General features: G+C 72.5%; 47 protein-coding genes (2 of these 47 only partly in view). 26 read left to right on the top strand and 21 right to left on the bottom strand.

Going from position 1 to position 57,462, the window contains the following annotated elements; genetic code table 11:
* The 4 genes in view from ACZ6B8_RS31640 to ACZ6B8_RS31625 are tightly spaced (each overlapping or abutting the next) and all read left to right on the top strand, a layout consistent with a single transcriptional unit that may run on beyond the window.
* A protein-coding gene (locus tag ACZ6B8_RS31640) for a hypothetical protein (protein WP_471609433.1) crosses the window boundary here: on the top strand, positions 1-486 show its end. Its footprint begins 981 nt before the window's first position; the window shows 486 of its 1,467 coding nt (coding positions 982-1,467); the start codon falls outside the window, past its left edge; its stop codon occupies positions 484-486.
* Entirely contained in the window at positions 483-635 is a 153-nt protein-coding gene (locus ACZ6B8_RS31635; RefSeq protein ID WP_471609432.1) for a hypothetical protein, read from the top strand. Before ACZ6B8_RS31640 ends, ACZ6B8_RS31635 begins: the two co-directional genes overlap by 4 nt.
* The gene (locus ACZ6B8_RS31630; RefSeq protein ID WP_471609431.1) at positions 632-1,822 is read left to right on the top strand and encodes a hypothetical protein; all 1,191 of its coding nucleotides are present in this window, start codon (positions 632-634) and stop codon (positions 1,820-1,822) included. The genes ACZ6B8_RS31635 and ACZ6B8_RS31630 overlap by 4 nt, the downstream gene beginning before the upstream one ends.
* Complete coding sequence (locus ACZ6B8_RS31625) at positions 1,819-3,135, top strand: extracellular solute-binding protein (protein ID WP_471609430.1); 1,317 nt, start codon at positions 1,819-1,821, stop codon at positions 3,133-3,135. Before ACZ6B8_RS31630 ends, ACZ6B8_RS31625 begins: the two co-directional genes overlap by 4 nt.
* Before the next feature lie 21 nt (positions 3,136-3,156).
* Here ACZ6B8_RS31625 and ACZ6B8_RS31620 read toward each other — a convergent pair whose 3' ends face one another.
* Together ACZ6B8_RS31620 and ACZ6B8_RS31615 are read right to left on the bottom strand one after the other, a co-directional pair.
* Positions 3,157-5,007, bottom strand: coding sequence for an MFS transporter (locus ACZ6B8_RS31620; protein ID WP_471085220.1), 1,851 nt, complete (start codon positions 5,005-5,007; stop codon positions 3,157-3,159).
* Between the two features lie 201 nt (positions 5,008-5,208).
* On the bottom strand, positions 5,209-7,788 hold the full coding sequence (locus ACZ6B8_RS31615) for a D-alanyl-D-alanine carboxypeptidase family protein (RefSeq protein WP_471609429.1): 2,580 nt from the start codon (positions 7,786-7,788) through the stop codon (positions 5,209-5,211).
* Positions 7,789-8,008: 220 nt separating this feature from the next.
* Between ACZ6B8_RS31615 and ACZ6B8_RS31610 the strand changes: the two genes are divergently transcribed.
* From ACZ6B8_RS31610 to ACZ6B8_RS31600, 3 genes are all read left to right on the top strand, one after another.
* Complete coding sequence (locus ACZ6B8_RS31610) at positions 8,009-8,773, top strand: GOLPH3/VPS74 family protein (protein ID WP_471085214.1); 765 nt, start codon at positions 8,009-8,011, stop codon at positions 8,771-8,773.
* A gap of 420 nt (positions 8,774-9,193) precedes the next feature.
* A complete protein-coding gene (locus tag ACZ6B8_RS31605) occupies positions 9,194-10,051 on the top strand; it encodes a helix-turn-helix domain-containing protein (protein ID WP_471085211.1) in 858 nt (285 codons plus the stop codon).
* A gap of 214 nt (positions 10,052-10,265) precedes the next feature.
* Entirely contained in the window at positions 10,266-10,475 is a 210-nt protein-coding gene (locus tag ACZ6B8_RS31600) for a DUF397 domain-containing protein (RefSeq protein ID WP_471085208.1), read from the top strand.
* Positions 10,476-10,611: 136 nt separating this feature from the next.
* Here the strand turns inward: ACZ6B8_RS31600 and ACZ6B8_RS31595 are convergent, their stop codons facing one another.
* Positions 10,612-11,451 (bottom strand): hypothetical protein, encoded by an 840-nt coding sequence (locus tag ACZ6B8_RS31595; RefSeq protein ID WP_471609428.1) that lies wholly within the window; start codon positions 11,449-11,451, stop codon positions 10,612-10,614.
* Positions 11,452-11,541: 90 nt separating this feature from the next.
* Between ACZ6B8_RS31595 and ACZ6B8_RS31590 the strand changes: the two genes are divergently transcribed.
* Both ACZ6B8_RS31590 and ACZ6B8_RS31585 read left to right on the top strand, forming a co-directional pair.
* The gene (locus ACZ6B8_RS31590; protein WP_471609427.1) at positions 11,542-12,336 is read left to right on the top strand and encodes an SDR family oxidoreductase; all 795 of its coding nucleotides are present in this window, start codon (positions 11,542-11,544) and stop codon (positions 12,334-12,336) included.
* Between the two features lie 267 nt (positions 12,337-12,603).
* A complete protein-coding gene (locus ACZ6B8_RS31585) occupies positions 12,604-14,175 on the top strand; it encodes a sodium:solute symporter family protein (RefSeq protein WP_471609426.1) in 1,572 nt (523 codons plus the stop codon).
* Positions 14,176-14,316: 141 nt separating this feature from the next.
* Here ACZ6B8_RS31585 and ACZ6B8_RS31580 read toward each other — a convergent pair whose 3' ends face one another.
* Positions 14,317-15,819, bottom strand: a complete 1,503-nt coding sequence (locus ACZ6B8_RS31580; protein WP_471609425.1) for an MFS transporter — start codon at positions 15,817-15,819, stop codon at positions 14,317-14,319.
* 149 nt (positions 15,820-15,968) lie between these two features.
* Here ACZ6B8_RS31580 and ACZ6B8_RS31575 point away from each other — a divergent pair, with 149 nt between their 5' ends.
* A complete protein-coding gene (locus tag ACZ6B8_RS31575; protein WP_471085193.1) occupies positions 15,969-16,415 on the top strand; it encodes a MarR family winged helix-turn-helix transcriptional regulator in 447 nt (148 codons plus the stop codon).
* A gap of 25 nt (positions 16,416-16,440) precedes the next feature.
* On the opposite strand, the gene ACZ6B8_RS31570 is transcribed toward ACZ6B8_RS31575, so the two are convergent.
* Positions 16,441-17,562: an ADP-ribosylglycohydrolase family protein gene (locus ACZ6B8_RS31570; RefSeq protein WP_471085190.1), complete on the bottom strand. Its 1,122-nt coding sequence runs from the start codon at positions 17,560-17,562 to the stop codon at positions 16,441-16,443.
* A gap of 398 nt (positions 17,563-17,960) precedes the next feature.
* Here ACZ6B8_RS31570 and ACZ6B8_RS31565 point away from each other — a divergent pair, with 398 nt between their 5' ends.
* A complete protein-coding gene (locus tag ACZ6B8_RS31565; protein WP_471609424.1) occupies positions 17,961-19,391 on the top strand; it encodes an FG-GAP and VCBS repeat-containing protein in 1,431 nt (476 codons plus the stop codon).
* A 97-nt stretch (positions 19,392-19,488) separates the two neighbouring features.
* Positions 19,489-20,898: an FG-GAP-like repeat-containing protein gene (locus tag ACZ6B8_RS31560; RefSeq protein ID WP_471085184.1), complete on the top strand. Its 1,410-nt coding sequence runs from the start codon at positions 19,489-19,491 to the stop codon at positions 20,896-20,898.
* Positions 20,899-20,997: 99 nt separating this feature from the next.
* On the opposite strand, the gene ACZ6B8_RS31555 is transcribed toward ACZ6B8_RS31560, so the two are convergent.
* Both ACZ6B8_RS31555 and ACZ6B8_RS31550 read right to left on the bottom strand, forming a co-directional pair.
* On the bottom strand, positions 20,998-23,607 hold the full coding sequence (locus ACZ6B8_RS31555; RefSeq protein WP_471609423.1) for a bifunctional FO biosynthesis protein CofGH: 2,610 nt from the start codon (positions 23,605-23,607) through the stop codon (positions 20,998-21,000).
* A gap of 211 nt (positions 23,608-23,818) precedes the next feature.
* Positions 23,819-24,682, bottom strand: coding sequence for a TIGR03619 family F420-dependent LLM class oxidoreductase (locus ACZ6B8_RS31550; protein ID WP_471085178.1), 864 nt, complete (start codon positions 24,680-24,682; stop codon positions 23,819-23,821).
* Between the two features lie 153 nt (positions 24,683-24,835).
* Between ACZ6B8_RS31550 and ACZ6B8_RS31545 the strand changes: the two genes are divergently transcribed.
* The 3 genes from ACZ6B8_RS31545 (at position 24,836) to ACZ6B8_RS31535 (ending at position 27,581) form a co-directional block, all read left to right on the top strand.
* Positions 24,836-25,258, top strand: coding sequence for an ankyrin repeat domain-containing protein (locus ACZ6B8_RS31545; protein ID WP_471609422.1), 423 nt, complete (start codon positions 24,836-24,838; stop codon positions 25,256-25,258).
* A gap of 144 nt (positions 25,259-25,402) precedes the next feature.
* Positions 25,403-25,861: a hypothetical protein gene (locus tag ACZ6B8_RS31540; RefSeq protein ID WP_471609421.1), complete on the top strand. Its 459-nt coding sequence runs from the start codon at positions 25,403-25,405 to the stop codon at positions 25,859-25,861.
* 178 nt (positions 25,862-26,039) lie between these two features.
* Entirely contained in the window at positions 26,040-27,581 is a 1,542-nt protein-coding gene (locus ACZ6B8_RS31535) for a CehA/McbA family metallohydrolase (protein ID WP_471609420.1), read from the top strand.
* 12 nt (positions 27,582-27,593) lie between these two features.
* Here ACZ6B8_RS31535 and ACZ6B8_RS31530 read toward each other — a convergent pair whose 3' ends face one another.
* The 8 genes from ACZ6B8_RS31530 to ACZ6B8_RS31495 form a co-directional block, all read right to left on the bottom strand.
* Positions 27,594-28,226, bottom strand: a complete 633-nt coding sequence (locus ACZ6B8_RS31530; protein ID WP_471085167.1) for a hypothetical protein — start codon at positions 28,224-28,226, stop codon at positions 27,594-27,596.
* 322 nt (positions 28,227-28,548) lie between these two features.
* Positions 28,549-30,042, bottom strand: a complete 1,494-nt coding sequence (locus ACZ6B8_RS31525) for an aldehyde dehydrogenase family protein (RefSeq protein WP_471609419.1) — start codon at positions 30,040-30,042, stop codon at positions 28,549-28,551.
* Positions 30,039-31,778 carry an N-acyl-D-amino-acid deacylase family protein gene (locus tag ACZ6B8_RS31520; protein WP_471609418.1) on the bottom strand — a complete coding sequence of 580 codons (1,740 nt, stop codon included), beginning with the start codon at positions 31,776-31,778 and terminating at the stop codon, positions 30,039-30,041. Before ACZ6B8_RS31520 ends, ACZ6B8_RS31525 begins: the two co-directional genes overlap by 4 nt.
* Positions 31,779-32,311: 533 nt before the next feature.
* On the bottom strand, positions 32,312-33,433 hold the full coding sequence (locus tag ACZ6B8_RS31515; protein WP_471609417.1) for an LLM class flavin-dependent oxidoreductase: 1,122 nt from the start codon (positions 33,431-33,433) through the stop codon (positions 32,312-32,314).
* Between the two features lie 157 nt (positions 33,434-33,590).
* Entirely contained in the window at positions 33,591-34,376 is a 786-nt protein-coding gene (locus ACZ6B8_RS31510) for an SDR family NAD(P)-dependent oxidoreductase (protein WP_471609416.1), read from the bottom strand.
* A gap of 116 nt (positions 34,377-34,492) precedes the next feature.
* Positions 34,493-35,434 (bottom strand): TIGR03619 family F420-dependent LLM class oxidoreductase, encoded by a 942-nt coding sequence (locus tag ACZ6B8_RS31505; protein WP_471085153.1) that lies wholly within the window; start codon positions 35,432-35,434, stop codon positions 34,493-34,495.
* A 393-nt stretch (positions 35,435-35,827) separates the two neighbouring features.
* A complete protein-coding gene (locus ACZ6B8_RS31500) occupies positions 35,828-36,346 on the bottom strand; it encodes a GNAT family N-acetyltransferase (protein ID WP_471609415.1) in 519 nt (172 codons plus the stop codon).
* Entirely contained in the window at positions 36,337-37,536 is a 1,200-nt protein-coding gene (locus ACZ6B8_RS31495) for an XRE family transcriptional regulator (RefSeq protein ID WP_471609414.1), read from the bottom strand. The genes ACZ6B8_RS31500 and ACZ6B8_RS31495 overlap by 10 nt, the downstream gene beginning before the upstream one ends.
* Before the next feature lie 194 nt (positions 37,537-37,730).
* On the opposite strand from ACZ6B8_RS31495, the gene ACZ6B8_RS31490 reads away from it, so the two are divergent.
* The 3 genes from ACZ6B8_RS31490 (at position 37,731) to ACZ6B8_RS31480 (ending at position 39,725) form a co-directional block, all read left to right on the top strand.
* Positions 37,731-38,087, top strand: coding sequence for a hypothetical protein (locus tag ACZ6B8_RS31490; RefSeq protein ID WP_471609413.1), 357 nt, complete (start codon positions 37,731-37,733; stop codon positions 38,085-38,087).
* Positions 38,081-38,221 (top strand): hypothetical protein, encoded by a 141-nt coding sequence (locus ACZ6B8_RS31485; RefSeq protein ID WP_471609412.1) that lies wholly within the window; start codon positions 38,081-38,083, stop codon positions 38,219-38,221. Before ACZ6B8_RS31490 ends, ACZ6B8_RS31485 begins: the two co-directional genes overlap by 7 nt.
* A 262-nt stretch (positions 38,222-38,483) precedes the next feature.
* Positions 38,484-39,725, top strand: coding sequence for a protein-L-isoaspartate O-methyltransferase family protein (locus tag ACZ6B8_RS31480; RefSeq protein ID WP_471609411.1), 1,242 nt, complete (start codon positions 38,484-38,486; stop codon positions 39,723-39,725).
* A 73-nt stretch (positions 39,726-39,798) separates the two neighbouring features.
* Here the strand turns inward: ACZ6B8_RS31480 and ACZ6B8_RS31475 are convergent, their stop codons facing one another.
* A complete protein-coding gene (locus tag ACZ6B8_RS31475; RefSeq protein WP_471609410.1) occupies positions 39,799-41,070 on the bottom strand; it encodes an amidohydrolase family protein in 1,272 nt (423 codons plus the stop codon).
* Between the two features lie 341 nt (positions 41,071-41,411).
* Here ACZ6B8_RS31475 and afsR point away from each other — a divergent pair, with 341 nt between their 5' ends.
* From afsR to ACZ6B8_RS31460, 3 genes are all read left to right on the top strand, one after another.
* The gene (afsR, locus tag ACZ6B8_RS31470; protein WP_471085135.1) at positions 41,412-44,393 is read left to right on the top strand and encodes an SARP-family global regulator AfsR; all 2,982 of its coding nucleotides are present in this window, start codon (positions 41,412-41,414) and stop codon (positions 44,391-44,393) included.
* Positions 44,394-44,595: 202 nt separating this feature from the next.
* Positions 44,596-44,769, top strand: a complete 174-nt coding sequence (locus ACZ6B8_RS31465) for a hypothetical protein (protein WP_471085132.1) — start codon at positions 44,596-44,598, stop codon at positions 44,767-44,769.
* Positions 44,770-44,994: 225 nt separating this feature from the next.
* Positions 44,995-45,192 carry a hypothetical protein gene (locus ACZ6B8_RS31460; RefSeq protein ID WP_471609409.1) on the top strand — a complete coding sequence of 66 codons (198 nt, stop codon included), beginning with the start codon at positions 44,995-44,997 and terminating at the stop codon, positions 45,190-45,192.
* 131 nt (positions 45,193-45,323) lie between these two features.
* Here ACZ6B8_RS31460 and ACZ6B8_RS31455 read toward each other — a convergent pair whose 3' ends face one another.
* Positions 45,324-46,202 (bottom strand): ATP-grasp domain-containing protein, encoded by an 879-nt coding sequence (locus ACZ6B8_RS31455; RefSeq protein ID WP_471609408.1) that lies wholly within the window; start codon positions 46,200-46,202, stop codon positions 45,324-45,326.
* A 208-nt stretch (positions 46,203-46,410) separates the two neighbouring features.
* Between ACZ6B8_RS31455 and ACZ6B8_RS31450 the strand changes: the two genes are divergently transcribed.
* The gene (locus ACZ6B8_RS31450) at positions 46,411-46,803 is read left to right on the top strand and encodes a VOC family protein (RefSeq protein WP_471609407.1); all 393 of its coding nucleotides are present in this window, start codon (positions 46,411-46,413) and stop codon (positions 46,801-46,803) included.
* On the opposite strand, the gene ACZ6B8_RS31445 is transcribed toward ACZ6B8_RS31450, so the two are convergent.
* Positions 46,793-48,400 (bottom strand): FadD3 family acyl-CoA ligase, encoded by a 1,608-nt coding sequence (locus ACZ6B8_RS31445; RefSeq protein ID WP_471609406.1) that lies wholly within the window; start codon positions 48,398-48,400, stop codon positions 46,793-46,795. The two genes, ACZ6B8_RS31450 and ACZ6B8_RS31445, sit on opposite strands and share 11 nt — an antisense overlap.
* A 117-nt stretch (positions 48,401-48,517) precedes the next feature.
* Between ACZ6B8_RS31445 and ACZ6B8_RS31440 the strand changes: the two genes are divergently transcribed.
* The 4 genes from ACZ6B8_RS31440 to ACZ6B8_RS31425 all read left to right on the top strand — a co-directional run bounded on the left by ACZ6B8_RS31440 (position 48,518) and on the right by ACZ6B8_RS31425 (position 52,179).
* Positions 48,518-49,669, top strand: coding sequence for a lipid-transfer protein (locus tag ACZ6B8_RS31440; protein WP_471090837.1), 1,152 nt, complete (start codon positions 48,518-48,520; stop codon positions 49,667-49,669).
* A gap of 61 nt (positions 49,670-49,730) precedes the next feature.
* Positions 49,731-50,189: a Zn-ribbon domain-containing OB-fold protein gene (locus tag ACZ6B8_RS31435; RefSeq protein WP_471609405.1), complete on the top strand. Its 459-nt coding sequence runs from the start codon at positions 49,731-49,733 to the stop codon at positions 50,187-50,189.
* A complete protein-coding gene (locus ACZ6B8_RS31430) occupies positions 50,186-50,980 on the top strand; it encodes an enoyl-CoA hydratase/isomerase family protein (protein WP_471609404.1) in 795 nt (264 codons plus the stop codon). The genes ACZ6B8_RS31435 and ACZ6B8_RS31430 overlap by 4 nt, the downstream gene beginning before the upstream one ends.
* 287 nt (positions 50,981-51,267) lie before the next feature.
* Positions 51,268-52,179 (top strand): hypothetical protein, encoded by a 912-nt coding sequence (locus ACZ6B8_RS31425; protein WP_471609403.1) that lies wholly within the window; start codon positions 51,268-51,270, stop codon positions 52,177-52,179.
* 257 nt (positions 52,180-52,436) lie between these two features.
* Here ACZ6B8_RS31425 and ACZ6B8_RS31420 read toward each other — a convergent pair whose 3' ends face one another.
* The 3 genes from ACZ6B8_RS31420 to kbpA all read right to left on the bottom strand — a co-directional run.
* Positions 52,437-53,369 (bottom strand): hypothetical protein, encoded by a 933-nt coding sequence (locus ACZ6B8_RS31420; RefSeq protein WP_471609402.1) that lies wholly within the window; start codon positions 53,367-53,369, stop codon positions 52,437-52,439.
* A 914-nt stretch (positions 53,370-54,283) separates the two neighbouring features.
* Positions 54,284-56,659 carry a protein serine/threonine kinase AfsK gene (gene afsK, locus ACZ6B8_RS31415; protein ID WP_471090827.1) on the bottom strand — a complete coding sequence of 792 codons (2,376 nt, stop codon included), beginning with the start codon at positions 56,657-56,659 and terminating at the stop codon, positions 54,284-54,286.
* A 249-nt stretch (positions 56,660-56,908) separates the two neighbouring features.
* Positions 56,909-57,462, bottom strand: partial view of an AfsK-binding protein KbpA gene (kbpA, locus tag ACZ6B8_RS31410; protein ID WP_471090825.1) — the 3' portion only. Its footprint extends 247 nt past the window's final position; the window shows 554 of its 801 coding nt (coding positions 248-801); its start codon lies beyond the right edge, outside the window — the gene reads right to left on this strand; its stop codon occupies positions 56,909-56,911.

Below are 57,462 nucleotides of genomic sequence, written 5' to 3'. Positions count from 1 at the left end.
GGCCCGTGCGGCGAGGAGACCCGCGCCTATCTGCTCTGCGTCGGCGCGCCCTACGACCCCGCTCAGCTCGGCAAGGAGCTCCTGCTCACCGAGGTGGAACTCCTCGCCGACGCACCCGCGCCCCTCACGCTGCCCTCCCCCCAGCCCGTGCTGATGCGCTGGACCGACGACCCCGACCTGTACAGCAGGCTCGACCCGCAGGTCGCCCACTACCGGCACGAGGAAGAGCTGCACCGCACCTTCGAGGAGGCCTGCGCGGAGCTGAAGCTCGGCAGACGCGCCGCGGCCGAGACCCTGCTCGGCACCGCCTGGCGGCTCGCCGCCGAGGCGGGCGACACGGCCATGCAGGACCATCTGCGCCGCCTCGTCCGCGTCCGCGACCCGGCCCGGGGCACCGTCGAACTGCGCGACCGCATCGCCCGGTTCGACGTGGAAGCGGCCCGCATCCAGTCGAGCGTCACCGTCCTGCCCGGCGCCACCGCATGACCCGCCGCCACGCCGTCCGACGGCTCACCACCGGCACCGTGCGCGGCCCGCACCGGCACGCGAGCCCCGCACCACCCGCCGACCGCACCCGCGGCCCCCTGCCCGACAGCCGTGCCCCCGGCACCGCACCCCTGGGCGGCACCCCATGACGGCCCGCCGCCACGCCGCCCGACAGCTCCCCGCCCACGCCCTGCGCGGGCTGCGCCGGCACATCTGGCCCGCGCCGGTCACCGACCGCGTCCGCAACCGTCGTTACCTCCGCGAGCGGCTGATCGCGCTGCCGCTGCTCACCGTCGTCGCGGCCACCGCCTTCGGCTGGGCGTACACCGGCATCCGTGCCGACTCGACGGCGCTGCGCGACAGCTTCACCCCCGCCCTGGTCGGGCTCGCCGAGGCGGAGACGTCGTTGCGCATCGCCGACCGCGAGGCCGGCGAGAGCCTGGACGCCGGGGAGGCCGTCCAGCTCAGCGGGTTGAGCAAGCGGTACAGCACGCGCACCACACGGGCCGTGCAGCGCCTCAACCAGGTGTCCCGCAGCGGCGCCCTGACCACCGCCGAACGCCAGGAGCTCGACGTCGTCTCCGGTCTCGTCGTCGACTACGGCACCTGGATCACCTTCGCGCAGAACAACGTCGCCGACCCCGCCCTGCGCGACGCCGGCCTCTCCTACGCCCGCAGCATGCTCTGCCCGGAACCGGAACCGGAACCGGAACCGGTGCCGGGCCACAAGGCGCCTGCGGACGGTTATCCGCCCTGCGGCGCCGGCACCGGCCCCCGCTCCGACGCCACCGCCGTCGTCGACCGCATCTCCGCCCTGGAGGACCGGCTGCGCGACCGCCTCACCGACCGGGCCGCGCTCGGCGCCCCGGTGATCGCCGCGGCGGTCGTCGCCGCACTCGCCCTCGTCCTGCTCGTCCGCGGCCTCTGGCACACCCAGCTGTTCCTGCGCCGCCGGCTGCGTCTGCACCTCGGCGTGCCGCTCCTGGTGGCCGCGCTGCCGCTGCTCGCCGTGCCGTTCCTGACCGTCGACGCCGTGCTCGCCCACCGGGCGCAGCAGCGGGTGGTGGCCGTCGCGGGCGACCTCGTCGGCCGGACGTCACCGGCGACCGAGTCGGCGGCCGAGGAGCGTCCCTTCGGCCCCCGGCCCCGGCTCCTGATCGCGTCGCTGGATGCCCGCGCCCGCCACGACCTGGCCGCCGGCCGCCTCGCGTCGCTGGACGGGGCCGCGCCGTGGGTGACGCCCACCGGCCTCCTCGGCGCCGCCCTGACCGGCGCGACCCTGCACGCCTACCGCCGCGAGTACGTCCTCGTCTCCCGCTCGGGAGCCGCCGTATGAAGCGCCCGCACACCACCGGCACCCCTCACACCCCCCGCACCGCACTCGCCGTCTTCCGTGCCTTTCTCGCGGCCTGTCTGCTGGCCGTCACCGCGAGCGCCTGCGGGGGCGGGCGGCCCGCGACGCTCGTGGTGCTCGGCCCGTGGACGGGCCCCGAGGGCGAGGCCTTCGAGTCGATGCTGCACCGGCTCGACGACGGCACCGGCAAGACGTACACCTACCAGGGCACGCGCTCGCTGCGGGAGACGCTCGTCGCCCAGCTGGAGGCGGGCGACCCGCCGGACGTGGCGATCCTCAACAGCGTCGGCGAGCTCACCGAGTACGCGCGGGCCGGCCGTCTCACCCCGCTCGGCAGCGCCGCCACCGGCCGTGCCTATCCGCCCTGGAGCCTGCCGCTCTCCGTGGACGGGCGGCGCCGCACCTACTGGGTGCCGTTGAAGGTCGACCTCAAGAGCCTGGTGTGGAGCAAGGAGGGGCGGGCGGCGGGCGCACCGGACTGGTGCGTGGGCCTCGCCTCGCAGGCCACCTCCGGCTGGCCCGGCACCGACTGGGTGGAGGACATCCTGCTCCACCAGGCGGGCCCCGCTGTGTACACGGAGTGGGCCACCGGACGGCTCAGCTGGCACGACCGGCGGGTGCGCACGGCGTGGACGACGTGGGCCGCGCTGCTCGGCGACCGCTCCAAGGCGTCGATCGACCGGTCGCTGACCACGTCGTACGTGGGAACGGCCGACCCGGCGAAGGGCGGCGGCCCGCGCGGCCTGCTCCACTCCCCGGCGTCCGGCTGCACGCACGAGCACCAGAGCGCGTTCATCCGCTACGTGTACGCGGGCGAGCCGGTCCGCGTCGACCCGGCGGCGGGCTTCCTGCGCGGCCGCTCCGCGTACGACGGCGCCTACGAGGTGGCGGGCGACATGGCCGCGGTGTTCACCCGTGACCCGGCGGCGCGCGACCTCGTGGACCGGCTGTCGTCGCCGCGGGCGCGCACGCTGTGGCGGGACCGGGCGAAGCCGGAGCTGCGGCCGCTGGCCCCCGACGCGAGCGACCCGCAGCCCGCCGATCCGACGGGCCGGCGCATCGCGCACATCCTCACCGGGAGGGCACGCACGCTCTGCTTCGACGCCTCGGACGTGATGGCGCCGGGCGTGCGCGACGCGTTCCACCGGGCCGTCCTGCAGTACTTCAGGGACCCGGCGGGCGACCGGCTCGACGCACTGCTCGACCAGCTGGAGACCGTGCGCGCCCAGGCCGCCGCGGACGCGGGGCCCGGGCGGCCGCCCGCCTCGGGGATCTGCGCGCCGCCGGGCGGCTGACGGGCCCGGCGGACGGCCGGGTCAGCGGCGCATCTCCTCCGGACACGGCGTGCCGCGGGGCAGCTGGTAGGGCGAGCCGAGCCGGTAGGTGCCGGCCTTCGGGGCGAGCAGCTCGACCCACTCGTCGCCGTTGTGGTCCTCCTCGGCCTCCAGCAGACAGCCGTTGACGTTGGCGTACTCCTTGGGCCGCCGCTCGTCCGTCGCGCGCTGCCGCTTCGACGACTCCGTCTCCCGGGGCTGCTCGACGCCCTTGCCGTGCTCGTCGACGACGCTCAGCCACGGCGAGTACGGGATGCGGATGAGGACGCGGCCGGGCTCGTCCACGCGGACGGTCATCTCGCCCTGCTCGGCGCGTTCCACGACGGCGTGCGGCTCGGCCATCGGCGTCGGGTCGGTGACCCGGTACAGCTTCCAGTTGGAGTCGACCCACACCTGCTTCAGATACGGCAGGCCGTCCGAGATGAGCTGCGTCTCGCGCTTGCCGCCGTCGCCGTCGGGCTCGCCCTTGGGGACCGCCACGTAGTGCACGGCCCAGCGCCGCAGCCACTCGTGGTAGTTCGCGGAGTTGAGGGTGTCGTCGTAGAAGAGCGGGTTGCGCTCCATGTCGGCCTGCCGGTTCCAGCCGCGGGCGAGCTGGACGTACGCGGGCAGCGCGGACGCCTCGCGGTGGCTGCGGGCCGGCACCACCTCGACGCGGCCCTTGGCGGCGCCCCGCTCCTTCAGCTCGTGGACCAGCGGCGCGACCTCGCGCGTCCAGGAGGCGTCCGACGACGTGTGCACGATGTCGTCGACGGCCTTGAACCCGATCCACCCGGTGAAGCCGGCGAACGCGAGCACGATCACGTACCACTTGCGGGACTTCGGCACGGCGTACGGCAGCGCGGCGAGCAGCGCGACGCCCGCGAAGGACATCGCGAGGCGCGAGATGTTGGAGCCGATCTGCGAGCTGATCAGCCAGACGCCGAGCACGAACGCCGCGTACACGGCCGTCGTGATCCGCACCGTCTTCCACTGCCGCGGCACCGCGTAGTAGACGAGCAGGGCGCAGATCAGCGGCAGCGAAGCGGAGCCGAACGACATCGGCTGGGTGCCGGAGAACGGGAAGAGCCACGCGGAGAGGCCGACGACGACGGCGGGCGCGAGGCCCAGCGCGTAGGCGCCCGGGTAGCGCTTGCTGAGGAACAGCGCGACGGCGACGAGCCCGACGAAGAGCCCGGCGACCGGGCTGCCCATCGTCGCGAGCGCCGCGAACGGGGCGGCGACCAGTGCCTTCGCCCACCGCTTGTAGCGCCAGCGGTGCGGCCAGCAGAAGACCGCGGCGACCGCCATCAGCGCGAACATCTGGCCGAGGCCGTACGTCACGCGCCCCGACACCGCGTTGCACAGCAGCGCGAAGACACCGGCGACGGTGGGCCACAGCAGCCGCTTCACCGCACGGCTGCGCATCAGGATCATGGTGAGCAGCGCGGCGGAGACGGTCCCCGCGATCATCATCGTGGTCCGCACGCCGAGCACCGACATCAGGTACGGCGAGATGACGCTGTACGACACCGGGTGCATGCCGCCGTACCAACCGAGGTTGTACGCGGAGGCGGGGTGCCGTCCGACGAACTCGGCCCAGGCGTCCTGCGCGGCGAGGTCACCGCCGCTGTTGGCGAAGACGAAGAACCAGACGATGTGCAGCACCGCGGCGGCGACGGTCGTGATCGTCACGGGGTGGCGGGCGAAGCGTCGCGGCCACGGCTCGGCCGGGCCGGTCTCGCTGCTGCGGCGCTGGGCCGGCAGCTTTATTCGCGCGGCGGTACGGCCACCATCGCCCGTGTCAGGCGCGGCGGCGTCGTCGTCGGCGCGCGTCGGCTCCGCTGTGGCCACTGGAGGTTCTCCCCGTGTCGTCCGTGTTTCCGGAGTACCCCGGGTCCGTGCCGACGAGAGTTCGTCCCGGAACACTCGTCCTCCGCCCCGGCGTACTACCCCCCGAGTTTGTGACGCTAGCACGCAGCCGCGAGGGGCGGCCCCGGGTGGGGCCTCCCCTCGCGGTCGGCACGGCGGTCCTTCGGCGGGTGTCTTCGAAGGTCAGCCGACGCGGGTCAGCTTGGCGCCGAGGCCCGGCTCGCTCAGATCCTTCTGGAGCGCGACGGGCACCTCGACGGCGTCGCCCTTGCCCTTGCCGTCGCCGACGTGCAGCACGCCGACCACGGTGCCCGCCTTCGCGGTGTGCGGGACGGTCTTGCCCTTCTCGTCGTCGAGCATCAGCTTGACGGTGAGGCCGGACCAGCCCACCGCGGAGACGTCCTTGGTGGCGACGACGGGGGTCGTGCCGCCCAGGCCGTCGTCGACCTGGCCGACCACGGTCCCCTTCTTCACGATGGTCTTGGCGGTCAGCGCGCCCTGCCCGGCCTCGATGAGCTTCTGGGTGACCCCGGTGACCTCGTCGATGTTGGCGACGCCGTTCTTGCCGTACTGGCCGAGGGCGGCGCCGATGATCGTCTGCTTCTTGCCGCCGACCTGCTTCTCCGCGGCGAAGAGGATGTTGCCGCCGGCCGCGGTGGTGGTGCCGGTCTTGATGCCGACGGCGATGCTCGGGACGAGACCGAAGAAGTTCCGCTGCTTGTCGCCGTTGAGGTCGACGTAGCTGGGCTGCCGGGAGATCTCGTTGAAGACGGGGTTCTCCATCGCGGCGCGGCCGAGCTTCACGAGGTCCTCGGCGGTCGAGACGGTGGTCTTGTCCAGGCCGCTGGGGTCCGTGTAGTGGGTGTTCTTCATGCCCAGTTCCTTGGCCGTCTTGTTCATCTTCGCGACGAACGCGTCCTCGGAGCCGCTCTTGGTGTCCCAGCGCGCCAGGAGCTTGGCGACGTTGTTCGCCGACGGGAGCATGACCGCCTGGAGCGCCTCGTACTCGCGGATCTTCTGGCCCTCGGTGACCTTGACGACGGACTCGTTGGCCGGCTTGCCGGTCTCGTAGTGCTTCTGCGCGGCGGCGTCGACCGGGATCTCCGGGCCCTTCGCGCCCGGCTTCAGCGGGTGGTCGCGCAGGATCAGGTAGACCGTCATGACCTTCGCGATGCTCGCGATCGGCACGGGCTTCTGGTCGCCGGACGTACCGAAGGTGCCGATGCCGTTGACGTCCATCGCGGCCTGGCCCTGGCCCGGCCACGGGATGGACGGCTTGCCGCCGTCGAAGGAGACGCTCTCCTCCGCGGTGAGCTTCAGGCTCGGCGTCGGCAGCGGCCGCACGGCCTGTACGACCGCAAAGATGACGACCAGGAGCAGCACCAGCGGCGTCCAGATCTTGACCCGGCGCACGGCGGTGCGGACCGGCGTCTCGGGCGGCGGCGGGGTGTTGGTCAGCTCGGCGAGCAGATCGATGGGCGGCTTGGGCGGCAGCGGCTGCTGGGTGGTGCGCTCCACGGGCGGGGGCGTCTGGGGGGTGGCGGCCGGGGCGGGGGTCGCCGTGCCCGCGGCACCCGCGGCCGCGGCGCCGGTGGCCGCGGCGCCGGTGGCCGCGGCTGCGCCCGTGGCCTTGGGAGCGGCCTTGGGCGCCGGCTTCGGCTCTTCGGCGGGGGTGGCCCTCGGGGTGCCCTTGGGGGCGGTCTTGGGGGCGGCCGTCTTCGCGGACGGCTCGTCGAGCGGCTTCAGGGCGACGAACTTGCTGGTCCGCTCGGCATCCCTCTCCGGCGTACCGGCTCCCTTCGCGGGGCTCTTTGCAGCGCCCTTTGCGGGGTCCTTTGCACTCTCGCCGTCGGCGCTCTTCTGGTCGCCGATCTTGAGCATGGTGGTGGGCTGGTCGACGTCCTTGCCGGGCTTCTTGACCGGGCCCTTGGCGGCGTCCTTCGCGGGCAGCGCCTTGAAGACCGCGGTGGCCTGGTCGACGCCGGTGGACCCGGTGGACTTGGACTCGGCGTCGCCGGCCGGGGTCTCGTCCTCGGCCGGGCTCTCCTCGGCCGGGGCGGCGTCCTTCACGGGACCCTTGGCTGCGTCCTTCGGGGGCAGCGCCTTGAAGACCGCCGTCGCCTTGTCGCCGCCGGTGGACTTGGCTTCGCCGGTCGACTTGGCGTCGCCGGTGGGCTTGGCGTCGCCGGCCGGGGTCTCGTCCTTGGCCGGGGTCTCGGCCTTGGCCGGGGTCTCGTCCTCGGCCGGGGTCTCGTCCTTGGCCGGCGACTCGTCCTCGGCGCCGTCCGCCGCAGAAGCGTCACTGCCCGGAGCCCCGGCTGCCGCCTCGTCCTCCGGCTCGTCCGAGGTCGCGACCCACGCCGCCACCGCGTCCCGCAGCCGCGCGTCACCGTTCGCCTCCGCCTTGGGGGCGGCCTCAGGAGCCGCCTCGCCCTCGGCACCGGCCTCGGGCCCGGCCTCGGCCCCGGCCCCGGACTTCGCGACGCCCTCGACCGCCTCCGCCTCCGCCTCCGCGTCCGTCCCGGGCTCCGGTTCCGCGTCCTCGCCGGAACCGGCCGCCTCGTCGGCGACGTCCTTCGTCGAGAAGACCGCGGTGGCGATGTCCTCCCGCACCTGCGGCGTCTCGCGGGTCATCGCGAGGCGCGGGTCCCGTTCCTCCGGCGCCGACTCGGAAGAGTCCGCCGTAGTCGGGTTCCCCGACGACTTCCGCTGCTTCGACCTGTCGGGGGTCTCGCCCGCCACCGATGCCTCCTCGTACGCCATGCCGTATGCCGATGCTGAATGCTTGCCGTGTGCTGGCCGTGCGCCAAATCCGGCCGGACCCCACTGTCCGAACCGTGTACCAGTGTCCTGTGTGAGGGCTTAACCCCCGTGGTAGACGAGAACGACATACCTACTGGTTCCCGTACATCCCGCCCACGCGCTCTCGACAGACCAATGTGAGAGGGGTCACCCTGTCATTCATCCACGCGGGGAGGCATGGATGGGCAGGAGCCGCAGAACAATTCCGGAGGAGCTTCTGCTGCTCGCTTTGGACCCGGCCACGGGTACCACTGCGCAGCCGCAGTCGCTCGACCTCGGTCTGGCCGGAGCACAGCTAGTGGAGCTGGCGCTGGCCGGACGGATAGCCCCTGACGGGGATCGTATCGCCGTGGTGATGCCACGGCCGACCGGAGATCCGACTCTGGACTCCGCACTGGAACTGCTGCGCAGGCGCGGCAGCCCGGTCCGGGCGGTCCACTGGATCGGCGGGCCCCGACTGGGGCTGCGCCAGATTTACCTCGCGCACCTGGAGCGGTGCGGCATGGTGCATGCCGTGTCGGGCCAGATGTGCGGAGTGCTGCCGACGACTCGCTACCAGGCGACGGACACGGCGATCAGCAGGGACATCAGGTCCCGGCTCGACAGTGCGATCCGCACCGGTGTACCGCCGGACCCGCGGACCGCGGCGCTCGCCGCGCTGGCCCACGCGGTCGGTCTCGGCAAGCACCTCTACCCCGGGAACGAGGGGCGTTCATCGCGCTCCCGGCTCCGGGATCTCATCAGGCACGACCCGATGGGCGGCCTCGTGGCGCACGCCGTGATGGACGTCCAGAACGGCGTCGCGGCCCAGCCGCGCCGCAGCGCCGCACCGGCGGGCCCGACCGGTCCCGGCGGTGGCAGGCAGCCGGCCAGGGCGACAGCGGACCCCGCAGGGGTGCCACTGCAGCCGCGCCGCGGATCCATGGCACGCGCGGTCGCTCACTGAGCGCGGCGCGCACCGCCGGCACCACACCTCACGTGAGCCGGACCGGCACACGCACCACCCTCACGTGACGCACGATTCAGGTACCGCACCACCCTCGCGCGACCGATCGGCACCAACCGCTCAGCACCACGCATCAACCGCACCAACCGCACCAGCGCCGCGCCGCAGTCCCCAGACCCGGTCCGGGAGCCGCTGGGCCGCGCGGGGCGGGATGCCGGACCGTCCGGACGACGACACCCCGGCATCCCCGCCCCGCGCGGCCACTCGCGTCCGGGCGCCGCAGGGCAGGGCCGTACCCCCACGCACCCGTCCTCACGTCCGCATATCCGCTGTTTCCCAGCGGTGCCGGCCTCGTTGGTGGCACTCTGCTGAGCAGTAGATACGCAAAACAGAGGCAGGCAAGCCGGAGGTGCACGTCCCGTGGCGTCCAATGTCAATCCCACTGTCAGGCGACGCCGGTTGGGCCAGGAGCTCCGTCGGCTCCGCGAGCTCAAGGGCATGACGGCCGAGGAGGTCGCCGAGCGGCTGCTCGTCTCACAGTCGAAGATCAGCCGCCTCGAGAACGGCCGCCGCTCCATCAGTCAGCGCGACGTCCGCGACCTGTGCGGTGTCTACGAGGTCGAGGACCACCGCGTCGTCGACTCCCTCATGCAGATGGCCAAGGACTCCCGCCAGCAGGGCTGGTGGCACTCCTTCGGCGACATCCCCTACAGCGTGTACATCGGCCTGGAGACCGACGCGGCCTCGCTGCGCGTGTACGACCCGCAGGTCGTGCCCGGCCTGCTGCAGACCCGCGCGTACGCGGAGGCGCTGATCACCGGCGCGCTGCCGGAGACCACGCCGACCGACATCGAGAAGCGGGTCCAGGTGCGCATGCGGCGCCAGGACCGCATCGCGGCGCCGGAGAGCCCGCTGCGCCTGTGGACCGTGCTCGACGAGTCGGCGCTGCGCCGCGTCGTCGGCTCCCGGCACCTCATGCGCGACCAGCTGGAGCACCTCGTCGAGCAGTCCCAACTGCCGCACGTGACCGTCCAGGTGATCCCCTTCGAGATGGGCGCGCACCCCGGCCTCAACGGCCAGTACGCCATCCTGGAGTTCCCCGACGCCGCCGACTCCAGCGTGGTCTACATCGAGGGCGTCACCAGCGACCTGTATCTGGAGAAGGCGAACGACGTCCAGCAGTACAGCGTCATGTACGAGCACTTGAGGGCCCAGGCGCTGAACGTGGACCAGTCCCGGCAGCTCATCGCGGACATCTCGAAGGACTACGCCCGCTGATGCACGGGGTCCCCGAGTGAAAGTGCCGCACGGTACACCCTCGCCGCGTCGCGGCGGAAGACCCCCCTGGTATATGCCATCCGGTCGAGTGAACGATCCCTTCACGCCACGATGTTGGCGAGTAGCGTCATTCACGCCATCGAGCAAGAGCGTTGGCGCGAGCCGCAGCGATGCGGTGTCAGCTACTCGTCGACTGGAAAGACCGGAGCAGAACATGGCAATTCAGCAGGGTGCCTCGCACACGTGGGTCAAGTCCTCGTACTCCACCGGCAACGGCGCGTGCGTCGAGGTCAAGTCGCCCCTCGCGCAGGGCATTTCCGTGCGCGACTCGAAGGTGGTCGAGGGCCCGGTCCTCGCCTTCCCCGCCGCGTCGTGGAACGCGTTCGTCAGCGAGGTGAGCAGGGGGGCTGCCGGCCTCGCGTGAGACTGCCACGGAACCCGCAGGAACAACCGCACAGGAACCACCGTATGAGCCCTCTCGACTGGCCCGCCGTCCCGGCCGAGGGGGCTCGGCCCTTCCCTCTTCCCGCTGTCCCCGTCGCCCCCTTGCCCCGGGGGCGTCAGCGCAGCTGATCGACGTAGGTGTCCGTTCCCGGCACGGTCGGAACGAACGGCGCCACCAGCTCCACCCGCCCGAGCCCCGACTCCGCCACCGCCTCCCCGCGCCCGGCGAAGTGCGCCTCCCAGCCCTCCCGCGGGTCCTCCTGGAGGAACCACAGCAGCGTCAGCCGGGTGTCCACACCCTCGACCTGCTTCACGTAGGTCATCCGGTCCCCCGGCAGCGGCGTCGGACGGAACAGCGCGACCATGGCGGCGGGCGACCCCGCGAGCGCCCGGGGCAGATGCCGGGCCACCAGCCATTCCAGCAACTCGGCGCGCCGCTCGGGCCCTTCGGCGTCGATGACCTCCAGGACCAGACCGCGGTAGGGGTGGTCGAGCGCGTGGAAGTCGCGCGGGCCCGCCGCGCCGTCGCGGTAGACGGTCGCCTCGTGGTCCTGGAAGGCGGTGAAGACGTGGGTGCGGTCGCGGTAGACGCGGCCGTCGCGGTTGAGCCGCTGGTTGATGCCGACGGTCCACTTCATGTGGTCGTCGTAGCGGCCCCGCGTCACCCAGTACGTGGAGAGGTAGCACCCGGCGGTGACCGGCTCGGCGACGGCGGACTTCTCGGGGGCGCGCAGGAGCTGGAGTTCCCGCGTGGCCACCCAGCGGCGCCCCGCGTACATCCAGGGCATGGCCATCGCGCCGGCGTAGTAGTGGTCGTCCTCGTACCAGCGGTTGTACGCGTACTCGTGGCCCGGGTGCGGTTCGACCATGGTGATCAGGGCGTGCCCGGGGTGTACGCCGTAGGGCCCGACGGCGGCCAGCTCGGCGTAGACGTCGCTGCGGGTGTCCTCGCTCATGCTTCGCTCCTGCCTCCCTCTTCCTTCCTCCGGTGGTCGCCCATACTCTGACGCCCCGTCAGCAAAACTGCCAGAGCCGGGAGGCGCCCCATGCCGTCGTCGCTCCTTCAGGGAAAGACCGTCGTCGTCTCGGGTGTCGGCGCCGGGCTCGGCCACCAGGTCGCGGCGGCCGTGGTGCGCGACGGCGGGAACGCCGTGCTCGGGGCGCGCACGGAGGCCAACCTCGCCAAGACGGCCGCCGAGATCGACGCCGGGGGCGCCCGCACCGCGTACCGCGCCACCGACATCACCGACGAGGGGCAGTGCCACGCCCTGGCCGAGCTGGCCCGCGAGCGCTTCGGGGGCATCGACGCGGTGGTCCATGTCGCCGCCTGGGACAGCTACTTCGGCGGACTCCAGGACGCCGACTTCGAGACCTGGCGCCAGGTGATCGATGTCAATCTGCTGGGCACCCTGCGCATGACGCGCGTCTGCCTGCCGGCGCTCAGGGAGCGGCGCGGCGGCTCGGTGGTCTTCATCGGCACCCAGTCGGCGATCGCAGCGCCCTCCCAGGTGCGCCAAGCCGCGTATGCGGCGTCGAAGGGGGCGCTGACATCGGCCATGTACTCGCTCGCGCACGAGCTCGGCCCGGACCGGATCCGGGTCAACACCGTGCTGCCCGGCTGGATGTGGGGACCGCCGGTCGAGGCGTACGTCCAGTTCACCGCGCACACCGAGGGCGTACCGGAGGACGAGGTGCGGGACCGCCTCACGGAGCGCATGGCCCTTCCGGACCTGGCCACGGATGGGGACGTGGCGGACGCGGTGGTGTTCCTCGCGTCGGACCGGGCGCGGTCGATCACGGGCCAGTCGCTGCTGGTCAACGCGGGAGAGATCATGCGGTAACGCTTTGCTGTGATAGGGCGGTTCTTGTTCGGCTGCGGGTTGTACGTGGCTGGACGCGCCGTTCCCCGCGCCCCTAAACGGGGCGCTTTTTTGCGCCCCGAACCGACTATGTATGTGAATAAAGGTCAGTAAAGCGAACGATTTTACTGGCTCTTGACCTTGCGACCGGTTGTCGGCCCACCGCGCCCGAACCCACGATGAGCGGGCGCTTCTGGGCCGCCGTCGTCCCTGTCGGCCCGTTCACCGGGCGGACCCCTGGAGGGCCACATGAACAGTCTCGACTGGGCCGTGCTCATCGGCTACTTCGGCGTGATGGTCGCGATCGGCCTGTGGTCCCACAAGCGGGTCGACAACGTCTCCGACTTCTTCACCGCCGGCGGCAGGATGCCCTGGTGGCTGTCCGGCATCTCGCATCACATGTCCGGCTACAGCGCGGTGATGTTCACCGGGTACGCGGGCATCGCGTACACCTACGGCGTGACGTCCTTCGTCACCTGGTCCTTCCCCATCGCGCTCGGCATCGCCATCGGCGCGCGCCTCTTCGCCCCCCGCATCAACCGGCTGCGCTCGCGGCTGCACGTCGCCTCGCCGCTGGAGTATCTGAAGAACCGCTACGACCTGCGGACCCAGCAGGCGCTCGCCTGGTCGGGGATGCTGTTGAAGATCGTGGACGTGGGCGCCAAGTGGGCCGCCATCGCCACCCTGTTGTCGGTCTTCACCGGTGTCTCCCTCAACCAGGGCATCCTCATCACCGGCGTGATCACGGCGTTCTACTGCACCGTCGGCGGACTGTGGGCGGACGCGCTGACCGAGCTCGGCCAGTTCGTCATCCAACTCCTCGCCGGTGTCGCCATGTTCGTGGCGGTCGTCGGCAAGCTCGGGCCGCACGGCGGCTTCTTCGGCGCCTGGGACGAGCCGGCGCTCGCGGGCCACGGCAAGCCGCTGGTCGGCCCGTACGGCACGGTCTTCCTGCTCGCGTTCCTCTTCATCAAGCTCTTCGAGTACAACGGCGGCATGCTCAACCAGGCGCAGCGCTACATGGCGACCGCCGACGCCAGGCAGGCCGCGCGCTCGGCGAAGCTCTCCGCGGCGCTGTGGCTGGTCTGGCCGGTCGTCCTCTTCTTCCCCATGTGGATGTCGCCGCTGCTCGTCGACGCGAAGAAGCCCGACGGCTCGGACGCGTACGCCCTGATGACCGAACAGCTGCTGCCGCACGGCCTGTTGGGCCTGGTCGTCGTCGGCTTCTTCTCGCACACCATGGCCATGTGCTCCTCCGACGCCAACGCCATCGCCGCCGTCTTCACCCGGGACGTGGCGCCCGCGATGTCCGCGCGGGCGCGGGGCTGGGACGAGCGCAAGGGGCTGCTCGCCGCCCGGCTGACCACGGTGGTCTTCCTGGGGCTCTCCATGGCGGTCGCCACGCAGGTGAACTCCCCCACGTTCAAGGACATCATCACGGTCGTCATCAAGTGGGTCGCCGGTCTGATGGGGCCGATCGCGATCCCCATGATGCTGGGCCTGCTGCGCACGTTCCGCACGTCCGGGCCGACTGCGGCGCTGAGCAGCTGGGCGCTCGGGCTCCTCGCCTTCTACCTGGTCAACTATCCGATCGACGACGCGGTCGAGGGCGGGGTCGCGCTCCAGTACCAGGTGTCGATCCCGCTGGCGGTCTCGCTCGTCCTCTTCGTCGTCATCGGTTACGTGAAGCCGGAGGACACCCCGGAGCGGGACGCGCTCATCGAGCGGATCAACACGGACGACGACGGCTCCGGCGCGGCCGCCGTACCCGCACCTGCGGAGCCTCGGGACGACGCGGCGCGGTCACCGTTGAAGGACTGACATGCGCCTCGCAAGGGGCGCGGGGAACTGCGCGAGCGACCAGAGACAGGCCGCGGTCGCGTCTGCGCGGATCCGAGCAGACGCGACCGCGGCCTTCCCCGCGCTGAACGCGCAGTTCCCCGCGCCCCTTACGGGGCTCGGTCAGACGGTGGCGCGCTCCCGCGCAGCCGACGGGCGCGGTGCTGCCGGCGCGTGCCGGGGCGTGAGGCCGAGCAGAGCCACCACGACGACCAGGAGGAACGCCGCGCCGGCGATGGCGAAGCTCAGCGTGAACTGGCTCTCCCGCGGCAGCGCGGGCATGCCCGCGGGCAGCGGAATCGTCTTCGACGCGAGCAGCGACGTGATCATCGCGCTGGCGACGGCGCTGCCGACCGAGCGGGAGATGGAGTTGATGCCGTTGGCGATGCCGGTCTGGTGGGCCGGGACGCTGGCGACGATGAGCGCGGGCATCGAGGCGTAACCGAAGCTGATCGCCAGGCCGATGACCATGCCCGCGCCGATCACGGAGGCGCTGGTGCCGTGCGCCAGGGTCAGCCAGGCGAAGCCGCCCACACCGAAGCCGGCGCCGACGGCGAGGGTGACCCGCGCCCCGATCCGGTGCACCAGGACGCCGCCGAACTGCGCGCCGAGCAGCGAGACGATCGTGGTCGGCAGGAGATAGACGACGGAGGCGCCGAGGACCGAGGCGCCGAACCCGTACCCGGCGACGCTCTCGGGCATCTGCACGAGGTACGAGACGCCGATGAACTGGGCGAACATCGCGAAGCCGAGGAGCAGTCCGGCGAGGTTGGTGAAGAGCACGGGGCGGTGCGCGAACATCTTCATGTCCACCATCGGCTCCTTGACCCGCAGCTCGGTCAGCACCCACACGCCCACCATGACGACGGCGCCCGCGAAGGAGCCGAGCGTGCGGCCGGAGCTCCAGCCCCACTCGTGGCCCTGCGAGATCGGCAGGAGCAGCAGGACGAGCAGCAGGGCCAGCGCGCCCGCGCCGAGCCAGTCGGTGCGCCCGCCGGTCTTCGAGCGCGAGGCGGGGACCACGCTCACGACGCCCACGAGCGCCACCACGGCGAGCACCACCGCGAGCCAGAACACCCGGTGGTAGTCGGGGTCGGAGCCCTGCGTCAGCAGTCCCGCGCCCACCAGGGCGAGGCCGCTGCCGAACGCCAGCGTGCCGCTGACCAGCGCCATCGCGCCGGGCAGCTTGGCGGGCCTGACCTCCTCGCGGAGCACGGAGAGGGCGAGCGGGAAGATCGCGGTCGCCGCGCCCTGCATGATCCGGCCCACGATGAGCCAGGTCAGGGAGGACGTCGTGGCGGCGAGCACGGAGCCCGCGATCATCACGAGCAGCACGCCGACCAGGGTGGGCTTCTTGCCGTGCATGTCGCCGAAGCGGCCGAGCAGCGGGGTGAAGACGGCGGCGGAGAGCAGGGTGGCCGTGGTCACCCAGCTGACGCCGGCGGTGGTGGCGTCCAGGTCGTTCTGGATGATCGACAGGATCGGCACGACCAGCGTCTGCATCATCGAGACGACCATGGCGGCGAGGCCGAGCACCAGGACGAGGGCGGTCTGCCCGGCCGGTTCGGCGGGCCCCGTGGGTCCGGTGGGTCTCGGCGTGGCCGCGTGCTGCTGCGGGTGGGACACGGTGACTTCTTCTCCAGCTGGTCGGACTGCCAGAGGCCTCCCCACGTGAAGTACTTGAAGACCTCGATACTTGAGTACTTCAAGTAACGCATATGAAGGTAAGCCTCAATATTTGAGATCGTCAAGTTTCATGGCGTAAGGTGGCTCACATGCCTGGAACACCGAGCGTCGACAAGGCCCGGCTCATGGAGCTGCTCGCGGTGTCGCTCCGCGCCTATTACGGGGACTTCACGGAGGCGGCGGCGACCGAGAACCTCACCGCGAGCCAGGGCAAGACGCTGAGCGTGCTGCGCCAGGGGCCCGCCGCGATGCGCGTCCTCGCGCGGACGCTGTCCTGCGACGCCTCCAACATGACCGGGATCATCGACCGCCTGGAGAAGCGCGGCCTGGTCCACCGGGAGCCCAGCCCCACCGACCGCCGCGTCAAGAACGTCGTGCTCACCCCGGAGGGCGAGCGGGCCGTCGACGCGATCCGCGCCAACATGCACGCCACACTGGCCGGTCTGGACGCGCTGGACGACGCCGAGCGGGCCACCCTGCACGACCTCCTGAGCCGCACCTTCGAGGCGGCGCACGCCGAGACCCCGACGCGCTGAGACCCCGCCTCACGCCCGCGGGTCCTCACGCCCGCGGATAGCGGGCCAGCCACCCCGGCGAGGAGAGCGCGGGCCCGTGCAGCGCGGGCCCCTGGGTCATCTCCATGGCGAAGTCGTCCGCCAGCTCCAGGACCGTGGGCCGGCCCTCCAGCTCCGTGAGCCAGCCCGGCGGCAGCGCGGTCTCCCCGTGCAGCGCGCCCAGCAGCGCCCCGCACAGCGCACCGCACGCGGCCGACGCCCCGCCGTGATTGACGGCGAGCCGCAGCCCGTGCCGGATGTCCTCGCCGACCAGGGCGCAGTACACGGCGACGGCCAGCGCGCCCTCCGCCGTCCCGTCGTCCGCGTCGAGCTCCTCGACCCGCGCCGGGGTGGGCATGCCCTGCCGTACGGCGCCCAGCGCGTGCCGGAGCGCGTCGGTGACGGGCTGGTGGCCGGGGCGGGTGGCCAGCAGGGCCAGGCACCGCTGGATCGCCCCGTCGAGCGACTCCCCGCGGGCCAGGCCGTGCACGATCACGGCGTGCGCGCCGGCCGCCAGGTACGCGGTGGGGTGGCCGTGGGTCTGGACGGCGCACTCGACGGCGAGCTGCAGCACGAGCTGCGGCTCCCAGCCGACGAGCAGCCCGAAGGGCGCGGACCTGACGGCGGCCTCGGGGCCGCTCTCGTCGGGGTTCTTGGGGGTGTCCAGGGTGCCCATGACGGTGTTGCCGAGCCCCAGCAGACAGGCGCGGGCCGGACCGCGCCGGGCGTACAGCCACTCCTCGCGGGCCAGCCAGCCGTCCTCCTTGCGCCGCTCGTCGGGCCCCCAGTCGCTCTGGGTCGCGGCCCAGCGGCGGTAGGCGCGGAAGAGGTCGGTGGGCGGGTGCCAGGCACCGGTGTCGCGGCGCACCTGGGCGCGGATGAGCCCGTCGACGGTGAAGAGGGTGAGCTGGGTGGCGGCGGTGACGGCACCGCGTCTGCCGTACGCGGGGGCCGGTTCGGTGAGGCCGTCGCCGCCGTGGGCCTCGCGTATCGCGTCCAGGGTGAGGCCGTCGACGGGCGCGCCCAGGGCGTCGCCGACGGCCGCGCCGAGCAGGGTGCCGCGCACCCGGCTGCGGAAGTCCTGCTGCTCGGCGCGGCCCCAGACGCCGGTGGCTGCTGCGGTGCCCACGTGGGCCTCCCTCCGTGCAGTGACGTCCTCGACGTGCCTCGACCGGTTGCGACTTTGCAGCACTGTAATCGACCGCGAACGATCGATTCAGTCGCCAAGTGGTATGCGAAGAGTCGCCCTTGAGGCGGCTTTTGAACGACGTTCACCGGAGCTTCGCAGTTGCTACGGAATCCGCCATTCCGCGGCCCGGGAAGGCCGCCGGCCACCGCTGACACGAAGTACGGGCGAACACCGCCGAGTTCGCACCGAGGGCCGCCGAACTCCGGAGCCGACCAGGTGAACAGCGGGCGTCACCCGTCAAACGTCCGGATCACGTAACGGAGTTCATGGTGCGGACAACCATCGTCCACGAGCGCCTGTCTCCTCCTACGTCACAGACGTTCCCGACAGGAGGACCCGTGCCCCGCCGCACACTCATCAGCGCCGTCGCCGTCGCCGCGCTGACCGCACCCCTCGCCGTCTCCGTCACCGCCGGAACCGCGGCCGCCGCCCCGCGGGCGCCCCGCACCCCGGTCACCGACTTCAACCACGACGGATACGCCGACCTCGCCGTCAGCGCGCCGCACGGCACCGTCGACGGCGTCGAGAACGCGGGCTACCTCTCCATCGTGTACGGCACCGCCGCCGGGCCCGGCACCGAGCGCCACCAGCGCATCAGCCGCGCCACCGAGGGCGTCCCCGGCGAGCTCCGGGGCACCTTCGCCTTCGGGTACCAGACGGTCCCCGCCGACCTCGACGCCGACGGCTACACCGACCTGCTCGTGACCGGCGGCGACGACAACGGCAACAAGGCGACCGTCCTGTGGGGCTCCGCCTCCGGCCTGACCGGCGCGGACACCCTCCTGCCCCACGCGAACTCCGAGTTCGCCACCGGCGACTTCAACGGCGACGGCAAGCGCGACCTGGTCGTCAACGACGTGCCCAGCGACGACCCCGACGTCTCCGGGATGACCGTCGAGTACGGCCCGTTCACCCGCGCCGGCAAGCCCGCCGCCAAGGACAGCGTCGTCACGAGCGACGGGCCCACCGGGCTCCGCTCCTTCGTCACCGGCGACATGACCGGCGACGGCGTCGACGACATCGTCACCACGCACGGCTTCGAGGAGATGACGCACAACGCCCGCTTCTTCAAGGGCGGCCGGAGCGGCGTCAGCCACAGCTCCACCACACTCGGCACCGCCTACAGCGGCACCGTCGGCGACGTCGACGGCGACGGGTACGGCGACCTGATCACCCGCGACATCGGCAGCGTCACCGAGGTCATCGACTCCGCCCCGGGCAGCATCACGATCCAGTACGGCAGCCCGGCCGGGCCGACCGACGCGCGCAAGAAGGTCATCACCCAGGCCACCGCGGGCGTCCCCGGGACGAGCGAGGACGACGACGCGTTCGGCGCCTCCCTCGCCGCGGGCGACGTGGACGGCGACGGCCGCGCCGAGGTCGCCGTCGGCGTGCCCGGCGAGAGCCTCGACGCGAGCACCGGCACCGGCGCGGTCGTCCTGCTCAAGGGCGCGTCCAAGGCCGCGGGCGGCATGACCGGCAACGGCGCCGTCGCCTACAACCAGACCACCGCCGGCGTGCCCGGCGTCGCCGAGGCCGGCGACGACTTCGGCCGCCAGGTGCTCCTCACCGACCTGAACAAGGACGGCCGCGCCGACCTGACCGCCACGGCCCCCGGCGAGGACGGCACCTTCACCGACTCGGGCGCCCTGTGGAACCTCTACGGCTCCACGGGCGGCCTGACCACCACCGGCGCGGGCACGCTCGCCCCGGCGAAGCTCGGCGACCCCGAGAAGGGCGCCAAGTTCGGTCACCGGCTCGCCGGCTGACCACCGCACCACCACCTGACCACATGGACCCATTGACCACCTGACCACGTCACCAACTGACCACGTGATCACACGACACGATCTCTCTGGAGGATCAGTGCGCCGCTCTCTCATCACCGCCGTGGCCGTCGCCTCGCTCACGGCGCCGCTCGCCCTCGCCACCGCGGGAACCGCCTCCGCCGCGCCCACGCCGCCGAAGGCCCCGGTCACCGACTTCAACCACGACGGTTACGCCGACCTCGCCATAGCGGCCCCGGGCAACTACGACAACGATGTCCCGGGCAGCGTCTCGATCGTCTACGGCTCGGCCAACGGCCCGGACAAGGCGCACGCCGTCACCATCAGCCGCGCCACGGCCGGCGTCCCCGGCTCCGCCTCCGACGGCGGCCACTTCGGCAACCAGACGGCCGCCGCCGACCTCGACGGCGACGGCTACACCGACCTCGTCGTCAACGGCGGCAAGAAGGCCGTCGTCCTGTGGGGCTCCGCCCAGGGCCTCTCCGGCACGGGCAGCGTCGAGCTGGACTCCAACGGCGCGCACGTCACCGCCGGCGACTTCAACGGCGACGGCAAGCGGGACCTGGTCACGGCCGAGTACCCGGAGCCCGAGGACCCGATGGACAACGACGACGCGGGCATGACCATCGCGTACGGCCCGTTCAAGCGGGACGGCAAGGCCGCGAGCAGCCAGCAGGTCGTCACGAGCCAGACCTTCGGCCCCGGCGACTTCGTCGCGGGCGACGTGACCGGTGACGGGATCGACGACATCGTCTCCAGCCACGGCTTCGAGGAGACGGCGTACAAGAGCCAGCTCTGGAAGGGCGGCAAGGACGGGGTGGCCACCACCTCGCAAAAGCTCGTGCCCTCCGTCGGCGGCGCGGTCGCGGACATCGACGGCGACGGCTACGGCGACTTCGTCACCCGTGACATCGGCGACAACTTCGAGGACATGCCCTCCCAGAAGGGCGCGATCATCGTCCGCTACGGCGCGGCCTCCGGCCTCTCGGACCGCACCACGAAGATCAACCAGGACAGCGCGGGCGTCCCCGGCGCCGGTGAGGCGGGCGACGAGTTCGGCGCCGCCATCAGCGCGGGCGACGTGAACGGCGACGGCTTCGCCGACGTGGCCGTCGGCGTCCCCGGCGAGGACATCGAGACCACCGCCGACGCCGGCAGCGTCGTCCTGCTCAAGGGCTCCCGCACCGGCCTGACCGGCACCGGCTCGCAGGCCTTCGACCAGTCCAAGCCCGGTGTCCCCGGCGCCTCCGAGAAGGGCGACAAGTTCGGCGGCCGGGTCCTGCTGTCCGACCCGAACAAGGACGGCAAGGCCGACCTGACGGTGGCCGCGGCCGACGAGGACGGCGACGTCGCGAACACCGGTGCTGTCTGGCACCTGCGCGGCTCCGCGGCCGGCCTCACCACCACCGGCATCGACTCGTTCGGCCCGTCGGCGATCGGCGCCCCGGCGACGGCCGGCGTCCGCTTCGGTGACGGCCTGACCGGCTGACCTCCGCGTCACCCGCAGTACCCGCAGTACCCGTAGAACCCGTAGAACCGGTCGGCGCCCGCGAGCGAACCCGCTCGCGGGCGCCGTCGTGTTCGCGGCTCAGGGCTCAAGCACCGGCAGCAGCTCCGGCAGATGGCCGTCCGAGGCGGCGGCCGCCCGCTGCCGCTCCTGCGGCACCTCCCCGTACAGCGTGGTCCGCGGCCTCGCCGGACGGCCCGCCGCCTCCGCGATGGCGACGAGGTCCTCGACCGAGCGGTACGAGCCGTAACTGGAGCCCGCCATCCGGGAGATGGTCTCCTCCATCAGCGTGCCGCCGAGGTCGTTCGCGCCGGACCGCAGCATCTCCGCCGCGCCCTCCTGGCCCAGCTTCACCCAGCTGGTCTGGATGTTGGGGATGTGCGGGTGCAGCAGGACGCGCGCCATCGCCGTCACCGCGCGGTTGTCGCGGGTGGTCGGTCCGGGGCGGGCGATGCCCGCGAGGTAGACGGGCGCGTTGGTGTGGATGAAGGGCAGCGTCACGAACTCCGTGAACCCGCCGGTCTCCTGCTGGATGGCGGCCAGCGTGCGGAAGTGGCCGAGCCAGTGCCGGGGCTGGTCCACGTGCCCGTACATCATCGTCGAGCTGGAGCGGATGCCGAGCTCGTGCGCGGTCTTGATCACCTCGATCCAGGTGGCCGTCGGCAGCTTGCCCTTGGTGAGGATCCAGCGGACCTCGTCGTCGAGGATCTCGGCGGCCGTCCCCGGGATCGAGCCGAGCCCCGCCTCCTTCGCCGCGCTCAGCCACTCCCGGATGGAGAGGCCGGTCCTGGTCGCGCCGTTGACGACCTCCATCGGCGAGAAGGCGTGCACGTGCATGCCCGGCACCCGCTCCTTCACCGCGCGGGCGATGTCGAAGTAGGCGGTGCCCGGCAGATCGGGGTGGATGCCGCCCTGCATGCAGACCTCGACCGCGCCGACGTCCCAGGCCTGCGCGGCCCGGTCGGCGACCTGGTCCAGGGAGAGCGTGTAGGCGTCCGCGTCGGTCCTGCGCTGGGCGAAGGCGCAGAAGCGGCAGCCGGTGTAACAGACGTTGGTGAAGTTGATGTTGCGGGTGACGATGTACGTGACGTCGTCGCCGTTGACGCTCTTGCGGATGTCGTCGGCGACGGAGCACAGCGCGTCGAGGGCGGGCCCGTCGGCGTGCAGCAGGGTGAGGGCCTCGTCGTCGGTGAGCTTCGTCGGGTCGTCGGCCGCCTGCCTGAGCGCGGCGCGTACGTCGCCGTCGATGCGGGACGGCACCATGCCGGGCGCGGCCTGCTCGCGCAGCGCCTCCCAGTCGCCGTACACCTCGTCGAAGTCGTCGCGCCGGTCGCCGGTGCGGCCCTCGGTGTCGATGGTGCGGTGCAGGTCGGTGCGGCCGGAGGCGGCGACGTACCCCTCGTCGGGCTCCTGCCAGGGGTGGCCCTCGACCGTGGCGTCGGGCCGGGCGAGGCCGGTCTCCGGGTCGGCGAGCGCGCGCACGTGCGGCAGCAGGCGCGGGTCGAGCCAGGGCTCGCCGCGCCGGACGAACTCCGGGTAGACGCAGAGCCGTTCGGCGAGGCGGAAGCCCGCGGCGGCGGACCGCTCGGCGAGCTCGTCGAGCCGGGGCCAGGGCTTCTCGGGGTTGACGTGGTCGATGGTGACCGGCGAGACGCCGCCCCAGTCGTCGATGCCGGCGCCGATGAGCCGCTCGTACTCGCCGGCGATCAGGTTCGGCGGCGCCTGGATGTTCCCCGAGGGGCCCATGATGTGCCGGGCGACGGCGATGGTGGCGACCAGGTCGTCGATCTCCGCGTCGGGCATGCCGCGCATCGCCGTGTCCGGCTTGGCGCGGAAGTTCTGGATGATCAGTTCCTGGATGCCGTGGTACGAGCGCGCGACGCGGCGCAGCGCGAACAGCGCGTCCGCCCGCTCCTCGTACGTCTCGCCGATGCCGATGAGCAGCCCGCTGGTGAACGGCACGGACGAGCGGCCCGCGTCCTCGAGGACCCGCAGCCGCACGGCCGGTTCCTTGTCGGGCGAGCCGTAATGCGGCTGTCCCGGCTCCGACCACAGCCGCGTCGCCGTCGTCTCCAGCATCATGCCCATGCTGGGCGCGACGGGCTTGAGCCGCTGGAAATCCGTCCAGCTCATGACGCCCGGGTTGAGGTGCGGGAGCAGCCCGGTCTCCTCCAGGATGCGGATGGAGATGGCGCGGACGTAGGCGAGGGTGTCGTCGTACCCCTCGGCCTCCAGCCACGCACGGGCCTCGGGCCAGCGGTCCTCCGGCTTGTCGCCGAGGGTGATGAGGGCTTCCTTGCACCCCATCTCGGCGCCGCGCCGCGCGACGTCGAGGACCTCGTCCGGGGACATGAACATGCCGTGCCCCTCGCGCCGGAGCTTGCCGGGCACGGTCACGAAGGTGCAGTAGTGGCACTTGTCACGGCAGAGCCGGGTGAGCGGGATGAACACGCTCTTCGAGTACGTGATGACGCCGGGACGGCCCGCCGCCGCGAGCCCCGCGTCCCGCACCCGCGCCGCCGACGCCGTGAGGTCGTCGAGGTCCGCGCCGCGCGCCTGCAGCAGGACGGCGGCCTCGGCCACGTCGAGCGCGACGCCGTCCCGCGCTCTCCTGAGCGCGCGCCGCAGGGCGTTGGCGGTGGGTGGTCCGGCGGGTCGTCCGGCCTCCGGGGGCTGCGCGCTGTTGGTCATGTCTCCGAGCATACGAGCGAGAACACCTGCCTCCCACGGATCCTTCCGCCTGCACGAACCTCCCCGTACCCACACGTCACCCGGGCCGTACCCGCACGTCACCCCGGCCGTACCTGCACGTCACCCCGCCCGTACCCGCGCCTCACCCCCGGCCGTACCCGCGCCTCACCCCGGCCGTACCCGCGCCTCACCCCCGGCATCCCGCCCGAGGTCATGCGTCCAGGTGCCGAGCGAGTCCGTCGAGCGCCCCGCACACCTCCTTCTCCCCGCCCGGCGGCAGCTGCGCGATCACCTCGTCCACGCCGAGCTCCCGGTAGTGGGCGAGCTTGCCGGGGTCCGGCTCGACGGCCGTCACCGCCACATACAGCTCGCCCTCCGCGCGCCCCGCCTCCGCCCACGCCTCCCGCAGCACCGGCAGCGCGTCCCGCAGCCCCCTGCCGCCGACCGGCATCCACCCGTCCGCGTACTCCGCGATGTGCGCGAAGAGCCCCGGCCCCGCGGCCCCGCCGACGAGCGTGCGCGGCCCGAACAGCGGCCCCTTGGCGAGCCGTGCCCGGGGCGTCCGCCGCGGCTTCGGGTGCGTCTCGCTCGCCCGGACCGCCCCGAACTCGCCCTCGTACGGCATCGGGTGATCCGCCCACAGCGCCCGCATCACCGCCATCCGGTCCCGCACGACCGCCCGGCGCCGCGGCCACGGCACGCCGTGGTCCTCGGCCTCCTCGCGGTTCCAGCCGTAGCCGATGCCGAGGGTGACCCGGCCGCCGGACAGATGGTCCAGGGTGGCGATCTGCTTGGCCAGGTCGATGGGGTCGTGCTGGGCGACCAGCGCGATGTTCGTGCCGAGCACCAGCCGCTCGGTGACGGCGGCGGCCTGGGCGAGCGCGATGAACGGGCTGAGCATGCGGGCGCATTCGGGCGGCAGATCACCGCCCGGGTAGGGCGTCTCGCGCGGGAGGGGGATGTGGGTGTGCTCGGGGAGGTAGAGGCCGGCGAACCCGCGCTCCTCCAGCTCGCGGGCCAGGCGTACCGGGGTGATCGTCTCGTCGGTCATGTAGAGCGTCGCGGAGATGCGCACGATTCATTCCTCCGAGCGTGTCCGGAAGTGTCGGCCGTCGGGCGGTCTCCCCGAGGGGGAGTCCGGAGTCCTCTTCCTATCCCCGGAAAGTCGGTTGGTCCATGCCCGTGCGCTCATTAGCCTGACGCCGGTGACCATACGGAGGCGGAACCGGTGAACAGACGGAAGCAGAAGAAGCTGACCGGCCGCCTGGTGTGGGCGGCGGCGGTCGGCGACACGTACACCGTGCGCCGCGTGCTGCGCACCGGTATCGACCCCGAACTCCCCGACGCCGGCGGCACGACGGCCCTGTACGCCGCGTCGGTGCACGGCGCCGCCTCCACGGTGCGGGCCCTGCTGCGCGCGGGCGCCCGCCCCGACACCGAGAGCACCGGCCCCACCGACGGCACCCCGCTGTGCGGGGCCGCCGCCTGGGGCCACCTCGCCGCGGTCCGCGAACTCCTCGCCCACGGCGCCGATCCCGGCCTCCGCGAGGACCACGGCAAAGGGAGCACGCCCCTGCACTGGGCGCGCGAGGGCGCCGGCGGTCCGTACCCCGAGACGGTGGCGGCGCTGGTGGCGGCGGGCGCGCGATAGGGCCGTCGGTACGCCCCCGCTCACCCGGGCCGTACCCCCTCTGCGAGACTCCTGCCGGGTGAGCGACGCGCGTCGCTCCGGGGGCGGGGAGACACGGTGCGGGAAACGCGCAGAGCACAGGGCACGCGAAGAGCACGGAGAACGGTGACGGCGTGGGCCGGGACCACGGCGCTGGTGCTGGCGGGCACCTTGCTGACGACCGGCTGCATGGCCCGGCTCGGGCGGTGCGGCCCGGAGGGCGACGCCCCGGCCGGCGTCACGGCCGACGACCTGGCGGGCGACTGGCGCGGCGATCCGCTGGGCCGGCTGCACCTCGCGGCCGACGGCACCTTCACCGCCGAGGACTGGCCGGTGCTCGAGGACTTCGAGAAGATCAGCAAGAAGACCCGGGGCATCGCGGGGAAGGGCACCTGGTCCGTGGAACGCGGGATGGGCGACGACAAGAACGACCGCGACCTCGACCTTGTATTCGACGTTCCGGACCAGTATCCGGGAGACCTGCTCAGCACGTACGACATCGCGGGCGAGAAGGGCGACCTCCGCGTCTACACCTACTCCGGAGACCCCGACCTCTGCGAGTTCCACACCGTGACCCCCGCGTGAGCGGTCCGCGGACGGCCGTCCCACCGAACGCGCGGCCACCCGTCCATCGGGGGTAAGGCGGCCACCCGTCCATCGGGGGTAAGTCCGTCAATCGCCTTCCCTTGGCGCACCGTTCACGGCTCAATACCAGGGTTGCACGCACCACCCATGTCATCACCGACACCCCGGGAGCCGCAGCATGTGCGAGGACCACCCGCAACACGCGGGACTGAACCGGCGCGGACTGTTCGTGACGGGAGCCGCCGCCGCGCTTACGTTGGGAACCGTGAGCTTCGCCGAAGGCGCCGAGGGGCGCGGCCCCGCACCCGGCGGGGCGCCGGGCACCAAGGAGACCAGGACGGTGCGCGGCACGCTGCCCACCGGCTCCCCCGACTACGTGTACCTGCCGGTCGAAGTGCCGCGCGGCGTCCGCGAGTTGCACGTCGCGTACACCTACCAGAAGCCGGCCGTGCCGCCCGGCACCCAGGGCAACGCCCTCGACATCGGCGTCTTCGACGAGCGCGGCACGGAGCTCGGCGGCGCGGGGTTCCGGGGCTGGTCAGGCGGCGCCCGCACCGAGTTCTTCATCCGCGCCGACGACGCGACGCCCGGCTACCTCCCCGGCCCCGTCCGCGCGGGCACCTGGCACATCGCCCTCGGCCCGTACACGGTGGCGCCCGACGGCCTCCCCTACGAGGTGACGATCACCCTCACCTACGGGGCGGCAGGGCGGACCCCGAAGCCGGTCTACCCGCCCGAGCGCGCGAAGGGCCGCGGTCGCGCCTGGTACCGCGGCGACTGCCACCTGCACTCCGTGCACTCCGACGGCAAGCGCACCCTCGCCGAGATCGCGGCGCTCGCCCGCGCGGCGGGCCTGGACTTCATCAACAGCTCCGAGCACAACACCCATGCCGCGCACGCCCATTGGGCCGAGCACGCGGGCGGCGACCTCCTGATCATGCTCGGCGAGGAGGTGACGACCCGCAACGGCCACGTGGTCGCCCTCGGCACGGACCCCGGCACGTTCATCGACTGGCGCTACCGGGCCCGCGACAACCGCTTCGGGAAGTACGCCCGCAAGGTCCGCGAGGCGGGCGGCCTGGTCGTCCCCGCCCACCCGCACGCCACCTGCGTGGGCTGCAACTGGAAGTTCGGCTTCGGCGAGGCGGACGTCATCGAGGCGTGGAACGGCCCCTACACCCCCGACGACGAGATCGCCCTCGCCGACTGGGACAGCACGCTCGTCGCCTCGGTGCGCGGCGGCCGGCGCTGGATCCCGGCGATGGGCAACAGCGACGCGCACCGCGACCCCGACCCCGTCGGCGGCCCGCAGACCGTCGTCCTCGCCGACGACCTGACCCGTGAGGCCATCCAGGAGGGCCTGCGCCGCGGCCACTCCTACGTCGCCGAGTCGAAGTCCGTGGAGCTGGCCTTCTCGGCGGCGGGCGGCCGGGGACGCCACGCGGGCATCGGCGACCGCCTCGACGTCGACCGCGACGCCCCGGTGACGGTCCGCCTGGTCGTCAAGGGCGCCCCCGGCTGCACGGTCCGTTTCGTCACCGATCAGGGTGTCCTGTACACGAGCCCGCCCCTGCCGGACTCGGGCGCGGGCACGGTGGAATGGCGCACGACGGCGTCCTACGCGGCATACGTCCGGGCCGAGGTCCGCCACCCCGCGACCACCCCACCACTCCCCGGAGCCCTGACGGCGTTCACGAACCCGATCTTCCTGGGCGACTGATCCGAGGCGCCCCTACCCGGGGAGCCTGAGCGTCCGCGCGAAGTCGTCCAGCGGCTCCATCACCGCGGCGATCAACTCCGGATCGTCGTGGTGGCCGCGGAGCAGGACATCGGGGCGACCGGCCGGGGTGTGCCAGTGGTACGACACCGAGGTCATCATGAGGGAGCTGTCGGCGGGGTAGGAACGGGTGACCCGGACCCCGTCCGCGCCCAGGTGGGGAGAGACGAACGGAACGCTGCCGCTCCGCTGCTGCCACTCGGGGATCTCCGCGTGCGGGACCGTGAGCGCGGCGGCTCCCTCGCAGGAGGCCGCGTCGGGGGCGGCGCAGTCCACGCGGGTGGCGTGCACCACCAGCGGCATATGGGTCAGCGGAACGGGGTGGTAGATGAACGCCTCGTCGGCCTGGAGCGTGTCCCGGAGCGTGACGATCGTCTGCTCGTAGAAGCTCTTGTGGAACCGGCGGAGTTTACGGGTGAGTTCGACGCCCTGAATCATGGCCAGGCCGGTCAAGTGCGGATCGAGCCACTCCTTGAAGGTCTTCTTGTCGATCCGGAGGTAGAGATAACCCCACAGGCCGGGGTCGGCATCCGTGTCGACGTGGAGCGGGGCACCGAGGTCGGCGCTCCACAGAATGCCGTCGGACATGAGAGGTCTCTTTCGTCGGGTCGTGGACAGGCGAAGGGGTCGGCGCTCAGGCGTAACTCCAGCGGAAAGTGCCCATGACGGCGTCGAACAGCTCCACGAGCATGTCGTGGAAGGCGGGATCCGAACCGGGCGCGATCAGCGCGCTAAGGGTCACCCATGCCGTTCCGTTCCCCCTGTTCGATCCCGCTGTGGCGTGCGTCGTCTGGCAAAGTTCTGACCAAGACGACTGACGCTAACGGTGGGGGTATCGGTTTCGCCAGAGCGAACTTCTGCACAGGGGGCGCGAAGCGGGACGTACGGGACAGGTGCGGCTACCGCGCCCTCACCCCGGCCAGACGATCGACTGGAGTTCGCTGTAGGCGTGCAGGGCGTACGAGCCGACGTCGCGGCCCACCCCGCTCTTCTTGAAGCCGCCGAACGGGGCCTCCATGTTGCGGCCGATGGTGTTGACGCCGACGCCGCCCGCGCGCAGCCGCCGGGCCACCCGGAAGGCGCGGGCGACGTCGCCGGAGAAGACGTAGTCGATGAGGCCGTAGTCGCTGTCGTCGGCCAGGGCGATGGCGGTCTCCTCGGCGTCCTCGGGGCCGTCCGCGTCGAAGGGGACCACGACGACCACCGGGCCGAAGATCTCCTCGCGGACCACCCGCATGTCGGGGGTGCAGTCGGCGAGGAGCGTCGGGGCGACGTAGAAGCCCCGGGCGAGCGCGGGCCGTTCGCCGCCCGCGACGAGCCGGGCCCCCTCCTTGCGGCCGGCCTCCACGTACCCCTCGATCCGGTCGCGGTGGGCGGCCGAGATCACCGGCCCGACGACCGTGCCCTCGGCGGCCGGATCACCGACCTTGAGATGACCGGCGTACGCCGCGAGACGTTCAACGAGCCTGTCGTAGATGCCCCGTTGGGCGATGACGCGGGTCGGCGCCGTACAGATCTGGCCGCTGTAGAAGGAGAACGTCGTGCCGATGCCCGCCACCGCCGCCGCCAGCCCGTCCTCGCCGACGTCGTCGAAGACGATCGCCGCGCCCTTGCCGCCCAGCTCCATCAGCTGCCGCTTCATCGTGCGGCCGCACACCTCCCCGATGCGCTGCCCGACGGCCGTCGACCCGGTGAAGCTCACCATGTCGACGTCCGGCGCGGCGACCGCCGCCTCGCCGACGGCCGTGTCCGTCCCGGAGACGACGTTCACCACGCCGGGCGGCACCCCCGCCTCCTCCAGCGCCGCCGCCATCCCGTACACCGACAGCGGGTCCTGCGGTGCGGGCTTCACGACGACCGTGTTGCCCATCGCGAGGGCCGGCGCGACCTTGCCCGCGGGGTTCGCCCAGGGGTTGTTGTACGAGGTGATACAGGTGACGACGCCGACCGGCCGGCGGACGGCGACCGCCCCCATGACCCCCGCCCTGCCCATCGGCGACGCCTCGTTGATCTGCGGCGGGAGCGCCTCCTCGACCGGCTCCAGGGCGCCCTTGGCGTACCGCTGGAAGCGCGCCACGGCGACCGCGACCTGCATGCCGCGCGCCGTGCCGGTCGTCGCGCCGCTCTCGGCGCGGGCCAGCTCGGTGTGCGTGCCCGTGTCGCGCCGCAGCACGCCGGCGGCACGCTCCAGGATCGCCGCCCGCTCCTCCGGCCTCGTGCGCGACCAGCCCGCGAAGGCCGCGCGGGCCGCCGCGGTCGCCGCGTGCACCTGCGCGCCGCTCGCCTCGGGCGCGAGGCCGACGACCTCCTCGGTGGCGGGGTTCACCACCTCGTAGTGCCCGTGGTCGGGCTCGGTCCACTCGCCGCCGATGAACAGCCGCCGGGCGCCCGGGGATCCGCTCACTTGGTGCTCACCGTCCTGGTGTCGCGGCCGGAGCGCAGCACCGTGCCCGGCACGGCGCCGGTCACCACGTCGCCGCGGATCGCCTCGACGCCGTTGACCCACACCGCCTCGATGCCGATCGCCTTGGAGTCCAGGCGCGGGCTGTCGCCGGGGAGGTCGTGCACGAGGGTCGCCTTGCCCGCGTCGATCCGCTCCGGGTCGAAGAGGACCAGGTCGGCGTGGAACCCCTCGACGATCCGCCCCCGCTCGCGCAGCCCGAAAAGCCGCGCCGGATCGTCGGTGAGCATCTTCACGGCCTGTTCGAGCCCGGCCAGCTTCCGCCCGCGCAGACAGTCCCCGATGAACCGGGTCGTGTACGGGGCGCCGCACATGCGGTCCAGGTGCGCGCCCGCGTCCGACCCGCCCAGCATGACGTCCTCGTGCTGCCAGGTCTCGGCGCGCAGCGCCCAGGAGTCGGGGTCGTTGTCGGTCGGCATGGGCCACAGGACGGTGCGCAGCTCGTCGTTGGCGCAGATCTCCACGAGGCAGTGGAAGGGCTCGAGACCCCGCTCGGCGGCGACGTCCCCGACCACCCGCCCGGTGAGCCCCTCGTTCGCCTCGGAGTACGTGTCCCCGATGACGTACCGGTCGAACCGCGCGAGCCGCCGGAAGACGCCCGCCTCCTCGCTGCCCGCGTGCGCCAGCATCTCGGCGCGCACACCGGGGTCGCGCAGCTTGGCGATCCGCTCGGGCACGGGCAGCCCGAGGATGTCGCCCCAGCCCGGGATGAGGTTGAGCGCGCAGAACGTGCCGAGCGACATGTTCATGGGCGTGAGGATCGGCATGGTCAGCGCGACGATGCGGCCGCCGGCCTTGCGGGCGCGCTCACTCGGCACGAGCTGGCGCGGCACGCGTTCGGGGACGGCGGCGTCGATGGTCAGCACGTTCCAGTTGAGGGGCCGTCCCGCGGCCGCGCTCATCTCCACGAACAGATCGATCTCGTCGTCGCTGAACTGGTCGAGGCACCCGGCGACGATCGCCTCCAGCTGCGTCCCCTCGTGCTCGGCGACGGCCCGGCTGAGCGCGAGCAGCTCCGCCGGCCGGGCGTGCCGGGACGCGACGGGCTGCCCGTCGCCGTCGGAGTGGGTGGAGGACTGGGTGGTGGAGAGCCCCCAGGCCCCGGCGTCCATGGCCTCGTGGAAGAGCCGCACCATCGCGTCGAGCTGCGCGTCGGACGGCTGCCCGCCCACGGCGTCGGCGCCCATGACGTACCGGCGCAGCGCGCAGTGCCCGACCATGAAGCCGGCGTTGACGACGATACGCCCTTCGAGGGCGTCGAGATACTCCCCGAACGAACTCCACGTCCAGGGCGCGCCCTCCTCCAGGGCGACCAGCGACATCCCCTCGACCTTCGACATCATCCGCCGCGTGTAGTCGGCGTCACCGGGCCGCTCCGGGTGGAGCGGCGCGAGCGTGAACCCGCAGTTGCCGCCGGCGACGGTGGTGACGCCGTGGTTGAGGGAGGGCGTGGCGTACGGGTCCCAGAAGAGCTGGGCGTCGTAGTGCGTATGCGGATCGACGAACCCGGGCGCGAGCACGAGCCCGCGCGCGTCCTCACCGGTCCGCGCCTCCTCGGTGACGGTTCCGGGTTCGGCGATGACGGCGATACGCCCGTCCCTGATCCCGACGTCGGCGGCATAGGCGGGGGCGCCGGTCCCGTCGACGACGGTGACGCCCTTGATGAGGTGATCAAGCATGACGAGAAGGTCCCCTTCCGAGGAGCGGGGTGGGTGAGGAGTGGGGATGGGTGAGGAGCGGGTCGGGTGAGGAGCGGGTCGGGTGAGGGCGAGCTTCCAGCCCGTCCGGCGTTTGGGGACGAGCGGGGGTGGGGGGCGCGGGCTGACGTTTCGGCCCGTCCGGCGCTTGCGGACGAGCGGGGGCGCAGGGTGACGTTCCAGCCCTTCCGGTTTTTGGAGGACGAGCCGGGGGCGCAGGGTGACATTTCAGCCCGTCCGGCGTTTGAGGACGAGCCCGGAGGGCGATGAACCACCCGCCGGGGGGGCGGACGCACGAACACCCCCGGTGGGGGCCGGCCTTCCAGCCCGTCCGGCGCTTGAGGACGAGCCCGGAGGGCGACGATCAGGGGGCCCGGGGGCAGCGCCCCCGCGACGGCACCCCCGTGACCGCAGCCCCGTGGCCGCGCCGCGTGACACCGCCCCCCGCCCGGCAAGGGCCCCGGCCTCCGTCCGGGAGGGGAGGCCGGGGAGTCATGAGGTCCAGGCCCGGCGGGCTACGCCCCCGCCCGGAACCGCGAGGTCCGATGCACCGGATCCGTGTCGATCTTCGGGATCACGTGCTCCCCGATCAGCTTGATCGTGTTCTTCGTGTCGTCGGGCGAGATCCCGATCGGCAGCCCGAAGCTGAGCTGGTCCGCACCGGCCTGCTCCCACCGCTTGCACTGCGTGAGCACCTCGTCCGGGTCGCCGCAGATCATCAGCTCCTCGGCGATGAGCAGCTCGATGATCTCCTCGCTGTACTCGGGGAGCAGCTCGGGCCACTCGGGGATGCCCTCGGGCCGGGGGAAGGTGTCGTGATAGCGGAAGAGCAGCGACTGGAGGTAGTTGAGCCCGCCGCCGACCGCGATCTCGACCGCCTTCTTGTGCGTCTCCGCGCAGATCGCCGTGGACGTCACCATGACGTTGTCGTTGACGAAGTCGCCGATCGCCTCGGCCTCCTTGACGGCCGACTTGTAGGACTCGACGACCCACTCCATGTCGGAGACCTTCTGCACGCTGAACCCGAGGACGCCGAGCCCCTTCTTGCCGGCCATCGCGTACGAGGACGGGGATCCGGCGGCGTACCACATCGCCGGGTGCGACTTCCCGTACGGCTTGGGCAGGATCTTGCGGGGCGGCAGCGACCAGTGCTTGCCCTGGAACCCCACGTACTCGTCCTGCAGCCACATCTTGGGGAACTCGGCGATGGTCTCTTCCCATATCTCCTTGGTGTGGTTCATGTCCGTGATGCCCGGCATGAAGCCGAGGATCTCGTGCGAACCGGCACCGCGCCCCGTGCCGAACTCGAACCGTCCCTCGGAGAGATGGTCGAGCATGGCGACCTTCTCGGCGACCTTCACCGGGTGGTTGACCGGGGCGAGCGGGTTGAAGATGCCGGAGCCCAGGTGGATGCGGTCGGTCGCGTGCGCGAGGTATCCGAGGTAGACGTCGTTGGCGGAGAGGTGGGAGTACTCCTCCAGGAAGTGGTGCTCGGAGGCCCACGCGTACTTGAAGCCCGACTTGTCCGCCTGGATGACGTACTCGGTCTCCTCGATGAGCGCCTTGTGCTCCGCTTCGGGGTCGACCTTGGCCCGCTGGGCGGGCACGTATCCCTGTACAAAGAGACCGAATTCCAAGGAGGTTCACCGTCCTCGTGAGGTTCTGACGGTTTCTGACGACCCGTCAGATCGTGATGCGTCGACTGTTTCACCGGGGGGTCGGGGCGTCAATACCTGATACGGCGTCAGCTGGGCGCCCGCGCGTCGGTGCGGGGCGCGCGCGTCCGCGCCACCCTCACACGATGCTGACGCCCGCCAGCCAGCCGCCGTCGATGACGAACGGCTGGCCCGTGATGTACGCGGAGTCGTCCCCGGTCAGGAAGAGCGCCAGGGCGGCGACCTCCTGGGGCCGCCCGATCCGTCCGAGCGGCACCAGCTTCTTGTACAGCTCCGCGACCGCCTCGCTCGCCGCCCGCGGGTCGGCGTCCGGGTCGAGCTGGGCGGGGTTGGTCATGGGGGTGTCGACGGCGCCGGGGCACACGGCGTTGACCCGGACGTTCCGCCCGGCGAGCTCCAGCGCGGCGACCCGGGTGAGGCCGAGGATGGCGTGCTTCGTCGCGGCGTACGCGCCGACGAAGGCCATGCCCGTGAGGGCCGTGTAGGAAGCGGTGTTCACGATCGTGCCGCCGCCGGCCGCGGCGATCTCGGGGGCGACGGTGCGGATGCCCAGGAAACAGCCGATCTGGTTGACCTGGATGATCTGCTGGAACTCCTCCAGGGGGGTGCTGACCAGCTCGTTGAAGCGGAGGATGCCCGCGTTGTTGACGAGGCCGTCCACCTTGCCGAAGGCGTCCTTGGTGGTGGTCACCGCTGTCCGCCACTGCTCTTCGTCGCCGACGTCCAGGTGGACGTAGCGTGCGTTGTCCTCCCCCAACTCCTTCGCGAGCGCCACCCCTTGCTCGTCCAGCACGTCGGCGACGACGACCTTCGCGCCCTCCTCGACGAAGAGGCGCGCCTCCTGCTCGCCCTGCCCGCGTGCCGCGCCGGTCACGATGACGACGCGGCCGTCCAGCTTGCCCATGGGTGCTCCTTTGCCCTGTTGCCCTGTAGGTCTAGGTCCTGGTGGCGGTGCGGGGCCCTGGTGAGGGGGATGGGGTGAGGGGGGTAGGTGAGGAGGTCGTGGCGTTGTCAGAGGTTTCAGCGGTTGAGGTGCGGGGCCACGTCCGCGGCGAACGCGGCCATCTGGTCGGTGAGTTCGGTGCGGCTGCGGCTGCGGAACCGCACCTGGATCTGGTCGACGCCCATCGCCCCGTACTCCCGCAGGGACTCGGCGAGTGCGTCGGGTTTGCCGGTGAGGGTGCGGCGGCCCACGGACCAGGCGGGCTCGCCCACGTAGAGGGCTTCGGTGATGGCGCCGACGACGATCCGTCCGGTGATGCCCGCGTCCTCCCTGAGTCGCTTGAGGCGGGCGATCTGGGCGGGGAGCTTGTCGCGCGGGTCGCCCTGCGGGAGCCAGCCGTCGGCGCGGGTCGCCGCGCGGCGGACGGCGGCGGGCGAGGAGCCGCCGACCCAGAGGGGGACGTGCGGCTGGGCGGGGCGGGGCAGCTGCCCGAGGTCGCTGAAGTCGTAGTGCTCGCCGTGGTGTTCGGGGTACTCGTCCGGGCCGAGGGCCGCCTTGAGCGCGTCGACGGCCTCGTCGAGAAGGGGCCCGCGCCGCTCGAAGTCGACGCCGAGGGCCTCGAACTCCTCTTGTACGTGTCCGGCGCCGACGCCGAGGATCAGCCGGCCGCCGCTGAGGTGGTCGAGGGTCGCGTACTGCTTGGCGGTGAGGAGGGGGTGGCGCAGGCCGACGATGGCGACGTGGCTCATGAGGCGGACGTGCTGGGTGGCGGCGGCGAGGAAGGCGAGGGTGGCTACGGGGTCGTACCAGGTGGTGCTCATCGCGTCGGCGAGGCGGCGGGGGATGGCGACGTGGTCGCAGGTCGCGAGGTAGGCGAAGCCGGTGCGGTCGGCGGTGCGGGCGATTTCCAGGAGGTCGTCGGGGGTGGCGCGGGCCTCCCAGGGCTCGGCGTAGAGGGAACTCTGGGACTGGACGGGAAGCTGCATCCCATGGACGACCCGCCCCACCGGAAAGCTCATGGCTGCCCTACTCCCTGTGTCTGGGTGTGTGCACGTGAACGTGAACCTGACGGCACGTCACATGCTGATACCTGACGCTTCGTCAGACAAGGGCTTGGGGGTGACTGTGCTCGGGGGTGCGGGTTCGGGTTCGGTGCGGGTGCGCTTTGGGCTGGGGTCTGCGCCTTGGGTTCGGTGGTGGGTGCGGGGCCGTGGGGGTATGTGCGTACTCGCTATCCCTGCGGCGCTGCCTCGCGGACAATGTTGCTATTGCTGGCTCGGTGCTCCGTGCGCACATACCCCCACGTCCCCTCCCGTCTCGTACGCGCCTTCCGGCCGGTGGGGCGGTGCCGCCCCTGTCCACCGCCGCGTGCTGCGCGGGCCCCCGCCCGATCACCCGCCCGCGTGGATCCGTCAGGATCCTCCGAGGCGCAGATCCTTGATCATGACGGCGTAGCTGGGGGAATCCTCGGAGGGCTGAGACCGGCCGTGCTGCTCGTAGCCCCATTTCTCGTACAGGGCCTGGACACGGGGTTTACGCGTTTCGACCTGCAAGGTGACGAAGTCCGCCTCGACGGCGTCCAAGAGCGCGTCGTGGATGAGCTTGGCACGTCCGGTGCCCTGCCACTGCGGCAGGACCATCAGTTCGGACAGGGCGAAGATCTTCCCGCGCAGGCCCGCCGGGCGTGTGGCTCCGGCCCACCAGCCGCCGGGCTTGAAGCGGGAACCGTAGGCGTATCCGACCGGGCCGCCGTGCTCCCACCCGGACATGCACAACCAGTCGTCGCGCTTGGACCAGAGGTCGACGAAGTAGGAGAACCGCCGGCGGGCGTGGAAGGCGTCGTCCTCGCGGGCGTAGACCTCGTCGTGGATGTCCAGCAGCAACGAACGGACGTGCGGGGCCTCTGCGTGCGTGTACGGCTTCAGGTCCATCGCGTCGACTCCTCGATCCAGCGGGTGACCTCGGGTGCCCTGGTGCCCGTGGCCTTGAGGACGTGGCGGGTGCGGGCCAGCGTGTTGACCGTGCGCTGGGACCCCATGGCCGGACCTGACAGGTCGTGTGCGCGGCGGCCGGTGGCGCAGGCCAGTTCGAGGTCGCCCTGACGTGCCTGGCACAGCGACAGGTGGGCAGTGTAGAGCGCCTGGTTGCGCAGCTGTCGGCCGTCGAGTGCGGCCAGGGTGCGGTGCAGGCAGTACTCGGCGCGGTCGTGGTCGCCGAGGGCCGTCCACACGTAGGAGGAGAGCGCTTCGATTTCGGCCCGGTCGTAGAAGGCGATCCATCCCCCTCCGCCGCTGTTCTCGCCGCGGTCGAAGGCCCGCTCGGCCAGTGCCAGGGCGCGCAGCGACTCGCTGTCCCGCTTGAGGCGGGCCAGCGCGTTGGCCGAGCGCAGGTGTCCCAGGGACGCGAACAGCGGCTCGCGGCGGGCGAGCGAGGACCGGCGCATCACCTCGGCTCCGGCCGCTGCCTCGGCGTGGCTCTCCAACTGGCTGGCGGTGAGCATCTGGTGGTCCCACACGCGGTAGGTGGCCTCGGCGTTGCGGGCCAGCCCGGCCAGGCGCAGAGCCTGGTCGAGGTGGGCGCGGGCGCGGCGGGGGGCGCTGGCGTCGATGGCGGCGAACGCCGCGCAGCAGGTGACGTCGGAGGCGAGATGGTAGAGCCGGCGGCGCATGCGGTCGGAGGCGCTGCCGCCCGCCAGGGCGGACTGGATGCGGGCTGCCAGTTCCACGGCGTCGTTCTCCACCCGCCGTCGGCCGCCGACGCGCGCATCGGCGGTCAGCAGCCGCGCGTACTCACGCTGGAACCGGCCGGTGTCGGCGTGTCCCAGTTGTGCGGAGACCACCACTGCGGCGGCCGCGCCCGCGGAGGTGAGGAGTGTTCTGCGGTGCATCGGATCCTCCGCTGGAGTGGTGCGCGAGCGCGGGGTGAACCCGAGTTCGGTGGCCGGATGTCCCAGTACCCGCTCCAGCGCGATGCGCTGCTTGGCGTGCGGCCATGCGGTCGCGCCGCGCAACAGACGGCGGATGTCGGAGTCGGTGACGTTGCCCGTCTTCCCCGTCAGCTCGAGGATCTCGGCATTCATACGGCGGGCCAACTCGGCCTGGCCCATATTCAGTTCGCCCATGGCATCGGCCAAGTGCTGATTTGCTCCCACGACCGCAAGGTAGCTCGGCGTGACTGAGCGGCGACAGACAGCAGGTAAAAATCACCGGGGTCACGGCCAGGAGTGACCGGTGATCTCACCTGTCCGGCCCGGCGGGAGGGAGACCACAGTGTGGAGCATCAGCAAGAACCCCCCTGGAGCACACGGTGAGTTCGATGACCACACCCCAGTCCGGAGAGCCGGTGGACCTGGCGCGCGTCGACAGCGCCGCCCACCGCGCCGAAGGCCTCGCCGTCGCCGACCCGACCGGCCGGCTCGCCGACGAGGTCGCCGCCGAGCTGTTCTCCTACCTGCCACCGCTGCTCATCCAGGCCGAGAGCCGTCTCGTCGCCATGGGCGGCACCAGTCCGGCGGCCCGACGCGCCCGTGACGTCCTGGCGGACTCCATCCGCCACGGCCAGGCCGTCCACGAGGACCACCGGGCGGCCGTCTTCACCAACCCCGTCGCCCGCCTGTACCTGCTGGCCGGAGCATGTCGGCTGCTGAAGAACGCGGTCGTGCCCCAGTGGTGAACGGCCGGGGGCGCTACCGCGCCCGCCGCCCGAACCGCGCGCGTCCGGTCGAGACCCTCATCACCACCGGGCTCATCGCGCTGGTGATCGTGTCGTTCGGTACCGCCCTGTACGCGGTGCTGTCCCGCTCCTGAACCATCACCGATCCGGAGGTGCATCCATGAGCACGCCCACCGGTCCCGTGCCCGGGCCGGATCCGCCGGGAAGCCCCTCACCACACGCACTACCGCCACCCCGCCACGAAAGGCCACACGCCATGGGCAAGCACCAGGGAGAGCCGTCCGACAAGCCGTGGACGCCGCCGCCGACGCCGCCGTCCCCGGACGGCAGCGGCCCGAAAAAGTAGAGGACGGGCTCGTGGAATACCGCCACATCGCCGCGCAAGAGCTTGAGGTCATGGGTGCTTTCAGGTCCCCGTGGCTGCGGCCCGCCTTTCACGCCGTGGACCGCGAGGCGTTCGCGCCCGCCCGCTTCTGGAGCCCTGTCGCCGACAGCGAGGGCCGGTACCCGGTCATCGACCGTGACCTGGACGAGGACGTCTGGCGGCGCACCGTGTGGGGCACTCACGCCTCGCTGGTCACCCAGATGAACGACGGGGCCACTCGCGTCGATGGCGGGCCCGCGCGCGGGGACTTCTCCTCATCGATCTCCGCCCTGGACATCGCCTTCGAGAAACTCCATCAGCTCGACCTCGCGCCCGATCACCGCGTGCTGCACCTGGGTACCGCGTCGGGCTACGACTCGGCGCTGCTGTGCGAGCGCGTCGGACCCGACCGCCTGACCACGCTCGAATACGACGGCGCGCTCTCCGCATGGGGGCAGCAGAACCTTCACGCGGCCGGGTACGCGCCCACGGCGGTGTGCGGGGACGGCCTGGACGGGTGGGAGCCCACCGCCCCTTACGACCGGATCATCGCGACGGCCTCCGTACGTCGTGTCCCCGACGCCTGGCGCCACCAAGCCGCCGGGGGCGCCCTCATCGTCACGCCGTACACCACCGCATACGGCAGCGGCGGCGCGCTGTTGAAACTCACCGTCGACGCCGAGGGCGTCGCCACAGGGCGTTTCGTGGGCTCCGCTTTCTACATGCTCGCCCGCTCCCACCGTCCCACCCGTCACCTCGACCCGCCCACCGAGTTCACCAGGGCCAGGTCCCGCATCGACCCCGCGGAGCTGCTGGGCGGTCCCTGGGGACAGGACTTCGTCCTCGGCCTGGCCCTCCCGGACATCAGCCAGACCCAACGCGGAGACGGCGAGGGGCGGCAGGTCCAGTTCTGGGACGCCACCGGCACCAACGTCACCATCGTCGACTACCACCGGTGGTGGGAACCGGACGCGGTGACCGTCTACGGGCCGCGCAACCTGTGGGAGGAGGTCGTCGGTGCCTACTCCCGGTGGAAGCACGCCGGGGGGCCGCACTACACGCGCTACGGCCTCACTGTCGATGACACCGGCACCCGGCTGTGGCTCGACGAGCCCGGGCACGACATCGGTGCCGTCACTCCCCTGCATCTCCCCTGCCGACGAGACGCTCACGGGACCGACGTCGGCGCCGGGCTGTGGCCCGACATCGCCAAGTGCAACACCTCGGCTACCTGCTCCCAGTGCCAGGCAGGCTGCACCGACTCTCCCGAGTGAACAGTCGGAGAGAAACGCGCGGCTGCACCGGCGTACGCGCGCAGATCCTGGCCAGACCTCCCGCCCCCTCACCTCAAGGCGCCCACAACCCCTCCCCCGTAAGACCGAGAAGGCCCACCGCGTTGCCCCGCACGATCCGTTCCACCACATCCCGCGCCAGATGCCCCATCTGGTCCTCGCCGACCTGGCGGGACTTCGGCCAGGTCGAGTCGGAGTGCGGGTAGTCCGTCTCGTACAGGACGTTTCCCACCCCGATGGAGTCGAGGTTCCTCAGGCCGAACGCGTCGTCGAAGAAGCAGCCGAAGACGTGCTCGGTGAAGAGTTCGGACGGCGGCCGGGTGACCTTGTCCGCGACGCCGCCCCAGCCCCGGTTCTCCTCCCAGACGACGTCCGCGCGCTCCAGGATGTAGGGGATCCAGCCGATCTGGCCCTCCGCGTACATGATCTTGAGGTCGGGGAAGCGTTCGAACTTGCCGCTCATCAGCCAGTCCACCATCGAGAAGCAGCAGTTGGCGAAGGTGATGGTGGAACCGACGGCCGGCGGAGCGTCCGCCGAGGTGGACGGCATCCTGCTGGACGAGCCGATGTGCATGGCGACGACCGTGCCGGTCTCGTCGCAGGCGCGCAGGAAGGGGTCCCACGCGTCGGTGTGGATGGAGGGCAGCCCGAGGTGCGGCGGGATCTCGGAGAAGGCGACCGCCCGTACCCCGCGCGCGGCGTTGCGCCGTACCTCCGCCGCGGCGAGCTCGGCGTCCCAGAGGGGGATGAGGGTGAGCGGTATGAGGCGGCCGTGCGCCTCGGGCCCGCACCACTCCTCCACCATCCAGTCGTTGTACGCCTGGACGCAGAGCAGGGCGAGCTCGCGGTCCTTGGCCTCGGTGAACGTCTGGCCGCAGAAGCGCGGGAAGGTCGGGAAGCAGAGGGCGGACTGGACGTGGTTGACGTCCATGTCGGCGAGCCGGTCCGGCACGCTGAACGAGCCGGGCCGCATCTGCTCGTACGTGATGACCTCGAGCTTGATCTCGTCCCTGGCGTAGCCGACCGCCGTGTCGAGGCGGGTGAGCGGGCGGTGCAGGTCCTCGTAGATCCACCAGTCCCCGATCGGGCCGTCCTCGCCCTGCTCGCCCATGACGGGGGCGAACTTCCCGCCGAGGAAGGACATGTCCCGCAGGGGGGCGCGGACGATCCGGGGGCCGCGGTCCCGGTACTTCGACGGGAGCCGGTCCTGCCAGACATGAGGGGGCTCGACCGTGTGGTCGTCCACCGAGATGATCTTCGGGAAGTCCTCCGGGCCCGCCGGGGCCGCCGGACTCCGGGTGGTCGGCGTCGTCTGCGTGGTCTCCATACGGCTCACGGTAGCGCCGATCTGACGACCCGTCAGCTACTCGTACGGGAACCGGCACCCACTCGTGCGGTTACCGGCGGCCCCGCGCACGGGAACCGGTGGCCGCCACATCGGCGTCGTCCGGGCGCCACCCCTCGGCCACCCGGGCGCCTCCGTGGCGGGAAAGTGATCCGGAATGTCGTGCGAGGACCCTGTGAGAGCCGTCTCGCACGGCTGACGCATCCGCCATGAACAAGGCAAACTGGCGGCTAGCAAGACCGAGCACGGTGTACGGAGCACCACCGCGGGCGGGCAGACCCGCGACCGGCAGGATTGGGAACAGCAGGGCGGCAGGGGGAGCGATGGTCGATGTACCGCGAGTACCGGAGCAGTGGCGTCCGGCCTCGGGGAACCTCCCCGGGGAGCGGACCGAGGGGCATCCCCCCGAGGTCCGGACGCCGCGCTTCAGCGTGCTCGGACCGGTGCGCGCCTGGCACGGCCCGGATCAGCTCAACACCGGCTCCCCGCAGCAGCGGGCGCTGCTCGCCGCCCTCCTGCTGCGGGACGGCCGCACGGCCACGGCCTCGGAACTGATCGACGCCCTGTGGGGCGAGGAGCCGCCGTCGCAGGCACTGGCGGCGGTACGGACGTACGCCTCCCGGCTCCGCAAGGTGCTGCCCCCGGGAGTCCTGGTCAGCGAGTCCGGCGGCTATGCGATCCAGGCCGGCGACGGCGCCCTGGACCTCGCCCGGGCGGAGGACCTGTGGACGGCCGCCGAGAAGGCCCGCGGCGTCGGCGACCTGTGCCGGGCGCGCTCCCTGGTGAACGATGCCCTCGGCCTGTGGGACGGCGAGCCGCTGGCCAACGTCCCCGGCCCCTACGCCGACACGCAGCGCACCCGCCTCGGCGAATGGCGCCTCCAACTCGTCGAGACCCGCCTCGACATGGACCTGGAGCAGGGCTGCCACGCCGAGGCGGTCTCGGAGCTGACCGCCCTGACGGCGGCCCACCCGCTCCGCGAACGGCTGCGCGAGCTGCTCATGCTCGCCCTGTACCGCAGCGGGCGCCAGGCGGAGGCCCTGGCCGTCTACGCGGACACGCGCCGGCTGCTCGCCGACGAACTCGGCGTCGACCCGCGCCCCGGCCTCAAGGAGCTCCAGCAGCGCATCCTCCAGGCCGACCCCGGCCTCGCGGAGCCCTCGGCGCCCGCCCAGGAACCGGCGTCCGCGGCGGTCCGCCCGGCCCAACTGCCCGCGACCGTGCCGGACTTCACCGGACGCGGGGCCTTCGTCGACGAACTCAGCGACATCCTCTCCGCCGCCGAGGGCCGCGTGATGGCGGTCTCCGCCCTCGCGGGCATCGGCGGCGTCGGCAAGACCACCCTCGCCGTGCACGTCGCGCACGCGGCGCGCGCCCACTTCCCCGACGGCCAGCTGTACGTGGACCTGCAGGGCGCGGGGGCGCGGGCGGCGGAACCGGAGGCGGTCCTCGGCGCCTTCCTGCGCGCCCTCGGCACGGCGGACTCCGCGATCCCGGACTCCCTGGAGGAGCGGGCGGCCCTGTACCGCTCCGTGCTCGACGGCCGCCGGATCCTGGTCCTGCTGGACAACGCCCGCGACGCGGCGCAGGTCAGGCCGTTGCTGCCGGGCATGGAGGGCTGCGCGGCCCTCGTCACGAGCCGCGTCCGCATGGTCGACCTGGCGGGCGCGCACCTGGTGGACCTGGACGTGATGTCGCCGGAGGAGGCGCTCCTGCTCTTCACCCGCATCGTCGGCGAAGAGCGGGTCACCTCGGAGCGGGAGGCCGCGCTGGACGTGGTGGCGGCGTGCGGGTTCCTGCCGCTGGCCATCCGGATCGCGGCGTCCCGGCTGGCGTCGCGCCGCACCTGGACGGTGTCCACGCTCGCCGCGAAGCTCGCGGACGAGCGGCGCCGCCTGGACGAGCTGCAGGCGGGCGACCTGGCGGTGAAGGCCACGTTCGAGCTGGGCTACGGCCAGCTGGAGCCGGCCCAGGCCCGCGCCTTCCGCCTCCTGGGCCTCGCGGACGGCCCCGACCTCTCCCTGGCGGCAGCCGCGGCGGTCCTCGACCTCCCCCTGGAGGAGACCGAGGACCTCCTGGAATCCCTGGTCGACACGTCCCTGGTCGAATCGGCGGCCCCGGGCCGCTACCGCTACCACGATCTCGTACGCCTCTACGCGCGTGCGTGCGCCGAACGCGACGAACAGCCCCCCACCGAACGGGACGCGGCGATGTCGCGCCTGCTCGACTTCTACCTGGCGTCGGCGGCCCGGGTGTACGCGATCGAGCGGCCCGGCGACCGCACGGTGGACCACCTGGAGGCCACCCGCCACGCGGGCCAGGACTTCACGGACGACACGAGGGCCCTGGACTGGCTGCACTCCGAGGCGGCGTGCATCCTGGCCTGCGTCCAGCAGTCGCTGGGGGCGAGGACGCTCCGTCGGGCGGTCGACCTGCTGCTGGCGTCCAAGGACCTCGCGGAGTCGGGGGCGAGTTCGCTCCGCTACGAGGCGGCGACCTCCGCGGCGCGGGACGCGGCGGCGGCTCTGGGGGACACTCACGCGGAGGGGCGGGCGCTGGTCAGCCTCGCGCAGGTGATCATGCGGATCGGGGGGCACTTCGACGTGGCCTCCGGCGAGCTGGCACGCGCCACCGAGCTGGCCGCCCGCTCACAGGACCCGTGGACCAGCGGGAACGCGCCGAACGAGCAGGGCATCGCGACCGCCTGCATGAAGCAGTACGAGGCGAGCGAGAGCTATTTCCTCAAGGCGATCGAGGCCTTCCGTGCCGACGGCAACCGGCCGGGCGAGGCGAGCGCCCTGTGCAACCTCTCCCGGGTGCTCGTCTCCGTGGGGCGTACGGGCAAGGCCATCGAGATCGCCGAGCAGGGCGTGCACATCTACGACGAGCTCGGGCTCACCCTGCGGCTGGCCAACGCGAAGTACGCCCTGGGCATCGGCCTCAGCCATTCCGGCCGCCACCCGGAGGCGCTGGACCAGCTCACGGACGCTCTGCGGATGTTCGTGGAGAATCGCCAACGGCTGTGGGAGGGAACCTCGCACTACCGGATCGCCCAGGTGCACCTCCAGGCCCGTCGCCCCGCGCAGGCGGCGAAGCACGCGGAGCAGGCCCTCGCCACGGGTTGCATCGGCGGCGACTGGATGCGGGCCAACGTCCTGACGCTGCTGGGACGTTCCCTGGACAGCCTGGCGCAGCTCGACCGCGCACAAGCCTGCTGGCGGGAAGCGCTGGCCCTGTACGAGCGCGCCGGGGCCGTGGAGGCCGACGAGGTCCGTGCGCTCCTCGACCCCGTGGCAGCGGCCTGACACCGGCGCGCTCACGTTCATCGAACGTTTATGGGGGGCTGTCACTCTTCACTCATCGATCCGTCGCGTCGGGGGGCAGACGGGTCGCGTGGGGCCTCACGGAATAGGGTGAGCGGCCCTGGAACGCTCGTTCGGCGATCCTCGGGGGAGTTGCCGAACGGGCGTTTCGCCCCAACCTGTCGATTCCGCAGGAGTTGCCACCATGAGCGAAGCCCAGAAGGACATCAGCGTCAAGCGTGACGGCCACATGCCCGCCCCGCCGAAGGACGGAACGGCCACGCCGATGGGCGACGGTCACATGCCCGTCCCGCCGAAGGACGGCGCCGTCACCCAGGCCGACGGCCACATGCCCGCCCCGCCGGCCGACGGGGTCTGAGACTTTCATCCGACGGGGGTCGGCCGCGACGGCGCGGAGGGGGAGCCGTCGCGGCCGACGCATGTCCGCGTCCGGACGCGGCGGGAAGCCGGACGTGCGGGCGATCCGGGTAGGTGAAGGGCGACGGGGGACACGCCCAACCCCTTCCGGGGTTCGAACATTCGGTCACCTCGTCGGTAAGTTCGCTCGACGTCACAAGTACGCGCCCTGTCAGAGGAGTTGGAAATGTTCCGCGCCAAGAAGTACCTCGTCACCGCCGCCATCGCGGCGGCCGCCGCGGCCGGAGCCGCGACCCCGGCGTTCGCCGACAGCCACACCCCGACCCCGCCGGCCGACGGCCACCTCCCGATCACCGCCCAGGACAGCCACACCCCGACCACGCCCCTGAGCGACAGCCACATACCGGCGCCCCCGCGCAGCTGACGCCGCACGCGGCACGCGGCGACGGCGGCCACGAGGTCACCGCGGCACGGGGTCGAGCCACCGCTCGGCCCCGTTTCACGGTGGGGCCCCGTCCACCCAGAGAATCCCCCCGGCCCTGCCCCCAGCGTCAGTCAGCACGGCAAGGGCGCGGCCAGCTGGGAAGACAGGGAGCGCTTCACCGCCGTCACGAAGGCCACCCGCGTCTTCTCGTCCACCGAGTCCAGGGACAAGTACGGGTTCAGGTCCTCCAGTTCGACCAGGAGGAGCTCGCCGGTGTCTCGGGTGCGGCATGCGTCGACGCGTTGGATGCCGTGGTCGATCGTGTTCCAGTCGACGAAGCGCTGGGCGAACGCCACGTCGTCGGGGGTGGGGGCGTAGCGCTCCAGGTGCCAGCGGCGGGCGGGGTCGGGGGCGTACAGCGCGTACTGGTACGTGCGGTCCACGAAGTAGAACGAGACCTCGTACCTGAAGTCGACGCGGGGCTGGATGAGGAGCCCCGCGCCGGTCGGCGGCAGCGCCGCCAGCTTCTCCCGCGTCACGAACTCCAGGCCTATCGAATCCGCCCCGAGCTTCGGCTTCACCGCGTACGTGGGCGCCTCCGGCAGGCGGTCCACGTCCCGGGGGTCGTCGACCGTGGGGATCACGGGGTGGCGGGCCGCCGTCAGGTCCAGCAGATACTGCTTGCCCTTCATGTCCGCGCTGCCGGTGAGCTGGTTGTAGACGCGGGTGCCGCTGCGGGCCGCGCGGGCCTTGAAGTCGTCCCACGCGGACGCGTAGTGGAGGACGGGTCCGCTGTTGCGGACCACCACCGTGTCGAAGGACCCCGACTCCATCAGCGCGGTCGCGTCCAGCGGGTGGCACAGCGCCACGTCGAAGTCCTCGCGGAGGCGGGTGGTGAGGTAGATGTCCTCGTCGCAGTAACGACGCCCCTTCGCCTGGTAGGCGAGGTCGGTGACATAGAGGAGGCGGGGGCGGGGGCCCGGGGTGACGGACGGCGTGGGTGAGTGCATCCCGCAATCGTTCCAGAGGTGATCACCGCCTCCGGGCTGTCGGCTCCACGCTCCGGAGTGGCGGCTCCACGCTCCGACGGGGCGGCTGCGGGCTCCAGGGTGGCGGCTGCGGGCTCCGGGGTGCGGCTGCGGCTCGGGCCTGCGAGTTCCTGGGCGCCGCGCCGTATTTCCGTGGACACCGCCCCCCGCCCCGCCCCATAGTCCCCCCATGACCTCTCGCGTGCGCCACCTCACGTTCGACTCCCACGACGCCTACCGCCAGGGGGCCTTCTGGGCCGAGGTCCTCGGCGGGAAGCTCGCCGACGACGACTTTCCCGGTGACCCGGAGGCCACCGTCGAGGCCGACGGCGTCGCCCTGCTCTTCGTGACCGTGCCGGAGACGAAGACGCTCAAGAACCGGCTGCACATCGACCTCCAGCCGCAGGACCGCACCCGCGACGAGGAGGTCGACCGGCTCCTCGCCCTGGGCGCGAAGCTGCACGAGGACCACCGCCGCCCCGACGGCCTCGGCTGGGTCACCCTCACCGATCCGGAGGGCAACGAGTTCTGCGTGGAGCGCAGCGCCGACGAGCGCGCCGCGTCAGCCGGCGCTACCGGGTGAGCCCGCCCCGCAGCTCCCCCTTCACCACCTTCCCGCTCGCGTTGCGCGGCAGCTCCCCCAGGAACTCCACCGACCTCGGCACCTTGTAGTTCGCCATCTCGCGGCGCGCCCACGCGATGAGGTCGTCGGCGGTCGTCAGCGCGCCGGGGCGCCGCACCACGTAGGCCCTGCCCACCTCGCCAAGCCGGGGGTCCGGGACGCCGATCACGGCCACGTCCGCCACGTCCGGGTGGAGGCCGAGGAGCTGCTCTATCTCGGCCGGGTAGGCGTTGAAGCCGCCGACGATGAACATGTCCTTGATGCGGTCGGTGATACGGAGGTTGCCCTCCGCGTCGAGGACGCCCACGTCGCCCGTGCGCAGCCAGCCGTCCGGCGTCAGGCACTCCTTCGTGGCGGCCGGGTCCTCGAAGTAGCCCCGCATGACGTTGTGGCCGCGCACCACGACCTCGCCCGGGCGGCCGGGCGCCAGGGGCTCGCCCGCGGCCGTCACCACCCGTACCTCCGTGCCGGGGATGGCGCGGCCCGACGTCGCCGCGACCACCTCGACCGGGTCGCCGCGGCGGCACATCGTGACGATGCCGCTCGCCTCGGAGAGGCCGTACGCCGTCAGGACGGTGGCGATGCGCAGTTCCGCGCGCAGCCGCTCCACCAGTCGCAGCGGCACCACCGCCGCGCCGGTCACCACGAGCCGCAGCGCGGACAGGTCGTGCTGGTCGCGGGCGGGGTGGTCGAGGATCGACTGGTGCAGGGTGGGCGGGCCCGGCAGCACGGAGACGCGTTCGGCGGCGACGTTCGCGAGGACCGTGTCCACGTTGAAGACCGGCTGCGGGATCATCGTCGCGCCGCGCATCAGGCACGCGATGATGCCCGCCTTGTAGCCGAAGGTGTGGAAGAACGGGTTCACGATCAGATAGCGGTCGCCCTCGCGCAGGCCCGCCAGGTCGCTCCACACGTCGTAGCAGCGCAGCGTCTGCGCGTGGGTGATGACGGCGCCCTTGGGGCGGCCGGTCGTGCCGGAGGTGAAGATGATGTCCGAGGGCGCCGATCCGTCGACCGCGTCCGCCCGGGTGCGGACCGCCGCCGCGTCCACGCCGTCGCCGCCCGCGAGGAACTCCTTCCAGGTGCGGAAGGAAGGCGGGGCGTCGTCGGAGAGCACCACCACCTGCTCCAGGTGCGGCAGGCCCGGGAGCGGTCCCCCGCCGGGGCCGTCGGCCGCCGCGCGCCGCAGTGAGGCGACGTACGACGTGCCGAGGAACGTGCCGGTGACGAAGAGGAGTTTGGCGCGGCTGCGGGCCAGCACATAGGCCGCCTCGGAGCCCTTGAAGCGGGTGTTGAGGGGGACGAGGACCGCGCCGGCGGTGACCGCGCCGAGCGCGGAGACGATCCAGTCGAGGGTGTTGGGCGCCCAGACGGCCACGCGGTCGCCGGGTGCGACGCCGGACGCCATGCACGCGGCCGCGGCCCGCTCCACCCGCGCGCCCAGCTCCGTGTACGAGAGGCGGGTGCGGCCCTCGACGACGGCCTCGCGCGGGCCGTACCGTTCGGCGGCCGCCCGTACCAGTCCCGGGATGCTGCCCCACTCCAGGTCGCCGCGCATCGCAAGCCCCTCCCGACGTGTAGCTGACTGACCGTCAGATTAGCGGTAGCCTGACGCCCTGTCAGCAGACCGCGCACGGCGATGACATGGCCCGTATGCCTGGAGGTGCCGCTGCCCATGGCTTCACTCAAGGACGCTACAGCGATCGTCGGGATCGGCCAGACCCCGTTCGCGAAACACCTGCCGCAGAGCGAGAAGGAACTGGCCTGCCGCGCCGTCGTCGCGGCCCTCGACGACGCCGGCATCGCACCGTCCGAGGTCGACGCCTTCGCCTCGTACACGATGGAGGAGACCGACGAGGTCGAGGTCGCCAAGGCCATCGGCGCGGGCGACGTCACCTTCTTCAGCAAGGTCGGCTACGGCGGCGGCGGTTCCTGCGCGACCGTCGCGCACCTCGCCTCCGCCATCGCCACCGGGCAGGCGCACGTCGGCATCGCCTGGCGCTCGCGCAAGCGCGGCAGCGGCCCGCGGCCCTGGAAGAACACCACCGTCCAGCTGCCCACCCCCGGCCAGTGGACACGGCCCTTCGGCCTGCTGCGGCCCGCCGACGAGATCGGCATGCTGACCCGCCGCTACATGCACGAGTACGGCGCGACCCGCGACCACCTCTTCAACGTCGCCCTCGCCTGCCGCAACCGCGCCAACCAGAACCCCGCCGCGATGATGTACGAACGCCCGCTGACCCGCGACATGTATATGACCTCCCGCTGGATCAGCGAGCCGCTCTGCCTCTTCGACAACTGCCTGGAGACGGACGGAGCGTTGGCGTGCGTGCTCGTCTCCGCCGAACGGGCGCGGGACTGCCGGCAGCGGCCGGTGTACGTGCACTCCGTGGCGCAGGGGCTGCCCTCCCAGCACCACGGGATGGTCAACTACTGGAACGACGACCCGCTCTCCGGACCGGCCTGGACCGCCGCCCGACACCTGTGGAAGCAGGCGGACTTCGGCCCGCAGGACGTGGACGTCGCGCAGATCTACGACGCGTTCACGCCGCTCATACCGCTCTCCCTGGAGGGCTACGGCTTCTGCGGGCGCGGCGAGGGCGGCGCCTTCACCGAGGGCGGCGCGCTGGAGAGCGGCGGACGGCTGCCGATCAACACCGGGGGCGGCGGGCTCAGCGAGGCGTACGTGCACGGCTTCAACCTCATCAACGAGGGCGTGAAGCAGCTGCGGGGCACGTCCACGGCGCAGGTGCCGGACGCGTCGACCTGTCTGGTGACGGCGGGTGAAGGGGTCCCGACCTCGGCGATCCTGCTCCGGGCCCCCTGAGGGGCGCGGGGAACCGCGCGACCGGCCACAGAGAGACCCGCACCCGGCAAGGGACACCCACATGGCAGACGCGACACCGACAGAGACCCTCCTGACCCCCACCATCGACGACGACGGCGCCCCCTTCTGGACCTACGCCGCCCGCGGCGAACTCCGCGTACAGGCCTGCGCGGAGCCGTCCTGCGGCGAACTCCGCTTCCCGCCCCGCCCCTGCTGCCCGCACTGCCGGTCCTTCGACAGCGAGTGGCGCAGGATGAGCGGCCGGGGCCGCATCTGGTCCTACGTCCTCCCGCACCCTCCCCTGCTGCCCGCCTACGCCGAGCAGGCCCCGTACAACGCGATCATCGTCGAACTCGCCGACGCGCCCCGCATCCGCCTCGTCGGCAACCTCGTCGCGGTGCCCGACGCGGCCCTGAACTCCGTGCTCCCGGAGCGGCTGCGCATCGGCGCGAAGGTGCAGGCCGTCTTCGCCGACGTCGGCGGGACCGTGGTGCCGCGCTGGATCCTGGAGCGGCCGTGACGGGGCGGCCCGGTTCCGGCCTGCGCACGGCGGTCGACAAGGACACGGGGGTCGCGGTCCTCACCCTGGACCGCCCCGGACGCCACAACGCGATCGACCTGGAGACGGCGGCACAACTGGCCGCCGCCTGGCGGGAGTTCCGCTTCGACGACGCCGTACGGGCGGTGGTCGTCACGGGCGCGGGCGAGGCGTCCTTCTGCACGGGCATCGACCGCGACACGGAGGTGCCGCAGCCGAACTCCCCGTACACGATCGACGATCCGCTCATCGCGATCGGCCCCAAGGCGAACGACTGCTGGAAGCCGGTGATCGCCGCCGTCAACGGCATGGCGTGCGGCGGTGCCTTCTACCTCATCGGCGAGGCCGAGTTCGTGGTGGCGGACGAACGCGCCACGTTCTTCGACCCGCACACCACGTACGGCATGGTCAGCGCGTACGAGGCGATCCACATGGCGCAGCGCATGCCGTTCGGCGAGGTGGCGAGGATGGCGCTGATGGGCACGGCGGAGCGGGTCTCGGCGCGGCGGGCGTACGAGACGGGCCTGGTCTCGGAACTGACGCCGCCCGGCGGCGCGCTGGACGCGGCGCTGCGGGCGGCCGGCACGATCGCCTCGTACCCGACGGAGGCGGTGCAGGGCACCGTGCGGGCCCTCTGGTCGGCGAAGGAGGCGGCCCGCAACCAGGCGCTGGCGCACGCGCCGCACCTGATCGCACTGGGCAACCTGCCGCCGGACCGCCAGGCTGAGCTGTTCGCGGGACGGCGGGGTGGAGGGGACTTCCGGATGCGGTAGGCGCTCGCGCGCAGGGCCGGGGCGATACCGCCGCTGGCGCCGGTGGCGCGGTCGGTGACGTGGGCCGCCGCAGGCGCCGCGCGCCCCGCTCTCCGCGCATCCGCGCATCCGCGCGGAGAGCGGGGACGCGCGTCCGCGCGTCGCGCGGTGGCCGTCCGTCCGTGGTCCCGCCGATCGGATCCGTGGGGCGGGTCCGGCCACGTGGCGTGGGCCACGCACCCGGCGTAGCGTCGATCTCGCGAGACGCGCACGGCCCCTCGGCCGGTGCGCACACGAGGAGGCCCGTCATGGTCCGCAACGTCCTCGGGTCGGTCCTCGCTCTCGTCGGAGCGACGGCCGCCGTATGGAGCCCCTTCCGAGCCTGGTACGACGGCCGTCACGGACGTGACTTCCGCATCGGGGAGCTGTTCTCCGGGGGCGGGGTCACCGACGCGGGGGCGGAGCTGTTCGGTTCACTCTTCCTGCCGTTCGCCGTCGCGGCGCTGCTGACGCTGGTGGGCCTGCTGCTGAGGTCGCGGCTGCTGGTGGCGGTGGCGGGCGTGCTGGTGCTCGGCTTCACGGTGCTGTGGATGGTCCGCCAGGGCCAGGCGGAGGGCAGCCTGACCGTCGCGGGCGACGGTTCGGGTCTGGGCCAGGGTGTGCTGGGGGCGTTCGGGGGCGGGGTACTGCTCCTGCTGGGCGCGGCGGTGATGTCCGGTCGCGGCCGGGTCAGGGGCCGCCGCGGCCGGAGGGCGTCCCGGACTCCCTACGGGGAGGACACGACTCCGGGCCCGTACGCGGACGACCCTCAGCAGGCGCCGTACGCGGGGACGCCGGATCGGGCCCCCTACGCGGACGACCCCACGCAGGCGCCGCACGCCGGGGCACCGGGCCGGCCTCCCTACGAGGACGACTCCACCCGCACGATGTACGTGGACGATCCCGCGCAGGCGCCATATCCGGACGACGGGGCGCAGACGCCGTATGCGGGGACGCCCCGCGTGACGCCGCCCGGCGACGAGGCGCGGCCGACGCAGTACCCGTATCCGGAGCCGTACGAGGACCCGTACACGGACCCGTACGCGGAGCCGCCGGAGCGGTCGCGGCAAGAACCGGAGCCCGGACCGGCCCCGGATCAGCCCCGGACGGCAGGGCCCAAGCGCCCGGAGGAGCCGCCCGCCCCCACGCCTCCGCCCTGGCAGACGCCGCCGGAACGATGAGGGCACCGCCCGCCTACGGCCCGCCCCAGACCCGCCGCTCCGCAGCGGATGTTCCCCACCCACCCACCCGTTTGCCCCGCGACGCAGGACAGGAGTAGGGGCGGGTGGGTGGGTGTGCCCCGTGCCGTTCCCTTGGGTCACCCAGCTCAACAGCACCCCTCACCACCCCCGCTGGCCTGCGCACCCAGGTACCAACCGCTGGTGGGTGGATCACAGCCTTCACTTCGGGGCGCGAGCAAGTCGGTTCCGCCCGGCGGTCAGGCGGGAACGCCAGCCCGGCCCAGGACGGCGGCCATATCGTCCTCGGGGAGTGCCGGGTTGGCACCCGCGCTGGATGCAATTTCGGGGACAAGGAGGGCCTCGCGGAGCCGGTGGAACGGGAGGCGCGGGTCGCGGACCGCCGCCTGACGCGTCCAGACGACGGGGTCGTGGATGAGCCGTTCGATCAGCTCCGGCGTGGCGGCCGGATCTCGTACGGCCAGCCGGCGGTAGTTCCCGTCAGGGTGGTTGGCGTAGCGGGTGGCGAGGCCCTCGCGGGGAAACCGAGGGTGCGTCTCCGCCATCCAGGCGGAGAACGTCCCACCCAGCCGCGCAAACACCCGCATCAGGACCTCCTCCGGAGCGTCGGGGTGGTGAATGCCCAGGAGGTTCTCCACCACCGGGTCCTCGAGGCGTGCGAGCAGGCGCAGCAGGTCAGGCGGCAGATGGGGGCTCCGGGCGGCGGCGCGCCGGAGCAGCGGGTGAGCGGAGGTAGCGGCCCGGCGCATTACCCCGGGGTCGGCGAGCCCGTCCCGTACCCACCACACGCCGTTGCCCCTGTCGAGGTCCCCGGCCGTGAAGTCGATGGCCATGCGCCGCATCTCGTCGAGCTCGGGCCGCAGGGAGACGGCGAGCCGTACGGCCTCGTCGGGGTCCACGGCGAGCCGCTCTACGAGGTCGGCGGGCAGCGACGGATTCTCGGCGAGGGAGGTCAGGTGCGTCCGCTCGGTGACGCACCGCTCGGCGGCGGCACGGTCAAGGAGCCCGCGGCGCAGCGCCTCGGCGGCGGACTTCGGGTCGCGGAGGAGTTCGGCGGTCACGCGGGCGTCCCCCCGGCACTTCTGCAGCTCGGCGGCCCGCCGCACCTCGGTGTCGGGGTCGGCCAGCAGTGCGGACCGCTCGCCCGCAGACAGGGCCTCCCATGCACGCACCGCTTCCCGGCGCGCTGCCGCACGGTGATGAGTGGCCATCGATGCCGCGAACGATGGCGCCAGATGGGGCGACTCCAGCAGGGCCGTGCGTACGGAAGAATCCGGGTCGTCGAGCAGACGGGCGCACACGGCATCCGGGAGCGGCGCGATCCTTGCGCGCGGATCGCACACCTCGGGTCCGTATGCGAGAGCTGCCCGCACCTTGGGAGAAGGATCGTCCGCGAGTCGAGCCCGCTGTGCAGGCTCCACCCTGGCACTCATGGCGAAATCGATCCGGACCCCCGGGTTCGGGTGGGCCAGGATCAGCGCGACGGCCGACTCGGGGAGTCCCGCCCGCTGAAGAGCGTCACGGGGCGGACGGTCACCGTCTGCCCCGAGGGCGAGCAGGCGCAGCAGCAGGTCGGCAGCGCCGGATTTCGGGCCACCCCGTCCAGCGCGGATGCGTGGAACGCAACCATGATTCCCCTACCCCCTGTGTCACTCCCACCGATCCGCGCCCATGATCCCCTCCCCAGGGCCGGGCTCCCAAGCCACCAGCCCAACAGAAAGGCAGTGGGCGCAAGGGCAGGCGGGTGGGTGCGCCACCCAGGACGGACCCTGGGCACAGCGAGCCGCCCCACCGGGCCGCACCCGCGTATGAGACGGGAGGGGACGTGGGGGTATGTGCGCACGGAGCACCGAGCCCGCAAGAGCAACATTGTCCGCGAGGCAGCGCCGCAGGGATGGCGAGTACGCACATACCCCCGCGGCCCCGCACCCCAAGACGAACCCCAGGCGCAAACGCACGCCCCCGCACCCGCGCAGCCGCCCACGCCCCCGCACCCCAACCCGTAAGCGCAGCTCGCGCCCCCCACCCCCGGGTGGGCCCAACCGCACAGTCGACGAGGACCACCCCACCCCCCAAGGCCCCCGGCCTACCCCCGCGCTGTTCCCGTCCCCCGCTCCGCGTCCAACGCGTACACACAGCGGTCCTTGCTGCACGCGTACACCACACCGTCCCGAACCACGGGCGCGCCCGTGATCTCGCCGCCCGTCGCCAGCTTCCAGCGGAGGCGGCCGTCGTCGGCCTTCAGGGTGTAGAGGAGGTGGTCCGTGGAGCCGAAGTGGATGCGGCGGTCAGCGACGACCGGCGTGCCGACGACCTCGCCGCCCGCCTGGAAGCGCCACTTCGGCGTGCCCGTGACCGCGTCGAGGGTGTAGAGCCCCTTGCCGCTGCCCACGTGCACGTGGCCGTCCGCGACGAGGACCGGTTCGATCGAGGAGCGGGACTCCGTGGCGATGCGCCACCGGTCGCGGCCGTCCGTGGCGTCGAGGGCGTACACCGTGCCGAGGTAGTCGGCGAGGTATACGCCGCCGCCCGTCACCGCGGGCCCGGGCGCGAACGCGGGCGGGCAGAGGAACGCGGCCGGCGCCTCGAAGTGCCAGCGGACGTGCCCGCCGGCCACGTCGATGGCGAGGACCCGCGAGCCGGCGGACACGTACACGTAGCCGTCCTGCGCCTGGGCGAGCCGCACCGGCACGCCCCCGCAGGAGGCCGCGTCGCCCACCGGGTACGACCAGCGTTCCTCACCCGTACGGGCCTCCAGGGCGCGCAGCCGGGCGCCCTTCCACACGTACACCGTGCCGTCGCGGACCACCGGCCCGGCCTCGGGCGTCTCGAAGTCGGTCTGGGCTCCGGTGATCTCCCAGAGCTTCTCGCCGTTGGCCGCCTCCCAGGCCTGGACGCCGCCGCCGCGCGTGCCGGTGACGACGGTGCCGCGGTCGGCCTGCAGGGAGTACACCCAGGCGTCGGTCGGCAGCCGCCAGAGGTCGGAGCCGTCGGCGCCGTCGAGGGCGTAGAGCGTGGGGCCGTCGGAGGCGTGGATGCGGCCGTCGGCCACCGCCATGGACCAGGCGACGTCCCGCGTCTTGAAGCTGCGCCGGCCGGTGGCGACGTCCAGGGCGTGGACCTCGAAGGACGTCACGTAGACCAGGTTCCCCGCGACGGCGGGGGTGCCCCAGACGTCGTTGGACATCCGGAAGCGCCAGGGCCGCCACGACGTGGGCGCGGCGTCGGGCGCCGGCGCGGGCGCGGGCACCCCGGCGGCGGCCGGGTCGGTGCCGTTGGTGCCGGCCCGGTGCGGGGTGGAGCGTGACCAGGACGCGGCGAGCCCGGAGGCGCCGGGCGGGACGCTCGCGCGGGCTGCGGAGACCCGCGGCCCGGGCCCGATCGGCACCTTCGCCCCGGCGAGCCGCACCGGCCCGGCGTCGGGCGTCACCGCGAACGGCGGCTGGGAGGGCGCGGGCGGCGGCACCTGCGGGGGCGGCGGCGCGGTGACGGGCGCGGCGGCGACGGCGCCCCGGCCGCCGCTGCGCCCGGCGGAGGCGGCGACCCGGGCGGGCGGCCGGCCCCCGCGGCGGGCCTCGATGAGCGCGACGGCCCGCTCGGGCAGCCACGCGGACGCCGTCCCGCTGTCGTCGTTGTCGGCGCTCTCGGAGGCGAAGAGGTGCGGGGCGAGCTGCGCCTGGAGGTCGGCGGGGGTGGGCCGGAGCGCGGCCTCCATCTTCATGCAGGACTCGATGAGGGGCCGCAGCTCGTCCGGCAGTCCCGCGAGGTCCGGGCCCTCCCGCAGCAGCATGAAGACGGTCTCGACGGGGTTGGCGCCGTGGAACGGCGCGTGCCCGGTGGCGGCGAAGACGAGGGTGGAGCCGAGGGAGAAGACGTCGCTGGCGCCGGTGACGCTGCGCGAGTCCTTCGCCTGTTCGGGCGACATGTACGCGGGCGTGCCGACGGCGACGTTCGTCATGGTCAGCCGCGTGTTGGAGACGCCGGACGCGATGCCGAAGTCGATGACGCGCGGTCCGTCCTCGACGACGAGGACGTTGGAGGGCTTGAGGTCGCGGTGGACCAGGCCCGCGCCGTGGATGGACTCCAGGGCCTCGGCCACGCCCGCCGCCAGCCAGCGCACCGCCTGGGTGGGCAGCGGCCCGTGTTCATTCACTATTTCCTCGAGGGAGGGAGCCGGCACGTACGCCGTGGCGAGCCAGGGCACGGCGGCCCGCGGGTCGGCGTCCACCACCGCGGCCGTGTAGAAGCCGGACACAGCGCGGGCGGCCTCGACCTCGCGCGTGAAGCGGACACGGAACAGCTGGTCCTCGGCGAGCTCGGTCCGCACCGTCTTGATCGCCACGCGCCGCCCCGAAGCGGAGCGCGCGAGATAGACCAGACCCATGCCACCGGCACCAAGTCGGCCGAGGACCTCGAACGGCCCGATCCGCCTCGGATCGTGCTGCGTCAGCTGATCCACCACTTGCCTTGCCACCTCCCCGTACGCGGCCGTCGAAGAAGACGGCCCCGTGCAGCGTCTCACCACCGAGCCGCTACGGCGGCACGCACCCTGATTCTTCCTGTCCGGGGCGGCCGTTGCGAACCCGGGGCGGGATCGGGGTGTCTGGGGACAAAACCCCACCGCCGGGCGCCCCCATCGGGTGGCCGCGCGGGCGGAGCGCCGCTCATCCGTGCCGCAGGACCGCGCGATCAGCCCTGAAGGGCCGCGGAGTCAGTCCTGGAGGACCGCGAACGTGGCCCCCTGATTGTCCGTGAGCACCGCGATCCTGCCGTACGGGGTGTCGGCGGGTGCCCTGCGGACACGGCCGCCGAGCCGGGGCACCGCGGCGACCGCGGCGTCCGTGTCGGTGACGCTGAAGTAGACGAGGAAGTGCGGGGGCATCCGCACCTCGGAGGTGGCGTCGGTGAGCAGGGCGCGCCCGCCGACGGCCGTCTCGGGGCCGGGCTCGGTGCCCGCGGGCGACCAGACGCGGAACTCCTCGCCGTCGAGGTCCAGGTCGGCGCCGCGGTAGCCGAGGACGCCCTCGTAGAAGGGGTCGACCAGCTGTTTGTCCCGTGAGTACACCTCGGTCCAGCAGTACGAGCCGGGCCGCTGCCGCCGTCCGAAGCCGGGGTGCGTGCCGCCCTGCCAGAGCCCGAAGACGGCGCCCTCGGGGTCGGCGGCCAGGGCCATCGTGCCGTAGGGGCCGACCGGCAGCGCCTCCCTGATCATCGAGCCGCCGGCGGCCCTGATCCGCTCGCCGAGCGCGGCGGCGTCGGGCGTGG

It is taken from the genome of Streptomyces sp. NPDC041122 (genome assembly GCF_055592445.1).
Note: the sequence above shows the minus strand (reverse complement) of the source record. Positions and strands in the feature narration are given on the sequence as shown.

Bases quoted from the DNA above. Each gene is read 5' to 3' on its own strand.
- ACZ6B8_RS31635 (WP_471609432.1), top strand. From the start codon at position 483: ATGACCCGCCGCCACGCCGTCCGACGGCTCACCACCGGCACCGTGCGC.
- ACZ6B8_RS31630 (WP_471609431.1), top strand. From the start codon at position 632: ATGACGGCCCGCCGCCACGCCGCCCGACAGCTCCCCGCCCACGCCCTG.
- ACZ6B8_RS31625 (WP_471609430.1), top strand. From the start codon at position 1,819: ATGAAGCGCCCGCACACCACCGGCACCCCTCACACCCCCCGCACCGCA.
- ACZ6B8_RS31615 (WP_471609429.1), bottom strand. From the start codon at position 7,788: ATGGCGTACGAGGAGGCATCGGTGGCGGGCGAGACCCCCGACAGGTCG.
- ACZ6B8_RS31610 (WP_471085214.1), top strand. From the start codon at position 8,009: ATGGGCAGGAGCCGCAGAACAATTCCGGAGGAGCTTCTGCTGCTCGCT.
- ACZ6B8_RS31600 (WP_471085208.1), top strand. From the start codon at position 10,266: ATGGCAATTCAGCAGGGTGCCTCGCACACGTGGGTCAAGTCCTCGTAC.
- ACZ6B8_RS31595 (WP_471609428.1), bottom strand. From the start codon at position 11,451: ATGAGCGAGGACACCCGCAGCGACGTCTACGCCGAGCTGGCCGCCGTC.
- ACZ6B8_RS31590 (WP_471609427.1), top strand. From the start codon at position 11,542: ATGCCGTCGTCGCTCCTTCAGGGAAAGACCGTCGTCGTCTCGGGTGTC.
- ACZ6B8_RS31585 (WP_471609426.1), top strand. From the start codon at position 12,604: ATGAACAGTCTCGACTGGGCCGTGCTCATCGGCTACTTCGGCGTGATG.
- ACZ6B8_RS31575 (WP_471085193.1), top strand. From the start codon at position 15,969: ATGCCTGGAACACCGAGCGTCGACAAGGCCCGGCTCATGGAGCTGCTC.
- ACZ6B8_RS31555 (WP_471609423.1), bottom strand. From the start codon at position 23,607: ATGACCAACAGCGCGCAGCCCCCGGAGGCCGGACGACCCGCCGGACCA.
- ACZ6B8_RS31535 (WP_471609420.1), top strand. From the start codon at position 26,040: ATGTGCGAGGACCACCCGCAACACGCGGGACTGAACCGGCGCGGACTG.
- ACZ6B8_RS31530 (WP_471085167.1), bottom strand. From the start codon at position 28,226: ATGTCCGACGGCATTCTGTGGAGCGCCGACCTCGGTGCCCCGCTCCAC.
- ACZ6B8_RS31520 (WP_471609418.1), bottom strand. From the start codon at position 31,778: ATGCTTGATCACCTCATCAAGGGCGTCACCGTCGTCGACGGGACCGGC.
- ACZ6B8_RS31510 (WP_471609416.1), bottom strand. From the start codon at position 34,376: ATGGGCAAGCTGGACGGCCGCGTCGTCATCGTGACCGGCGCGGCACGC.
- ACZ6B8_RS31505 (WP_471085153.1), bottom strand. From the start codon at position 35,434: ATGAGCTTTCCGGTGGGGCGGGTCGTCCATGGGATGCAGCTTCCCGTC.
- ACZ6B8_RS31500 (WP_471609415.1), bottom strand. From the start codon at position 36,346: ATGGACCTGAAGCCGTACACGCACGCAGAGGCCCCGCACGTCCGTTCG.
- ACZ6B8_RS31495 (WP_471609414.1), bottom strand. From the start codon at position 37,536: ATGGGCGAACTGAATATGGGCCAGGCCGAGTTGGCCCGCCGTATGAAT.
- ACZ6B8_RS31490 (WP_471609413.1), top strand. From the start codon at position 37,731: ATGACCACACCCCAGTCCGGAGAGCCGGTGGACCTGGCGCGCGTCGAC.
- ACZ6B8_RS31480 (WP_471609411.1), top strand. From the start codon at position 38,484: ATGGGTGCTTTCAGGTCCCCGTGGCTGCGGCCCGCCTTTCACGCCGTG.
- ACZ6B8_RS31475 (WP_471609410.1), bottom strand. From the start codon at position 41,070: ATGGAGACCACGCAGACGACGCCGACCACCCGGAGTCCGGCGGCCCCG.
- afsR (WP_471085135.1), top strand. From the start codon at position 41,412: ATGGTCGATGTACCGCGAGTACCGGAGCAGTGGCGTCCGGCCTCGGGG.
- ACZ6B8_RS31465 (WP_471085132.1), top strand. From the start codon at position 44,596: ATGAGCGAAGCCCAGAAGGACATCAGCGTCAAGCGTGACGGCCACATG.
- ACZ6B8_RS31460 (WP_471609409.1), top strand. From the start codon at position 44,995: ATGTTCCGCGCCAAGAAGTACCTCGTCACCGCCGCCATCGCGGCGGCC.
- ACZ6B8_RS31455 (WP_471609408.1), bottom strand. From the start codon at position 46,202: ATGCACTCACCCACGCCGTCCGTCACCCCGGGCCCCCGCCCCCGCCTC.
- ACZ6B8_RS31450 (WP_471609407.1), top strand. From the start codon at position 46,411: ATGACCTCTCGCGTGCGCCACCTCACGTTCGACTCCCACGACGCCTAC.
- ACZ6B8_RS31445 (WP_471609406.1), bottom strand. From the start codon at position 48,400: ATGCGCGGCGACCTGGAGTGGGGCAGCATCCCGGGACTGGTACGGGCG.
- ACZ6B8_RS31440 (WP_471090837.1), top strand. From the start codon at position 48,518: ATGGCTTCACTCAAGGACGCTACAGCGATCGTCGGGATCGGCCAGACC.
- ACZ6B8_RS31435 (WP_471609405.1), top strand. From the start codon at position 49,731: ATGGCAGACGCGACACCGACAGAGACCCTCCTGACCCCCACCATCGAC.
- ACZ6B8_RS31425 (WP_471609403.1), top strand. From the start codon at position 51,268: ATGGTCCGCAACGTCCTCGGGTCGGTCCTCGCTCTCGTCGGAGCGACG.